The 57,671-nt window shown below is 41.3% G+C and carries 36 protein-coding genes, 3 tRNA genes and 1 pseudogene (2 of these 40 only partly in view); 13 read left to right on the forward strand and 27 right to left on the reverse strand.

The features are described from left to right. The 6 genes and pseudogenes from ATH1_RS0105740 to ATH1_RS0105760 all read right to left on the reverse strand — a co-directional run. Positions 1 to 557: the 5' portion of a uroporphyrinogen decarboxylase family protein gene (locus ATH1_RS0105740; protein ID WP_010418812.1), read on the reverse strand. It extends 505 nt beyond the left edge of the window; the window shows 557 of its 1,062 coding nt (coding positions 1-557); the start codon lies at positions 555 to 557; its stop codon lies beyond the left edge, outside the window. Positions 558 to 568: 11 nt separating this feature from the next. Beyond that, positions 569 to 3,739 carry a beta-galactosidase, LacZ type gene (lacZ, locus tag ATH1_RS0105745; RefSeq protein WP_010418814.1) on the reverse strand — a complete coding sequence of 1,057 codons (3,171 nt, stop codon included), beginning with the start codon at positions 3,737 to 3,739 and terminating at the stop codon, positions 569 to 571. A gap of 316 nt (positions 3,740 to 4,055) precedes the next feature. Then, positions 4,056 to 4,287: pseudogene (locus ATH1_RS22760) on the reverse strand (hypothetical protein). Between the two features lie 317 nt (positions 4,288 to 4,604). Further along, positions 4,605 to 6,611, reverse strand: coding sequence for an AAA family ATPase (locus ATH1_RS0105750; RefSeq protein ID WP_010418817.1), 2,007 nt, complete (start codon positions 6,609 to 6,611; stop codon positions 4,605 to 4,607). Continuing rightward, positions 6,608 to 8,731, reverse strand: coding sequence for a tetratricopeptide repeat protein (locus ATH1_RS0105755; protein ID WP_029163978.1), 2,124 nt, complete (start codon positions 8,729 to 8,731; stop codon positions 6,608 to 6,610). The genes ATH1_RS0105750 and ATH1_RS0105755 overlap by 4 nt, the downstream gene beginning before the upstream one ends. Before the next feature lie 8 nt (positions 8,732 to 8,739). Continuing rightward, positions 8,740 to 10,467, reverse strand: coding sequence for a M23 family metallopeptidase (locus ATH1_RS0105760; RefSeq protein WP_010418820.1), 1,728 nt, complete (start codon positions 10,465 to 10,467; stop codon positions 8,740 to 8,742). A 571-nt stretch (positions 10,468 to 11,038) separates the two neighbouring features. Between ATH1_RS0105760 and ATH1_RS0105765 the strand changes: the two genes are divergently transcribed. The 4 genes from ATH1_RS0105765 (at position 11,039) to ATH1_RS0105780 (ending at position 12,307) form a co-directional block, all read left to right on the forward strand. Next, a complete protein-coding gene (locus ATH1_RS0105765) occupies positions 11,039 to 11,338 on the forward strand; it encodes a sll1863 family stress response protein (RefSeq protein WP_010418822.1) in 300 nt (99 codons plus the stop codon). Between the two features lie 304 nt (positions 11,339 to 11,642). Then, a tRNA-Arg gene (locus ATH1_RS0105770) sits at positions 11,643 to 11,716 on the forward strand. A 47-nt stretch (positions 11,717 to 11,763) separates the two neighbouring features. Further along, positions 11,764 to 12,105 (forward strand): phosphomethylpyrimidine synthase ThiC, encoded by a 342-nt coding sequence (locus ATH1_RS20420; protein WP_245531720.1) that lies wholly within the window; start codon positions 11,764 to 11,766, stop codon positions 12,103 to 12,105. A gap of 7 nt (positions 12,106 to 12,112) precedes the next feature. Continuing rightward, the gene (locus tag ATH1_RS0105780; RefSeq protein ID WP_010418828.1) at positions 12,113 to 12,307 is read left to right on the forward strand and encodes a hypothetical protein; all 195 of its coding nucleotides are present in this window, start codon (positions 12,113 to 12,115) and stop codon (positions 12,305 to 12,307) included. Between the two features lie 34 nt (positions 12,308 to 12,341). Here ATH1_RS0105780 and ATH1_RS0105785 read toward each other — a convergent pair whose 3' ends face one another. From ATH1_RS0105785 to nrdD, 4 genes are all read right to left on the reverse strand, one after another. After that, positions 12,342 to 12,857: a biotin/lipoyl-containing protein gene (locus tag ATH1_RS0105785; RefSeq protein WP_010418831.1), complete on the reverse strand. Its 516-nt coding sequence runs from the start codon at positions 12,855 to 12,857 to the stop codon at positions 12,342 to 12,344. A 74-nt stretch (positions 12,858 to 12,931) separates the two neighbouring features. Further along, positions 12,932 to 14,422, reverse strand: coding sequence for an acetyl-CoA carboxylase biotin carboxylase subunit (locus ATH1_RS0105790; RefSeq protein WP_010418833.1), 1,491 nt, complete (start codon positions 14,420 to 14,422; stop codon positions 12,932 to 12,934). Positions 14,423 to 14,627: 205 nt separating this feature from the next. Further along, the gene (locus ATH1_RS0105795; RefSeq protein WP_245531721.1) at positions 14,628 to 16,166 is read right to left on the reverse strand and encodes an acyl-CoA carboxylase subunit beta; all 1,539 of its coding nucleotides are present in this window, start codon (positions 16,164 to 16,166) and stop codon (positions 14,628 to 14,630) included. A 153-nt stretch (positions 16,167 to 16,319) separates the two neighbouring features. Beyond that, on the reverse strand, positions 16,320 to 16,532 hold the full coding sequence (gene nrdD, locus ATH1_RS22765) for an anaerobic ribonucleoside-triphosphate reductase (protein WP_425358285.1): 213 nt from the start codon (positions 16,530 to 16,532) through the stop codon (positions 16,320 to 16,322). A gap of 435 nt (positions 16,533 to 16,967) precedes the next feature. Here nrdD and ATH1_RS0105805 point away from each other — a divergent pair, with 435 nt between their 5' ends. The 3 genes from ATH1_RS0105805 to ATH1_RS0105815 all read left to right on the forward strand — a co-directional run bounded on the left by ATH1_RS0105805 (position 16,968) and on the right by ATH1_RS0105815 (position 22,866). After that, positions 16,968 to 17,525 (forward strand): hypothetical protein, encoded by a 558-nt coding sequence (locus tag ATH1_RS0105805; protein WP_010418839.1) that lies wholly within the window; start codon positions 16,968 to 16,970, stop codon positions 17,523 to 17,525. Positions 17,526 to 18,103: 578 nt separating this feature from the next. Further along, positions 18,104 to 19,384 (forward strand): metallophosphoesterase family protein, encoded by a 1,281-nt coding sequence (locus tag ATH1_RS0105810; RefSeq protein WP_010418840.1) that lies wholly within the window; start codon positions 18,104 to 18,106, stop codon positions 19,382 to 19,384. A gap of 2 nt (positions 19,385 to 19,386) precedes the next feature. After that, positions 19,387 to 22,866, forward strand: coding sequence for an ATP-binding protein (locus ATH1_RS0105815; protein ID WP_010418842.1), 3,480 nt, complete (start codon positions 19,387 to 19,389; stop codon positions 22,864 to 22,866). Between the two features lie 331 nt (positions 22,867 to 23,197). Here the strand turns inward: ATH1_RS0105815 and ATH1_RS0105820 are convergent, their stop codons facing one another. The 9 genes from ATH1_RS0105820 to ATH1_RS0105870 form a co-directional block, all read right to left on the reverse strand. After that, positions 23,198 to 24,433: an isocitrate dehydrogenase (NADP(+)) gene (locus ATH1_RS0105820; protein WP_010418844.1), complete on the reverse strand. Its 1,236-nt coding sequence runs from the start codon at positions 24,431 to 24,433 to the stop codon at positions 23,198 to 23,200. Between the two features lie 231 nt (positions 24,434 to 24,664). Further along, positions 24,665 to 24,946: a hypothetical protein gene (locus ATH1_RS0105830; protein ID WP_010418847.1), complete on the reverse strand. Its 282-nt coding sequence runs from the start codon at positions 24,944 to 24,946 to the stop codon at positions 24,665 to 24,667. Between the two features lie 332 nt (positions 24,947 to 25,278). Next, complete coding sequence (locus ATH1_RS0105835) at positions 25,279 to 26,382, reverse strand: DNA polymerase III subunit gamma/tau (RefSeq protein ID WP_010418849.1); 1,104 nt, start codon at positions 26,380 to 26,382, stop codon at positions 25,279 to 25,281. A 529-nt stretch (positions 26,383 to 26,911) separates the two neighbouring features. Then, on the reverse strand, positions 26,912 to 27,658 hold the full coding sequence (gene rlmB / locus ATH1_RS0105840; protein ID WP_010418852.1) for a 23S rRNA (guanosine(2251)-2'-O)-methyltransferase RlmB: 747 nt from the start codon (positions 27,656 to 27,658) through the stop codon (positions 26,912 to 26,914). 125 nt (positions 27,659 to 27,783) lie between these two features. Then, positions 27,784 to 29,757 (reverse strand): ABC-F family ATP-binding cassette domain-containing protein, encoded by a 1,974-nt coding sequence (locus tag ATH1_RS0105845; protein WP_029163980.1) that lies wholly within the window; start codon positions 29,755 to 29,757, stop codon positions 27,784 to 27,786. A gap of 233 nt (positions 29,758 to 29,990) precedes the next feature. Beyond that, positions 29,991 to 32,444, reverse strand: a complete 2,454-nt coding sequence (locus tag ATH1_RS0105855; protein ID WP_010418857.1) for a LysM peptidoglycan-binding domain-containing protein — start codon at positions 32,442 to 32,444, stop codon at positions 29,991 to 29,993. Between the two features lie 586 nt (positions 32,445 to 33,030). Continuing rightward, positions 33,031 to 34,482, reverse strand: a complete 1,452-nt coding sequence (gene dnaA, locus ATH1_RS0105860; protein ID WP_010418861.1) for a chromosomal replication initiator protein DnaA — start codon at positions 34,480 to 34,482, stop codon at positions 33,031 to 33,033. A gap of 302 nt (positions 34,483 to 34,784) precedes the next feature. Then, entirely contained in the window at positions 34,785 to 36,050 is a 1,266-nt protein-coding gene (locus ATH1_RS0105865) for an MlaD family protein (protein WP_010418864.1), read from the reverse strand. 333 nt (positions 36,051 to 36,383) lie between these two features. After that, on the reverse strand, positions 36,384 to 37,496 hold the full coding sequence (locus ATH1_RS0105870; protein ID WP_010418866.1) for an N-acetylmuramoyl-L-alanine amidase family protein: 1,113 nt from the start codon (positions 37,494 to 37,496) through the stop codon (positions 36,384 to 36,386). A 280-nt stretch (positions 37,497 to 37,776) separates the two neighbouring features. On the opposite strand from ATH1_RS0105870, the gene ATH1_RS0105875 reads away from it, so the two are divergent. Continuing rightward, positions 37,777 to 40,485 carry a putative LPS assembly protein LptD gene (locus tag ATH1_RS0105875; protein ID WP_245531722.1) on the forward strand — a complete coding sequence of 903 codons (2,709 nt, stop codon included), beginning with the start codon at positions 37,777 to 37,779 and terminating at the stop codon, positions 40,483 to 40,485. Between the two features lie 375 nt (positions 40,486 to 40,860). Here the strand turns inward: ATH1_RS0105875 and ATH1_RS0105880 are convergent. After that, positions 40,861 to 40,948 (reverse strand) — tRNA-Ser (locus ATH1_RS0105880). Positions 40,949 to 40,962: 14 nt separating this feature from the next. Next, a tRNA-Trp gene (locus tag ATH1_RS0105885) sits at positions 40,963 to 41,039 on the reverse strand. A 223-nt stretch (positions 41,040 to 41,262) separates the two neighbouring features. Here ATH1_RS0105885 and ATH1_RS0105890 point away from each other — a divergent pair. Continuing rightward, positions 41,263 to 42,153, forward strand: a complete 891-nt coding sequence (locus ATH1_RS0105890) for a tetratricopeptide repeat protein (RefSeq protein ID WP_010418873.1) — start codon at positions 41,263 to 41,265, stop codon at positions 42,151 to 42,153. Positions 42,154 to 42,522: 369 nt separating this feature from the next. Here ATH1_RS0105890 and ATH1_RS0105895 read toward each other — a convergent pair whose 3' ends face one another. Beyond that, a complete protein-coding gene (locus ATH1_RS0105895; protein WP_010418876.1) occupies positions 42,523 to 43,989 on the reverse strand; it encodes a sensor histidine kinase in 1,467 nt (488 codons plus the stop codon). A gap of 1,471 nt (positions 43,990 to 45,460) precedes the next feature. On the opposite strand from ATH1_RS0105895, the gene ATH1_RS0105905 reads away from it, so the two are divergent. From ATH1_RS0105905 to ATH1_RS0105920, 4 genes are all read left to right on the forward strand, one after another. Further along, positions 45,461 to 46,510, forward strand: a complete 1,050-nt coding sequence (locus ATH1_RS0105905) for a hypothetical protein (protein WP_010418881.1) — start codon at positions 45,461 to 45,463, stop codon at positions 46,508 to 46,510. Positions 46,511 to 46,519: 9 nt separating this feature from the next. After that, on the forward strand, positions 46,520 to 48,307 hold the full coding sequence (locus tag ATH1_RS0105910; protein ID WP_010418884.1) for an aminopeptidase P family protein: 1,788 nt from the start codon (positions 46,520 to 46,522) through the stop codon (positions 48,305 to 48,307). A 27-nt stretch (positions 48,308 to 48,334) separates the two neighbouring features. Further along, positions 48,335 to 49,777, forward strand: a complete 1,443-nt coding sequence (locus ATH1_RS0105915; protein ID WP_010418887.1) for a redoxin domain-containing protein — start codon at positions 48,335 to 48,337, stop codon at positions 49,775 to 49,777. A 443-nt stretch (positions 49,778 to 50,220) separates the two neighbouring features. Next, positions 50,221 to 51,243, forward strand: a complete 1,023-nt coding sequence (locus ATH1_RS0105920; RefSeq protein ID WP_010418892.1) for a DUF4465 domain-containing protein — start codon at positions 50,221 to 50,223, stop codon at positions 51,241 to 51,243. Positions 51,244 to 51,262: 19 nt separating this feature from the next. Here ATH1_RS0105920 and ATH1_RS0105925 read toward each other — a convergent pair whose 3' ends face one another. The 5 genes from ATH1_RS0105925 to ATH1_RS0105945 all read right to left on the reverse strand — a co-directional run. After that, the gene (locus tag ATH1_RS0105925) at positions 51,263 to 53,443 is read right to left on the reverse strand and encodes a T9SS type A sorting domain-containing protein (protein WP_010418895.1); all 2,181 of its coding nucleotides are present in this window, start codon (positions 53,441 to 53,443) and stop codon (positions 51,263 to 51,265) included. Positions 53,444 to 53,552: 109 nt separating this feature from the next. After that, positions 53,553 to 54,629 (reverse strand): butyrate kinase, encoded by a 1,077-nt coding sequence (gene buk / locus ATH1_RS0105930; protein WP_010418900.1) that lies wholly within the window; start codon positions 54,627 to 54,629, stop codon positions 53,553 to 53,555. A gap of 105 nt (positions 54,630 to 54,734) precedes the next feature. After that, positions 54,735 to 55,631 carry a bifunctional enoyl-CoA hydratase/phosphate acetyltransferase gene (locus ATH1_RS0105935; RefSeq protein WP_010418903.1) on the reverse strand — a complete coding sequence of 299 codons (897 nt, stop codon included), beginning with the start codon at positions 55,629 to 55,631 and terminating at the stop codon, positions 54,735 to 54,737. 57 nt (positions 55,632 to 55,688) lie between these two features. Beyond that, the gene (locus ATH1_RS0105940) at positions 55,689 to 56,906 is read right to left on the reverse strand and encodes an acetate/propionate family kinase (RefSeq protein WP_010418905.1); all 1,218 of its coding nucleotides are present in this window, start codon (positions 56,904 to 56,906) and stop codon (positions 55,689 to 55,691) included. A gap of 11 nt (positions 56,907 to 56,917) precedes the next feature. After that, a protein-coding gene (locus ATH1_RS0105945; RefSeq protein WP_010418907.1) for a 3-hydroxyacyl-CoA dehydrogenase family protein crosses the window boundary here: on the reverse strand, positions 56,918 to 57,671 show its 3' portion. The gene runs 206 nt beyond the window's last position; only the last 754 of its 960 coding nucleotides appear in the window; its start codon lies off the right edge, out of view; the stop codon is at positions 56,918 to 56,920.

Consider the following 57,671-nt stretch of genomic DNA (forward strand, 5'->3'; position numbering starts at 1 on the left):
ATAAAATCAATATAAAATCCAGTGACCTTTTCAACCAGAACATTGAAAAAACGTGGGTTATACATCATCACATCCAGAAAAGTATCTCTTCCCACCAGACGCTGAATAATACGAAAAAGCCCCGGAGAAGAATATCCGGGAGCTGTCATAATGGCATAATCTTTATATTTTTCACATTGTGCCGGTAATGTAGAAAAATCGAATAAAGCGGTTGTTGGCCAGGGATAATCCTCCAGGAAAGCAGGATCGGTAATGCCCTGCAGTGGAAATTTAACAGCTTCCCAATAACGCAAATCGCCTCTTCCAACCAGATCATATTCAACGCCCCAGATGTCCTGTTTATGGCCATTTTCTTTATCGACCAAAGACTTCCCGACGTAATCGGGTTCTACCCACCGAAAGTCAATACCCAGCTGCTCCAGCATCTCGTCTTTATCAGAAAACCCCATCCGGGCAATCATTTTCTCCGTAAATTCGGGAACTGCCCAGTAAAATACCGGTACACGGTCGGGCTCTTCATGATTCAAAGCTGATAATACGCGTTCTTTATGGTTCATAGTGTGAAATTTTATAGTGAAGAATCACGGCCCTTCAGTGGTTTCATTACAAATTTATAGGTATACTCTGCTTCGGTTAGCCTGTATTGTTTGTGTGTCCATGCTCCCCAGCTGTTATCTCCCCCCACGCCCATCTGCATGAGGTCAATATCGACAGCCGTTAAGTCTCCTGGAACAATATCGGTGGTATGGCGCTGAACATCAGGATGGTAAAGCAACCGACCATCTTCATTAAAAGGAGATTCAAAATCCTGCAAAAGATTATGATGTGCCGACACCTCCAATAACTGCTCTCCTTCAAACAGAATTCCTTGTCCGGATGCATTGGTAATGCTAAGCCATCTGACATCCGTTTTGTTGCCATTCTCCTGAGGCCGGACATAAGGCCAGTACTGATCGGCTACCGAGCCGGAATAAATATCCACAAATGCCGAGGTTTTACGGTCCTGGTAGGATTCATGGGGCCCGCGACCAAACCACTTCATCTGATCAAACTCCCGGGGCATAATGAGGGTCATACCCATACGCGGAATTTCGGGCAACCCCTCATCATCCTTGACGAAATGGTGGGTAACACTTATTTCTCCGTTTCCGAAAATTTCATATAATACTTCGGATTGTCCGATATTATCACCTATACTATCCTGATATTGATAAACAAAAGAAATCGATTTGGGATTGGTTCTTTGGTTGATCTCGTATGAGTCAACGGTCATGTATTTGGCCACATCACGCCATATACCGGCGCGGACAGGAAGCCCATTGCCGTAATCATTGTCAACAGGTGCTCTCCAGAAAGCAGGCTCGGGTCCACTCGTTAACAATGCTTTCTGATTAAAAGAATATCCGGTCATCAAACCCTGAGTAACATCAAAACTTATACTGAAACCATTTCCGGAAAAAATGACTGCTGTATCGGGTTTCTCCCATTTCATATCCACCCGTCCGCCGGGAATATTGCGCGATGCTTCTGCTTTAAAATGAGGAAGTTTAAATTGCTCTTTTGCCAGTATAGTTGCGGCAGGCAAAATACCCATATCCTCTTTCAGACGGGCATAAAGATTCAGAAAATATTCAGTGCCTCTGCGAACCGGAAAATCAACATTTATCGAATATACCTTTTCATCATAAGGCGATAAGGCCACATTCTCAATTTCTCCGGATTTTATCATTTCTCCGTTTCCTTTTATTTCCCATTCAAAACGGAACAGGTCGGTTGAAAGAAAAGCATATTTATTTCTGATTTCTATTTTGCCGTTTTGCAGGTCAACCGGTTTGAATCCGATATATTGATAAACTTTCTTCACCTCTTCCAACTCGGGCTGAGGGACACGGTCAGGGTCTACAACACCGTTAATGCAAAAATTTCCGTCGGAAGGAACGGTGTCGGGCCCAAAATCGCCTCCGTAAGCCCAAAACTCTTCTCCTTTTTCATTGGTCTTGATGAGCCCCTGGTCAACCCAGTCCCAAATAAAGCCACCCTGCATCACATCATACGATTCAATAACATCCCAGTAATCCTGCAGGTTACCCACGCTATTCCCCATGGCATGCGCGTATTCGCATTGAATGAGTGGCTTTTGTCCGTTATTCTCCGCATAATATTTCATTTGCTCAATCAATGCATACATAGGCATAAAAAGATCGGTATTGCGACCCCCGTGCGCCTGTTCATACTGCACGGGGCGGCTACTGTCAACCGATTTCAGATAATCGTGAGTGGCATCAAAGTTGACACCATCACCGGCTTCATTTCCAAGTGACCATATTATTACTGAGGGTTGATTTTTGTCCCTTTCAAACATATTTTGTGTTCTGAACAAGTGTGCCTCTTTCCAGAGTGTATCCTTGGCCAGCGATTCTTTTCCATAGCCCATGCCGTGAGATTCAATATTGGCTTCATTGATCACATAAAGACCGTATCGGTTGCATAATTCATAAAATCTTTCGGGCTGCGGATAATGAGATGTTCTTACTGCATTAATATTATGACTCTTCATGAGTTCTATATCTTTCATCATGGTGGCTTCATCCACAACATGACCCGTTAGAGGATGATGCTCATGAAGATTGACGCCCTTGAGATAGACATACTGTCCGTTGATGAATAATTTACGGTCGAGTATCTCGATCCGCCGAAATCCGACATCCTGCTGTATAACCTCAAGAACACTGCTGTCCTCATCTTTCAGAATAATTTCCAGTCGATACAGATTTGGAATTTCAGCCGACCAGCGTTTAACAGATGATATTTCGGAACTCCATTCCACCTGCTTGTCCACCACAGCATCAATAAAACTCTCAACTCTTTCATCGCCATAATACAGATTGGCTTCAACAACCACAGGATCGTCAACAGATACATTATTAAACCATAACTTTAAGGCAAAAAGACCCGTTCTGAAATCATCTGACAAATCGGAAGTAACCCTGAAATCTTTTATGTGTTGTTGGCTTCTTGCCATCAGAAACACATCGCGGGTGATACCTCCCAATCGCCAGAAATCCTGGTCTTCGAGATAACTGCCATCACTCCACTTGAATACCTGTACCGATACCGTATTTTCTTCCGGTTTGAGATATTCAGTAATTTCAAACTCGGCAGGTGTTTTACTGTCCTGGCTGTAACCGATAAGGTTTTCGTTAACCCAGACATACATGGCAGAGCTTACCGCACCAAAATGAAGAAAGACATTTTTGTCTTTCCAGTTGTCAGGAACTGTAAATGTTCGCTTATAAGAGCCAACAGGATTGTAATGATCCTGAATTTTGGGTGGTGTTTTGGCATGAGGGTATCTGATATTGGTATATATGGGATAGTCGAATCCTTGCATCTCCCAGTTCGAAGGCACCGGGATTGTTTCCCAATCGCGGGTGTCAAAATCGTTTTTATAAAAATAATAGGGCCGCTCCGAAGGATTTTGCGCCAAATGAAACATCCAATCCCCGTTAAGAGATTTGATCAGCGACGAGGCCCAAATATTATCCGGATCAACCTCGCCGGTATTGGCAAATGGCACAAACCATGACCTCGGATTTTCTCTGTTTATCTGGTTAACTTTTGGATTTTCCCAGTCGCGCGGTTCTTTTTCATCAAAAGGAACGTCGGAATAATCTTTATAATTGGTACAGGAAGTAAAAAGTACCATTGCCATCAAAAAAAAGAAACAGGAATACTTCATCAGTATAAAATTAGTCTAAGTTATTGATCTGAAGCAACTCATCCCGACTTTTCGGAACTCATCTTATCATATTTTAATTGAGATTAGATTCTTCGGATTCTTCGCTCCGCTCAGAATGACAAGACTGTCTAATCTCATTCTGAGAAAACACGACGAAGAATCTCACAGAGTTGAAAACATCACATCTTTTTTGATTCTTCACTCCGTTCAGAATGGCAGGGACTGCATTGCATTCTGGGTCGAAAGGGAAAATCTCTCTCGTTAAAGCATCGCATTAATAGCAGATTCTTCGCTCCGCTCAGAATGACAAAGCACCTCATGTCATTCTGTGGAAGTACGATGAAGAATCTGTTCCCACTATGTAAATAACTTTCTTTTTGATATCATGAGTGCAGTATAAAAAAGCCTTCAAACTGCTGATTTTTACCATTTTTACCCCTGATCCCTAAAGGGGAACTGCTAAAAATCAGCAGTTTGAAAAAGTCCCCTTGAGGGGATTTAGGGGTCAAAAGGCTTTTTATACTACACTCAATCTTAAATTTTTCAATGGTTCAATCAGATAATCCGGACAACAAATTTATTATTTTTTTGAGAAATGCATGATTGTCGTAAAACAAAATAAGGTGCAAATTTGCAGTCGTACAAAGTAAAACAAATCCATAGTGGTTAGTATCTGTCTGAACTACATATCAATAAATGAGCCTGCTCTGAAAAAGCATTTTTGTTGCTAAACCGGAAACATAGCCGTTGAAGAGGTGGGTTTTAAATGCGGTGTGAAAAAGCATCTTTGTTGCTAAACTCATTTTTTAGATATTAAGAAATAAGACGAATTCTATGATGCCCCATTTTATAAAAATAAATAACTTCACTCCTCATCGTCAAGGCTGGCGGCAATATTCCAATATGTTTGGGCCTTATCCATTTCTCCCAGGCGGGCACAAACATCACCCAGGTTTTTGTATACATCGGGATCGGTTTGCTGAAGATTGGAAGCTTCGAGGAAATCCTGATACGCACCGGAAAAATGACGCAATTGAAAACGAACTTTTCCACGTCCGTAAAGAGCTGCGAAATGCCTTTGTTTTATTTTCAAAATAGCAGAAAAGTCTCTTTCAGCACTTTCCAGGTCACCTGTTTTAGTAAGAAGATTACCCCGTCGAACCAGAGCATCCACAAATTTGGGATTCAGACTTAACGCTTTATTCAGATTAGCCAGGGCGCTTCGCTGGTCGTTAAATTTCACCTCACATTCATTGGCCATCAGGAAATATTCACGGGCAAACTCCTCTACATTCTTTTGCTGCCTGGCCAGTTCATTCTCCAACTCAGTAATTTTGGCTTGCAGGCGGGTAGCAAAGGTCATTTGTGATGCCATAAATCGCTGTACTTCAGGCCTTAAAAGATCGTCCTTTCGATAACCTACTGCTTTTCCGAGATGCCGTGCGGCCTCCAGCCAATTTCCCTGACGGAAACTTTTCAAAGCCGAAACATACGACATATCCGCCTTTGCTTTAGCCAGTTCTTCGCGGATTAGTTGCTGGTCGTTAGCAGACCGGGCAAACTCCTGAACCTGTGGATTAATGATAATATCCCGTGAAGTGACAGGTGTTTTCAGTACAATACCGCTCAACGAGCGGCACCGGCTTAGCGCCACATAAAGCTGACCTCCTGCAAAAGCACCACCACTGAAATCGATAACCACTTTATCGAATGTTAAACCCTGACTTTTATGTACTGTAATTGCCCAGGCAAGCCGCAACGGATATTGGGTAAAAGAGCCTATCTCCTCTTCGATAATGCGATTATTCTTTTCATCGTAGCGATACCTCAAATTGAGCCATTTCTCTCTTGTAACCAGATGAATCTGGTCGTCCCCGGTTCGGACATAGATGCCATCTTCATCGATATCCTCTACAAGGCCAAGCGTTCCGTTGTACCATCTGTGTTGGGGATCGTTTTTTACAAACATCACCTGGGCATTCTCCTTTAAAACAAGTTCACGGAGTGTAGGCAAGGCCGAATCCTGAAATTCACCCTGAATTTCACCGGTAAGAGTAAACATATCTCCCGGTAATTCATCAAGTTTCTGGTCGTTTATATAATTTACGGTATCGCGCCGTGTAGCCAGTGTAATAAACAGCTCATGGGCAGGGGGATCAAAATGGCGGTCAAGACGCTCATTAATGCGCGAAATATCTTCGGGGGTAGCCGAATTTACTCTTATTTTATCCAGCATTCGAACAAAGCCTTCATCATTTTGGCGGTAAACCTTTTTTAATTCAATTTGAACCAACGGGATGCGAGAGAACACGCGTGCTGAAAAGAAAAAAGGCGACTTATAAAACCGGCTGAGTATTTTCCAATCGTCCGATTTAACAACCGGTTCAAGCTGAAATACATCTCCCACCATCAGTACCTGTTTGCCACCAAAAGGTAAGGTTTTATTTTTCGTGTAAACACGCAGTACCTGGTCAATAAAGTCGAGAATATCGACCCTTACCATTGATACTTCGTCGATAATAAGTAAATCGGTTTCCCTGATAAGCCTGATCTTTTCCTTGTTGTATTTGAGGAAATCAAAAATACGGCCGTCTTTGGTCGAAAGATCGGGATCATCGGGCAGAATAGGCCGAAAAGGTATTTTAAAAAAAGAATGCATTGTAACACCACCGGCATTAATAGCCGCAATGCCTGTTGGCGCCACCACAATATGCTTTTTATGCGTATTTTCACAGATATAGCGCAAAAACGTAGATTTTCCCGTGCCGGCACGTCCTGTCAGAAATACCGACGAATTGGTATATTGGATCAGTTGAAGTGCATTTTGAAATTCAACATTATCCAGATCCATATTTACTGGCAATTCGTTCATCGCTGCTCTTCTTTTTCTTCAGTGTTTTGTTCAACTTCATAAGAGCCGTAACGTTTAATCACACTGTAGGCCTCGTAAACTCCTAACTCGCCGGCCTTACTCAGGTCGAGCGTACCTTCGGATGTCTTACCGAGGAAAATTCTTACCAACCCTCTGTTAAAATAGGCTTCGGCAAAATCGCTGTTTTTTTCAATGGCTTTGGAATAGAACTCAACAGCCTCTTCAAAGTTACGAAGAACACTGCTCATATACCCAAGATTGAACCATGCAAATTCGAAATCAGGTTCAATTTCTACGACTTTTTCAAGATCATCAATAATCATGTTATAGTCAAGAATGGCCTGCTGACTGAGTTCATCTCCGGCCCCGGAAACAGCCAACGGATCTTCATCCGGAATTTTTCCGGTGTTCATCTCCTTCACTGATTGTACCATCTTGTAACGGGTGAAAGCTCTGGCAAAGCGGGCAATATAATAATCGGGGTTAATGCGAATGACCTGGTTGAAATTGTCGAGGGCATTGTTCAGGTTTAAAACATCCATATAAAGAAGTCCACGTTCCATCAGGAAGGGTATTTTGTCGGTATCGGATGATGCAGCTTCAATTTTTTGGTCCAGTTTTGATATGGTTTCAAATATAGCCGCTGATATTTCCCTGTCGGGCTCCTTTGTTACGTTGGTTATTTCTATAGAACGCTCAAAAAGGAAATATCCGGTCAACTGTTCAACGTCTCTCTCGAAATAGCGTACCCTGTGTACCAGTGTATCACCGGGGAAGAAAGAAATACCATAGGGCGGTTGCAAGTCGACCATTATGTTCCGGTTTTGAATTTTGCCGCGCAAAGAATGTGGTGTAAGTTGTTCCGGCTGGTCGGTACCAAAATCGTCTAACACCACAATTTTGTCATAGTTCCGGATGTTCCTGTCGTCTTCTTTGCGGGTTTCTTTACGTTTGCGCGGCGTGTCCTTATCTTCTTCGTTATCTCTGGCCGCCATTTGCTGAGAGGTCGATTCGCCAATCTTTTCTCTTCTGTCCATTTCGATCTTCATGGCGGTATTATAGTCGAGCTGTGCTGCCTTGGTTTGACCAAGGGCCTGTTTCACCTCTGCCCTGTTGTAATAGACCGGAGCAAAGTCAGGATAGGCATCTGCAACGATATTAAAATCAGACAGCGCTTTTCTGAATTCACCCTTTTCTTTATAAAGCATGCCCCTGTAATAGAGAGTTGGAAGGTCTTCTCCCCGTAAGGCCAAAACACGGGAAAAATCATCTATGGCTCCGTCAAGGTCACCTATCTCGGCACGCAAAATGCCACGGTTGTTATATCCCATAGCATTCCGTGGTTCCATCTCCACAAATTTATCGAAATCTTCCATTGTACCCCGCAAATCGTCCAACTGGTAGCGAATAATTCCCCTGTTCATGTAAAAAGAAGACTCATCGGGACGTAGCTTTATCGCTTCATTGATATCGGCCAGAGCATCATCAAAATTTCCCCGATAATACTCTATCATGGAACGATTGACATAACCATCAGGAATATAAGGATTAACTTCGATAGCTTTGGAAAAATCTTTCAAGGCCCCGGTAGTGTCACTGGCCGAAAACTTCGCAAGTCCGCGGTTTAAATAAGCTCTGACAAGCTTAGGCGAGGTATCCAGTATTTCGGTATAGGTCGCTATGGCCTTATCGAACTGGCCGGTCAGGATATATGCAATACCCAGATTGATCATCAGGTTGATATTCCGCGGATCAATATCAAGCCCGCGTTTAAAATCGGCGATAGAAGCTTCCGGATTTTTCATGTTCTGATATAGAATCCCGCGAAGATTGTAGGCATCAACCAGATAAGGATTCCTCTCCAAAGCCTCATTGCAATCGTTCAGGGCACCAATGTAATCTTCGAGATAATATTTGCCAAGTGCTCTGTAAAAATATGGCTCAGCAAGATAGGGTTTAGCCCTGATTATCTGATTAAAATATTGAATGGCAAGGACATAATCCTCAAAATAGAGCGCATTCCGGCCAATTATGGTCATCCGGTCAGTATCTATCTGGGATTGAACATTCCCGACGCCAAGTACAAAAAATAATGAAATAATATATAATGTTTTGCGCATATCTCTAATCAATACCTGAATCTGGTTTCAATTTTTCCGGGATTTCCTGCACCATCTGTAATTGCAATTACCAGCCGGTGCGTTCCTTTTTCAAGAAACGGAACTTTTTTCAAATTACAAATTATACGGTCGTTTTTCGCATCATATTCAAAAAGACTCCATCTGCCGTCAATGGTTGCGTCGTACGAAGCAATACCGGAAAATTCATCTTTTATTTTGACAACTATTTCATTTCGGCTACTGTAATCCATACTCTGCGGCGGATTTATAACGGATATTTCGGGGGGAACCGTATCCCTTGTTAAAAGATATTCCCCACATTCCCGGGCCGATATTACAAAATGTGCATCTTCAATTCGGCCACCTGCATACTCCAGCCGGTGATTGTTTCCGAATTTTGCACCACAAAGGCCGGTTTTGTTATTAATTGAATCCAAAGGAATTTTTATTTCAAACGTTTTGTGTACGGGAATGGTTTTATCTAATACTGTAATTACGGCTCCCGTAAGCGACACAAAAGACTTTCTGATGTTGATGTCTCCCCTGACATCCCGATAAAAACTCTCTTTGTCGAACCCGACAACATATCCGTTCTGCCTGAAGGTAAAAGGTTGCGAAGCATCTATGTAAATATTGCCATTTTTATCCAAAGAACCGGAAGTTGTCAAAGCTTTTTCCGCGTGAATTTTGAAATTCAGCAATGATTCATTCCCCGAAATATCTTTTACCACATAAGATAAATGCTTTGTGTCACCTGGTATCATTTGAATTTCACCGCGACTTTCATCGGTTACGTAAACATCATTGTGATTATAGGGGTCGACAAAACTCTTCTGAATGGTACGGCCTGAAGTCACCTTTTCTGCGTAATCGATATGGCTGTTCACAAAGCGGGTATTATGAAAAAAGAATCCATCAATTACAAATGAATAAACCTCTCTGTCGTCAACCTTCAAATCAATTCTGTGGACGCCGCATTCGCGCCAGGAACCGGTATAATAATCAACAACATCGATTCCGATTCCAATGGTACCCGATGCCGGGATGTCCGGATTGTGTTTCAAATGAAAAGCACCATCATAAAAAACCGCCGGAAAATATCTTGCTTCGTGTTTACCGTTAATGGCAGCATCAGCGGATAGTGGATAAATTTTAACTCCCGCGATATGGGGTCTGATATCGTCTTTCACAGGATTGGGAAACATCAGGGGATCCACAGGACGCTGACCAGCTGTTTCTCTCACCTCGAAATGCAAATGAGGGCCACCGGAACTGCCTGAATTTCCGGAAAAACCAATGATTTCACCTTTCGAAACGTCAATTTGTTCAGAAGTGAAATACTCATTGATTGAGAAGGATTCCCTCTCATATTGAAGAGCAGTTACTAACGAATCTATGGGCTCGGAAAAAGCATCAAGATGTCCATAAACGGTTGTAAGACCATTAGGATGAGAAATATAAAGTGCTTTGCCAAATCCACCGGGAGAAACCGCAATACGTGACAAATAACCGTTGTCGGCAGCATAAACAGGCCAGCCGGTTTTGCCTTTAGTTGTAAAATCAACACCCGAATGAAAGTGATTACTTCGTATTTCTCCAAAACTCCCGCTCACGTTGGTCACTTCATCCAGCGGAAAATGATAATGCCACTGAGATGGCGCCTTCTGAGCAGCCAGGTTGAAAAATTGTATGACCGATAATACCGATGACAATATTAAATAATGAATTCTATGCATCAACTGTTTTTTTACTTAAACCCGATTACCGATAAAATGTTACATCCAAAAATTAAACCAAAAGCAGATACTTTATTTCCCCTGAAGGTTTCATGTCGGGTCTTAACAAAATATTGGCTGGTCTCATATTTTATGGGCCTAAAATTAGAAAAAAAATATAGGCTGACACGGGAATGCCTAAACTTACTCCAATAAAAAAGGACTTAAACGCGGAGACACAAAGACGCAAAGTTTTTATTATGTTATGGATAGATTACTCGCAAAGCTCAGAATGACACTGAGTAGAATGTCATCCTATAGAGTATGACAAAGTATTTAACCCCAATTGGTTCATATCCAACTGCAATAGATTTTTCGAATGGCTCAGAATGAAACGAGCATGTCAAATTTCAAATTCCTGACTTACAAATTATTAAAATACTTTAACAGAAAAATTGTGAACTATTTTGTATATTTAACGATTACGATTTGAATGATTGATCGTTAAATTTTATCGAATATTCTGTATCTGTGCGTTTAAGCCATTTTTATGCACAATTGTTATAATCACAAAAAATAAAAACTAAAAGTTATGGAAAACAAAGATGCTTATCTTGAAAAGTTCAATGCAAAAATAAAGGAACTCCAGGCTGATCTGGATAAACTTGATGCAAAAGCACGTCAGGCCGAAGCCGATCTGAAAATCAAATACCAAAAGGAAATTGAAGATTTAAAAAAGAAGAAAACAAAATTTGAATCCAAACTCGATGAGATCAGAAACACTTCCGGTGAGGCCTGGAAAGAGCTAAGAACCGGGACAGATAAAGCTTTTGAAGATTTAAAAACCAGCTGGGAAACAGCATGGGATAAATTTAAACGCGCCAATAATTAACTCTCTTTATTCAGTCTGAAGCAGATATCCTTTTTCAAGGAAAATTCCCTTTTCGGGAGGCTAAGTCCCCTGGAAAGGGAATTTTGGTAAAAGCCATGGAACCGGAAAAGGCATCTGGCAGACTTTTAATGTTTATCGTGGTGACTTAAGCACACTCTCTTGTAAGAATTTGTGAATCTTAAAATTGCTTTTGTAACGTTGCCCCCCGGTGGAAGAAACCAACATTTTTTAAGGACTCGCTTTGCAGAACAAACAATATTTTACCTATATTTGCACCGCATTTGAGAAAACTGTCAAAAGCAACGATCCCGTAGCTTAATTGGATAGAGCACCTGGTTACGGCCCAGGAGGTTGGGGGTTCGAGTCCCTTCGGGATCACAACGCAAAACCGCAATTCTTTAGTTTTTAAAGGGTTGCGGTTTTTTTTGAACCACGATGCACCGTTTTATGTACTCGGTCCTCTCACCACAGATTCGGCCCCCGGATACGACCATATTGTAAGTGCTATTGGCGGGACAGTTGCCGCCATTCACGGAGCAAACTTCCTTTGCTACGTCACTCCCGCCGAGCACCTTTGCCTGCCCGATGCCGACGATGTAAAAAACGGCGTTATTGCCAGCCGTATCGCTGCCCATAGTGCCGATGTGGTTAACAATATTCATGGAGCCCGCGAAAGAGATTTCATCATGTCAAAAGCCCGACGCGGTCTCGACTGGAAAACCATGTACCGCCAGGCACTCGATCCGGAAATGGCACGAAAACGCTAAACAAACCATGAAAAAAACAGCATTTATTTTTTTTGTCATCATTTCGATTGGCAATATGACAAACGCACAACCCCACTCGGGATTCAAGCTTTCCGCCACATTCAATGACACCAAACTGAAATCGGACGGTGAGCAGAAATTGATCCATTTCAGCGAAGGCTCCGGCTGGGAATTTGGCTATTCTTTACATTCTAATAATTGAATTAGATGTAACACTATCACTGTAAAAACTTCGGTTATTCAGGACTAATATCCATTAAAGTCTGGTCCTTCATCACCGGTTCGCCCGTCCGGACGTTGACACCTTTAATGGTTCCGTTGACAGGACTCTGTATTTCGTTTTGCATTTTCATGGCTTCCAGAATCAGCACTGCTTCGCCTTTTTTAACCTTTTGTCCCTTTTCAGCAATTATCTCAACTATCTTTCCGGGAAGAGGGGCAGCCAGTTTGAGGGATGCATTTGCAGACTCTTCTTTTATCTTTTTTGTTCGGCGATGGGATGATTCTGTTGTGATCTCAAAGCTGTAGGTATTCCCGTTTACCGACACGATACATTTATTTTGCCTGATCCGGATCATCTCACCCGTGTGCTTTTTGCCATCGACTTCAATGATGTATTCATCGTTATCGAGCTTGCTGACAGACGTCTCATGTTTTTGATTTCCAATCTTCTGAATAACGCCCTTATTCACTTCAACCGGAATTTTTTTGTCATCGGCCAGGATTATGTATTTCGTACTTTTTGTTCTCATTGGAAATAATTTTTACCGGGTTTCTATATTTTACTCCCACCGCACGTTGCTTCTGTTACCGCTTTTGCTCCTTCCTATTTTTTCAAAAACCTGCTGAAGAGCCATGGACTCACATTCTTTTCCCTGATTTCTGCATGGTCGATACTTTCAATCTCTTTTAAATACTCTGTCATGCCCAGCAGAATTGCAGCCACCATCTCGTTGTCTTCCTGGTAAAAGTTTTGTTCAAGTTCCTTTTCAATAAAAGAGGTTGAATAGATGCCTTCTCTGAACGAGTCGTTGTTAAGTACCATTTTAAAAAAAGGCAAGGTCGTCTTCACGCCTTTAATCTGAATACCATTAATAGCGCTTATAGCTGTCTTCAAAGCCGATTTCCGGTCACTTCCTTTTACAATCAGCTTGGCAATCAGTGAATCGTAACACGAGGGGATGATATCACCGTCAACATAGCCGGCGTCGACACGAACGTGGCGTTTGGACGGGAACTTAATTTTTTCCAGTATCCCGTTCTCGGGTGAAAAATCGGATTGTACATTCTCCGCATTGATCCGAAACTCAATGGCGCATCCCTTTAGTTTTATATCTTTTTGCGCCAGGGAAAGTTTCTCACCATCGGCAACCCTGATTTGTTGTTCAATAAGGTCAATACCGGTAATTTCCTCAGTCACCGGGTGTTCCACCTGAATCCGGGTGTTCATCTCCATAAAATAGTGATTAAGATGTTCATCCACCAGAAATTCGACCGTACCCACGCTGTAGTATCCGGTTGCTCTACACAATTTTATGGCATCACGGCCCATTCTTTCCCTGTTGGCCTCATCAAGCGCAGGCGAAGGAGCCTCTTCTAAGAGTTTCTGATGTTTTCGTTGAATAGAACACTCTCTCTCGAAAAGATGCACCACATCGCCATGCTGATCGGCCAGTACCTGAAACTCGATATGACGTGGATTTTCCACATATTTTTCGATGAAAACGGCAGCGTTTCCAAAAATGGACATGGCCTCTTTGGAGGCGGCATTGAACATGCGCGGAAGTTCATCTTTGTTACGGGCAACGCGCATACCCTTACCTCCACCTCCGGCCACAGCTTTAATAATGACCGGATAACCAATAGAAGCTGCTGTTTTTTCTGCTTCTGCCTGTGAAGTAATAATTCCGGTACTACCGGGTAAGACCGGCACATTGTTTTTTATAGCAATGTCGCGGGCCACTCCTTTATTTCCCATTTGGTCAATATGCTTGTCGGAAGGCCCGATAAAAACAATGTTGTTATGTTTACATTCCCTGGCCAGAGCAGGATTTTCAGACAAAAACCCATAACCGGGGTGTATGGCATCGATGTTGAACTTAAGTGCAGATTCTATAATTTTATCAATGTTGGTGAAAATATTATAGAAGGTTTCTTCAGAAACATCTATAATTTCATCGGCATGCTTCAAATAATGGGCATTGGGTTCCTCATGGGTCAGAAACATGAATGTTTTAATGCCCATTTTGCGTGCTGTGCGTGCTATTCGTATGGCAATTTCACCCCGGTTGGCTATTAATATCGATTTTATTTTCATCCGTATAAAATTAGTCTAAGTTATTGGTCTGATGGAACTCGCATGAATGAGTTTTATACATGTTCTTTTGTGACAAACTTTGCCATGCTCGTTTCATCCGTATAAAATTAGTCTAAATTATTGGCCTGATGGAACTCGCAATTCATAAAATACCAATTGCTGAGTTATGCATGTCGCCAAACATACCGGTTAAAATATTTTCCCTTTACAATGGAATATTCCCATGCTTCCGTGGAACTTTCTCTTCGTATTTATTTTCGAGAAGGCCAAAAGCCGAGATCAGAACCCGGCGGGTATCAACAGGATCGATCACTTCATCAATAAATCCCTTCTCTTCAGCAATAAAAGGATTGGCGATTTGCTCTTTGTAATCCTGCACCAGTTTATTCTTCAGGGCTTCGGGGTCATCGGCATCAGCCAATTCTCTGCGGTTCAGAATTTTCACTGCACCCTCCGGTCCCATTACAGCCATTTCGGCCGTCGGCCAGGCAAAATTAAAATCACCTCCCATGCTTTTGCTGTTCATAACGATATACGCTCCGCCATAAGCTTTACGCAGAATCACGGTAATTTTAGGTACGGTTGCTTCCGAAAATGCATAAAGTAATTTGGCACCATGCATTATAATTGCATTGTGTTCCTGATCTGTCCCGGGCATAAAACCCGGAACATCTTCCAGTACCAGAATGGGAATATTGTAGGCATCACAAAACCTGACAAAACGGGCTGCCTTGCGCGAAGCATTAATATCAAGAGTTCCGGCCATTACTTTGGGTTGACTGGCAATGATACCTACTACCTGATTATCGAGGCGACCAAAACCCGTCACGATATTTTGGGCAAAATTTTCAGCCACTTCAAAAAAACTGTTTCTGTCGACGATGCGAATAATAATATCTGTTACATCGTAAGGTTTGCCTGAATCTTCGGGAAGCACCAGCGAAATATTATTCATTTTAAGCGGCTCTATCTCTTCCACACTGCTCACAGGCGGATGTTCCATGTTGTTGGAAGGCAGATAGGTAAGCAATTTCTTTACGCCCAACAGGCAATGCTCCTCATCGGAGTAAACAAAATCGGCCACTCCCGAGGTGGCAGAATGCACATCGGCACCACCAAGCTCTTCAAATGAGACCTCTTCATTAAGTACTTCTTTCACAATTTGAGGACCGGTAACAAACATGTGAGAAGTATTTTTAACCATAAAACGGAAATCTGTCAGAGCAGGTGAATAAACAGCTCCCCCGGCTGCCGGCCCCAAAATCACAGAAATTTGAGGGACTACACCTGAAGATGCTACATTGCGTTTAAATATGCCTGCATAGCCTGCCAGACTGGCGATACCTTCCTGTATGCGGGCACCTCCCGAATCGATCAACCCGATGATGGGATGTCCCATTTTCAGTGCCAAATCCTGTACCTTCTGAATCTTTGTTGCATGCACATACCCCAATGAACCACCCATAAAATTAAAATCCTGTACATAAATAAGCACTTTACGTCCGCTGATAGTACCATAGCCGCAGATCACACCATCTCCAAAAATATCCTGACTCTGATCCAACGGCTTAACAAAAGCATCGATTTCATGAAAGCTGTCTTCGTCCAAAAGTAACTCAATTCGTTCCCTGGCCGTCAGCTTGCCTTTGGAATGCTGTTTGGTCGAATAATCACCCCCATATTGTTGTTCCAGTTTTTCCTTTCTGGAATAAAACTTCCTGTAAGGCAATCTGTTATCCTGCATAATTTCCATAATTTTAATTTATGAGTCCACTCCTAAAAGCTTCTGTCAGTATCATAATTTATCATATCCATCATGTAAAGTTGCATAATGAGCATAACGAAAACAAATTCTTAATTCTTATGGTACCTGCTTTCTAATAACCAATTTAGCGGTTTAATGTTTATTTGCAAAATCCAAACAAAAATTCCACACCCATCTGAAACCATAGTTGAAAAATTCCTGCAAATACTGTTTAACCAGGCAATACTCAAGATAATCGTATCGGATAAACGGAGCCGGATAAGTGTCAAAATTCGAAAATGCCTGATCCCCTGCAGATTCGCCCTGCACAGTATAGTTTAAAATTGTGATGTATTTCTTGCCGATTCGATGAAGTAAATCATCTCATTTGGTCTCATACTTCACCTAAATGAGTGATTTCCTAAATCGCTTCCGCAAAGGATATCATCAATGCTTGAGCGCTAAAAAGGAAATATATTTTTTGGCCGGACAATAGTATATATTATTATAGCGAATTATGCTTGCATGTGCAGTTTTTTAGTTATTTTCAACGTCATAAAACAATTATTTTTAAATCCAATTCAAAAACCAATGAAACGAGCATGGCAAAGATTGTCACAAAAGAACATGTATAATTAACCTTTAATCATCTAAGAAACCAAAAACAGGGAACAGATTTTTCGTCGTTACTCCTAAGAATGACATTAGACAGCCTGTCATTCTGAGCGGAGCGAAGAATCTAAAATCAATTAAAGCATAATAAGTTCCATAAGACCAATAACTTAGACTAATTTTATACTGATGAAAACAAAACACATTCTTTACACACTGCTACTTACCCTGGTTATTTTTTCCTGTGGAACAAATAACCAGGAGAACAGCAAAAAATCAGGAGAAACCGGTACAAACGAATTGAAATCCGTCAAACTCAACGATGCCAAAACTGTGGTAGAATTATTAGAAATAGCCGATGAAAAGGTTGATAAAGAAGTTGTTGTAACCGGACTGGTTACACACGTTTGTCGACACAGCGGGAAACGATGTTTTCTGATGGATGATAACGGAAAAACATCAATCAGACTTGAAGCCGGAGGTAACATCAACGGCTTTAATCAGGAATTGTCGGGTAGTAAACTGGTGGCCAAAGGAATTTTGAGAGAAAACCGGCTCTCATCGTCATACATCGACGAATGGGAAGAAAAAACACTCGAAAAAAAAGAAAAGGCTGAAATCGATGAAAATGCCTGCAGTTCAGAACTCAACAATATAAAAGAGATGCGAAAATGGATGAAAGAAAATAACAAAGACTATTACGCTGTCTATTATATTGAAGGAATTGATTATGAAGAGATAGAATAACCGATGAGGTTAACTTTAAAAAATGCAATCTTTCGTACAAATAGCCCGTCAAAAAGGCCTAAACGCAAAGCTTTTAATATGAGAGGGTTGCTGTTTATTTCCCGGGTTTTACAAACAATTAATTACCAGTTATTTGTAAAAGTTTAACGGAGTATTGTCAGTTAGTAGATTGAGGGTGAGGGTGAACAAGCAGAACCCAACTCAGAACTCCAAAGTCTACCTTGACGAATTTAGGAAACCAAAAATACGAGACTCAGAACCCGGAACACAGAACACAGAACACAGAACACAAAACTCAGAACACGAAACCCAGAACCCAGAACACGAAACAATCACCCCTGCCGACAAACTACCTCCATCAATAATTGGGATTTTCAACGAATAAATTTAATATTGTGTAAGCGAATAATGAGTGTGGTAGAAAAAGCATATTTTTGTCAAAATCGAGGCATTTTAAATTTTTGTACCGGAGTTAACTCATTGTTAATGAGGATGCAAAAATTTAAAACAACACTGAGTTTGGCAATAAAGATGCTTTTTAAACCGGGCTCAATAATGCTAACGATATTTATCAGATTATGCCCGTAAAAATACTTGCAACCGGTGACATTCATATTGGAAAAAAATCTGCCGGTCTGCCGGCCGAAACTGAAGAAATTGCCACCAAACACACGTGGATGCGCCTGGTCGATTTGGCCATCGAAAACCAATTTGATGTCCTGTTGCTGACCGGTGACATCGTAGACCGGGACAACCGTTATTTTGAAGCCATAGGTCCGCTGCAAACAGGTTTCAGCAAACTAAAAACGGCAGGAATTGCTGTCTTCATCATTGCAGGTAACCACGACTTCGATGTTCTGAAACAGGTTGTAAACACATCGGAATATGACAACATCCATATTTTAGGAGCTAACGGAAACTGGGAAATCAAATCATTCAGCGCAAACGAAGAGGAAGTAAGGTTTGTCGGCTGGTCGTTTCCCGAGCGTTACATGCATACCGATCCGCTTGAACAACTGAATATCAAAGACTCCGAACTTCCTACCTTCGGACTTCTTCATGCCGAATTAGATACACCGGACAGCCGTTATGCCCCGGTAAAAACAGAAAATTTGCTAAGTCATCCGGTAGATGCCTGGATACTGGGACACATCCATAAACCTTCGACCATTCCGGAACATCAGCCTTTCGTGCTTTATCCCGGCTCGCCACATGCCCTGAGCGCCAAGGAACAGGGAAAACACGGACCACTGCAAATAACCGTGGAATCGAAGAACAACATCCGCATTGAGCAAATTCCCCTGTCGCCCGTTCGTTACGAGACACTCAACATCGATATTTCTGATGCCCGCGATGAAGAAATACTCAGAAAAGTGGTAACGGACAACATCAATCGGTGCAGAGAGCAAAACAAAACCGAATTGGGCGAAGTCCGCCACCTGGTTTTTGACATCATGCTTTATGGCGAACATCCGGCCAGCAAAGATATTGAAAAGTGGATGGCAACAATCCGCGATGACTTTTCCAGGTCTGATGATGAATTAAACCTGTCGGTTCGAAAAGTGGCGTTTGACATCAGGCCCGGCGTGGAAAATATGGAAGAGCTGGCCAAAGAATCTTCACCTGCAGGTTTGCTGGCAGAAACCATCCTGGCCATACAGAACGGGCAATCCACTCCCCTGCTGAACGAGCTATTGAAAAAATGGAAGGCTGGTGCTGAACGCATCAACAATTCACCCGTCTATCAAAATTTAAAATGGAACGACAGAACCATTAATGTTAATGACCAGACCGGCAAAAAAGAGATACTGAATCAGTGTAAACGACTGCTTGGAGAACTATTAAACCAAAAGTCCTGAAAATGAACAAACTCCCATATATTATCAAGCGACTCGATATCCGTAAAATGCCGGGATTTCCCGGTGGATTACGACCATTTGATGATCTGTCATCTGACATAAATATTGTATCAGGCCCCAATGCATCGGGCAAGAGTTCCACAGCCCGGCTCATACAACAACTCATCTGGCATAAGCATACCATAGGACTGGAGGCCAATGCTTCCATACTTCTGGACAATCAGGAATGGGACATAAAAATTGATCACGGAAAAATACAGGTTCTGCACGAGGGCCGCGAAGAATCAATAACAGGACTCCCCGCAGCAGAAGGAAGTCACCGCTATTTTCTGGCTCTGCAGGACATGGTGGCCGAAGAAGACCAAAATGCCGCCGAAACCATCGCCCGCGAGTCCATCGGGGGCTACAATCTCGACCTGGCAAAAGAAGAGCTTGGTTATTCCGATGCTATTTTCACCAAAAACATCGGCGAATTTAAGGCACTTGACAAAGCCATTCAGAAATATCATGCAACACTCAGCAACCAGGAAAGGATAAAACGCGAAGAGAACAGCCTGGATAAACTATACAAGGAAAAAGAAGAAGCTGAACTTGACAGGCAAAGAAGCAGTTTTTTTAAAACATTAGCCGAATTTCTGAATGCCCGAAATGCTTACAACCAAATTAACACCAAACTGGAACAGTTTTATCCTTCAATGGACAAGCTGACAGGTAACGAGCCGGAACAAATTGAAAAGTTGGAGCAACAGATTCGCCACTCGAAAAACATTATCGAACAGTCCAACGCAGATATAGAAGAAAAAACCAGAAAACTCGGACAACTCACCATCCCAAAAAGCGGAGTAGCTTCTGCCGTTATTGAAGAACTGGAAAATCGCACAGAAAATATCAAAGAACTGACGCGAACAATAAACGATAACGAAGAAAAAATTGAAACACTGAAAATTCAGTCGCAGGAAGCTTTAAAAAATATTGACGTAAACATTAATCCCTCAGAATGGGAAGGACTTGACCTGAACGATGTTGGACAACTCGACCGTTTTCTGCAAAGAGCCCACAACTTACTGGGTCGGAAGGCATTTCTGAACAACCAGATGGAGCTTCTGACGCAGGAACTCACTAATCTGGGGGAATTGGAATCCGATGGTGAAAAAATCAGCTCAGGTATTAACATTCTTAACAACTGGCTCACCGGGCAACAAGCGGGTAAAGAAACACCCAACTGGCTTGTACCGCTGCTTATTGTGCTGGGCGCAGTTACCGCCATTGCTACGTTCTTTTTTGGATGGCCGGGACTTTCAGGCATTATTCTGATGGCAGGAGCATGGATTTTTTCCAACCTTAAAACAACGAAACAGGACACTTTGCAGATCAGGGAACAGGATTACCGTAAAACCGGACTGAAACAGCCCGGTCAATGGCACCCCGACGATGTTGTTGAACTTCTGAATGATCTGGTTAAAGACCTTCAAAAAGCTCACCACAGGGATGACATCATCAGAAAACAAAAAGATATTGAAAAACAACTCCGCGATACCAATAGCGAATTAAAACAGTTGGAAGAAACAAGAAACCAACTGATAGAAAAAATAAAAACTGCTCCGCACATCCCGGAAATTTCCGAAAACGATTACACCAGCCTGGTCTGGTTCATCGAAAACCTTAAAAAATGGCAAAAATCCCATCTGGAATTATTATCACTACAAACAAAAACACGACATCTAAAGTCGGAACTTCAAACAGAACTGGCAAAATGCAATCAAATTTTTTCGGAGACCGGTTCTTCTTCAGCCAATGATATTTCACAAATCAAAGCCACATTATCGGAATTAAAAAGGCAGGAAAACGATCGGCGCGAACTTGTGCGGCAAATACAACAGTCCGAAAAAGAGATTGATAATCAGGATAAACTATTGAAAGAGGCCCGACAGGAACTGTCAGAGATATATTCTCGTCTCGATATTGACGAAGGCAAAAAGGGCATCATCCGCCAAATGACAGAACAGCTGAAAAATTACAAAAGCCTGAAAGACAATTTGATAGGTGCAAAAGCCGGCTATCAGGAAAAAGAGCGTCTTTTAAAAAACCATCCATTATATTCTGATTATAAACAAGAAACAGAACATTTAACCGCTGAAGAAGCTCTTGACAAATCTGAAGAGTATGCGCGCCATGCAGGAAACTGGGAAACCATCATTGAGCAGATTAAAGAGATAGAAAATGCCGTCAGACAAATAAAAAACGGACACGAACTGGAAGATGTTCTGACCCGAAAAGAAAATGCTCTAACCGACCTTGAAGATGTTTACCACAACAACATTTCCGGCTTTACAGGACATCTCATCGTTGAAGAGCTGAAAGCACAAACCCGCGACCAGAACCGCCCGCAGGTTTTCAAAGCTGCCGGTGAACTATTTAACCGGATTACCACGGGCCGTTATGAACTGCGTCTCGACAATAAAGAACAGGCCGTATTTACCGCTTACGATACGGTTTTGAAGCTGGAACAACCCTTATCACAGCTGTCGACAGGAACCAGAGTACAGCTCTTGCTGGCAGTGCGCCTGGCATTTATCGAAAAACAGGAAGAAACAATAAAACTTCCCTTGCTGGCTGATGAGCTTCTGGCAAATAGCGACGATGAAAGGGCAAGTGCCATCATTCAGGCCCTGATTGAAATCAGTCGCGAAGGCCGGCAAATCTTCTATTTCACTGCTCAGGACGACGAAGTAAAAAAGTGGTTTTCGTTCCTGAAATCAGAAAACGATATACATTTCACCCACGTAGCCCTGACGGGAGATTCAGGCATATCTTACTCAGACAACATCAGCCAGATATCGCCGGAGGACATTAAATTTTCATATTCTGCTCCCCGCCCCGAAGAGAAAAATCACGCAAAATATGGCGAAGCGTTGGCAGTATCCCCCTTCTCCCTGCTCACCGACGACATTACTTCACTTCATCTGTGGTATCTGATCGACGATGTCAACCTGCTTTACCGGTGCCTGCAAAAAGGCATCCGCCAATGGGGACAGTTGCAGAGTTTCGTTCAAAACAACGGTCGTATCTCCGGTTTGGATGATGATACCTGGCAAATCATCTGCAACAAAGCAGAACTGCTGGAGCGATTTAAAGAACTCTATACCATTGGTCGTCCAAAACCAGTTGGCCGTGATGTTTTGATGCAATCCGGACTTATCTCCGATACATTTATCGATGCCGTGACAGAAAAAGCAGTCGAACTCAACGGCAATCCCGAACAATTGCTACTGGCACTAAAAAATGGTGAAGTCCCAAGATTCTATAAAACCAAAACCGAAGAACTGGCGGACTATTTTACGGCAAACAATTACATCGACGAAAATGAACCGATGCCCATGGATGATATCCTGCTAAAACTACAGGCTTTTATCTCAGAGTCGGGTATAGATGCTAAAGATGCAGAGGAATTTTTGCGGATGATTATTGACAATAGATCGTAAGATGGTTAGATTTTTAGGTGAAACGAGCATGGCATTGTTTTTCCACAATCAAAACATGTATAAGTTCTTGCATGCGAGTTCCATCCGACCCTAAAAATAAATTTTATATGGATGAAACTATTATTTTTGATTACTTTTAAAGTGCATCCGACTTTTCGGAGTTAACTCAACAATGAGTTTGGCAACAAATATGCTTTTTTAGACCGCACTCATCTATTGTTTAGAAAGTTTATATAAAAATCACAACTATCTCTATATAAAAACTTTACGTCTTTGTGTCTCCGCGTTTTAGCTATTTTCAACGAACTATTATTATATAATCTGAACAATACTACTGGCACCCATCCATTTTCACCTTCAGGTTTTCAGCCAGCGCTTCCATAAAGGCTTCGGTATTGAGGTAGTGTTCTTCTTTCATGTCTTTGCCGTGAATGGTAAGTGCAAGGTCTTTGGTCATTTTACCGCTTTCTACTGTATCGACACAAACCTGTTCGAGTGTAAGGGCAAATTTAATGAGTTCTTCGTTACTGTCGAGTTTTCCACGAAATTCAAGTCCGCGTGTCCAGGCAAAAATGGATGCAATGGGATTGGTTGATGTGGGTTTGCCTTGCTGATGCAAACGAAAGTGGCGGGTAACGGTTCCATGGGCAGCTTCAGCTTCCATCGTTTGGCCATCGGGTGTCACCAGAGTTGATGTCATCAGTCCAAGAGAACCAAATCCCTGTGCAAGGGTATCCGACTGGACATCGCCATCGTAGTTTTTACAGGCCCACACAAAACGACCATTCCATTTCAGGGCAGCTGCCACCATATCGTCAATCAGGCGGTGCTCGTAAGTAATGCCAAGTTCTTCAAATTTTTCTTTGTAATCGCTCTCATAAATCTCCTGGAAGATGTCTTTGAAGCGACCGTCGTATTTTTTGAGAATTGTATTCTTGGTAGAAAGATAGAGCGGCCATTTTTTCATAATAGCCTGGTTAAAGCAACTGTGAGCAAAACCGCGGATACTCTCATCGGTATTGTACATGGCCATAGCAACGCCATCGCCTTCAAAGTCATAAACGTTATATTCCTGAGGCTCTGAACCATCTTCAGGGGTAAAAGAAATGGTCAGTTTACCTTTTCCTTTGGTTACAAAGTCGGTGGCACGATATTGGTCGCCAAATGCATGACGGCCTATACAAATCGGATGTTCCCAGCCCGGAACAAGGCGTGGTATATTTTTTATCAGAATAGGTTCACGAAAAACGGTTCCGCCAATAATATTACGGATGGTACCATTGGGTGACTTCCACATCTTTTTGAGGCCAAACTCCTCTACCCTTTTTTCGTCAGGCGTAATTGTAGCACATTTAATTCCCACATGATACTTTTGAATAGCTTTTGCAGCTTCCACGGTGATTTGGTCATCGGTAGCATCCCTGTTCTGAATGCTCAGATCATAATACTTAATATCCAGATCGAGATAAGGTAGAATAAGCTGTTCTTTAATCATTTTCCAGATGACTCTGGTCATCTCATCACCATCCAGTTCAACAACCGGATTCTGTACTTTAATTTTCGTCATAGGTCAATTTTATTTGTATATCAACTAGGTCAAATAAACAACACATCAAAAAGCGACAAAGTTCAGCTTAACCACAATATTTGAATACTTTATCAGTAAAACCAACTTACATTTTTTACATCACAGCAGCAGATATCTTTGTAAACAAAACGGCGGAGCCGGCGGGAGAAATTAAAGCTCCATGCTTGATTCTTTCTACGGCTTCTGCCTTCTGCATGTACTTACATCCACCTATTCCAGATCAAGATTCAGAGCATCTTTAAGTTTGTTAAGCACAGGATTTTTCTCTGCCAGTAGTTTATATTTATCCGCAACGGTAAAAGCCTTCTGTGGCCCTGTTCCCTCCCGAACATATTCTATCTCCAACCGGAGTCCTGCATTTTTCAGTTCCCTCCTCAAATAGTTAAACAAAGGAGTTTTCTCCTTCAATAATTCCACTTCCTGAGTTTCATTCTGAAGGGGGAAAACCACCACCTGCGTTCCCTTAAGACGAGGTGAATGAGCCGTCAGCATGCTGAAGAGTCTTGGATTCTTTGATTCTATAGAGCGCGCATAGGCATTCCACACTTTCTGCAACTCTTCGGCAGTAAATTCATTGTTCCATGAAGGGTCTATTTCCTCCCCGTCAGAAGGTTCTCTGACAACATTCTGTTGTTGGCTTTGTACCCGGGAAGTTCCTTTTGCATTGGTGAACTCCTTTATAGAAAAACTCTTTAAAGTTTTGCCACCCGACTTAGCGGTACCACCTTTACTTCCTTGTGCATGGGAAATAGTTCCGGGTTTGGAAAGGGGTGTCTTTTCCTCAACTCTGGTTGAGAGAGAAGAACTTTCTTCAACTTTGGTTTCTACTTTTTTTTTTCGGTAAGAAGGCGCGACAATTTTATAAGCGCAAATTCGGTATGCAATCTTTTATTCCTGGCTGACCGAAACTGAAGGTCGCATTGAGTTGCAATTTCTAAAGCTTTAACCAGAAAATCTACCTGACACTTACGCGCTTGTTCAAGATATTTTTCGCGAATAGAAGCACCTACCTCCAGCAGTCCAAGTGTTGCCTCGTCTTTACACATCAGCAGATCGCGAAGATGACTGCAGAGACCGGCCACAAAATGTCCCTCCTCAAATCCGTTGTCCAATATTTCATCAAGTATGAGTAATGAAGATTTCGTATCTTCATTCAGGAATGCATCCATCAGTTTAAAATAATAATCATAATCCAGAACATTAAGATTATCAATCACCTGCTGATAAGAGACATTTTTCCCCGAAAAAGCCACAATCTGATCGAAAATGGATAATGCATCACGCATAGCCCCGTCGGCTTTCTGAGCTATAACATTGAGGCCTTCTTCCTCGACCACCACACCTTCCAGTCGGGCCACTTTTTTAAGGTGTTCTACAGCATCCTCGACCTTGATACGTTTAAAATCAAAAGTCTGACAACGCGAAAGAATAGTGGGCAATATTTTGTGTTTTTCGGTGGTGGCAAGAATAAAAATCGCATGCCTGGGAGGTTCTTCAAGGGTTTTCAGGAAAGCATTAAACGCCTGTTGCGAGAGCATGTGCACCTCATCGATGATATACACGCTGTAATTCCCCATTTGGGGTGGTATCCGCACCTTATCTATCAGCGACCGGATATCTTCTACAGAATTATTACTGGCAGCATCAAGTTCGTGGATATTGTAAGACCCGTTCTCATTAAAGGCACGGCAGGAATCACATTCGTTGCACGCTTCAAAATCAGAAGTTATATTTTTGCAGTTGATTGTTTTTGCGAAAATTCTGGCACAGGTTGTTTTACCTACCCCGCGAGGGCCACAAAACAGGTAAGCATGCGCCAGTTGCTGATTTTTTATGGCATTTTTCAGCGTAGTAGTAATGTTCTTCTGTCCTACTACCGAATCAAACGTATCAGGTCTGTATTTTCGTGCGGAAACGATGTATTCCATAATTTTTATCTAAAACAAGATATCGAAAGATTTTTAGATATCAGATTCAAGGATTCATAAAACATTGACATAAAACTTTAACACCTAATCCGGACAACCCAGAGCCAAAATCACTAAAAAGCTTAATTCATAATTTGTTGGATTAGCTAATTGCTACGCAATTATTTTTTGCCGTCAACGAAACGACTGGAATGAGTTCGATAACTCCTTAAAAAATCAATTATGATATTGTCAATGACACGAATGACTGTCGCATCAAGGATGCGACTAAATTCGTGTTAATTCGCGAAAATTCGGTGATCCAAACAATAAATGGCGCAGCCATTTTATAAATATTTTACCAAAAAATGAGTGCGGTATAAAAAGCATTTTTTTGTCAAAATCGAGGCGTTTTAAATTTTTGTACCAGAATTAACTTGTTGTTAATAAGGATGCAAAAATTTAAAACAACAACGAGTTTGGCAACAAAGATGCTATTGGTACCAGGCTCATTGATAAAAACGGAACAAATATAATCAAAAGCACCGGGTCATCCAACATTCGTTTTATCCCTATGGCGGAGAACTTCATAAATGAGGATTCCTGCGGCCACAGAAACATTAAGGGACCCTATTTCTCCCCTGACGGGAATTGACACATGAGCATCCGCCATTTTTAGCAGCTGCGATGATATTCCTTTGTCTTCGGCCCCCAGGATAAGCGCTACCGGTCCCTTGTATTCAGCTTTCCGGTAGTCTGTATCGCCTTTCTCAGAAGCTGCTGCAATGGTAAAACCACGATTTTTCAAATGTTTTAAAACAAAATAAAGATTCTTTTCGCGGCATACCGGAATACGAAATAACGCGCCTGCCGATGTTTTTATGGCATCAGGCGTTACCGACACGCTTCCTTTTTCGGGTAATACGATGGCATCTACTCCGGCACATTCAGCTGTACGGGCAATAGCTCCGAAATTCCTCACATCGGTAATCCCGTCAAGGAGAAGAACAAAAGGAGACCTGCCTTCTTCAAGAGATTTTCCGACAATCTGTTCTATATTCTGATATTCAACGGGTGGAAGATAAGCTATAACCCCCTGATGATTTTTCCGGGTAACCCAGTCGATTCGTTCGGGTTTCACCTGTTTAAAATTGATTCCTTTTTCCTGAATAAGCTCTGTCAGTTCTTTGGCCAATGGCCCTTTAAGATTCTGACTGATCAGTATCCTGTCAATGTCACGCCCACCCTGGATGGCCTCCATGACAGGTCGAATACCGAATATGATGTTCTTTTCCATGCAGATAAATTTAATTCGTGTCTGTCCTTTAAGTGCGATTTACTTGTGTTATGCTCGTCCGAAAATTACTCATTCACGAAACAGGCATGGCAAAGTTTGCCGCAATAAGAAAGTCAGTACGGGTTTCAGGCATCCATTGCGGATCTTTTCTTCTCCAGTTGTTTCAGTTCAGCATGCGCGGATTCCCACTGGTTCATCTTTTTCTCCATTTTGTCATTCAATTCCACAAATTCTTCAAAAAGAGAAGTATCTATAGCATTCTCCGAATCTCTATTCATTTTTGACATTACCCTGTCAATTTCCGCTTCAATCTGCGTAATGGCCTTTTCCAAGGCATTCACTTCATTTTCTGCCTTTTTTATGCTTTTATTGAGTTCTTTACGCTCAGCAAAGGCAGCTTTTCCACTTTTATTTTTCCGCGTCATAGCACTTCCGGAAAAGTTCTTATTCTCCTTTATCCCGGCCGGCTGTTTTTCCAGTTCCTGAAGGTTAGCCATTCGTTTTTTCTCAAGGAACTCATAAATGCCACCGAGATGTTCTTTAATTGTTTTGTCTGAAAACTCAAAGATTCTGGTCACCAATCCATCCAAAAATTCACGGTCGTGCGATACAACAAGTACCGTGCCTTCGAAGTCGTTCAGTGCCTGTTTCAAAATATCCTTCGATCGCATATCCAGGTGGTTGGTGGGCTCGTCCAGTATCAGGAAATTTACCGGTTCAAGTAACAATAATACCATGGCCAGGCGGGTACGCTCACCTCCTGATAATACAGAAACTTTCTTGTCAACTTCTTCGCCGCTAAACATGAAAGCGCCAAGTAAATCGCGAATCCTGGTGCGCACCTCCCCGGTTGCCACATTATCGACTGTTTCCAGGACGGTTAGGTTTTCTTTTAATTGTTCAGCCTGATTCTGAGCAAAATATCCTATTTTTACCTGATGCCCGATACGAATAGTGCCCTGATGATCAAGCTCCTGCATAATAATGCGTGCAAGGGTTGTTTTCCCTTCACCGTTTCGTCCCACAAAAGCCACCTTTTCACCTCTTTCGATGGTGAAATTTATATCTTCAAGTACTTTCAGGTTACCGTACGACTTACCAATGTGTTTTCCTTCAACGACAATTTTACCAGAGTGGGGAGCCGGCGGAAATTTAATATTCAGCTTACTGTTATCCACCTCATCCACCTCAATACGGTCGAGTTTTTCCAGTTGTTTTATGCGCGACTGTACCTGTACCGCCTTTGTTGCTTTGTACCGAAACCGTTCAATAAATTGTTCGGCATCTTCTATCATTTTTTGCTGATTACGATAAGCTGCCAGTTGCTGCTCACGACGTTCTTTCCTCAACTCGACAAAGCGTGAATAAGGTGCCTTATAATCGTAAATCTTTCCAAGAGAAATTTCTATGGTACGGGTGGTCACATTGTCAAGAAAAGCTTTATCGTGGGAAATAAGCACCAATGCGCCACTGTAATTTCCGAGAAACTCTTCAAGCCATGTAATAGATTCAATATCAAGATGATTGGTAGGCTCATCGAGTAGAAGAAGATCGGGTTTGCGCAGTAATATCTTAGCCAGTTCGATTCGCATGCGCCAGCCACCACTGAACTCTGATGTGGGTCGTGAAAAATCGCCGGGGCGAAATCCCAACCCTTTCAGGGTTACTTCTATGCGCGACTTATAATCCTGACCTCCAAACATATTGAATCGTTCTGTTGCTTCGCTAAGCTTTTCTATCAATCCCATGTAGTCATCGGAATGATAATCATCGCGTTGATGAATCGCCTGGTTCAGGCGGTCAATTTCCCTCTCAAGTTCCTTCAATTCCCAAAAAGCCTGTTCGGTTTCTTCTACAACAGAATAGCGGTCATCGTGTTTCATCACCTGTGGAAGGTATCCAATGGTAAAATCTTTGGGTTTGGTTATTTCACCGGATGTAGGTTTTTGTAAACCGTAAATCACTTTCAGAAGAGTGGATTTACCGGCACCGTTTTTCCCGACCAACCCAACACGATCGCGGGGATTAATTAAGAATGAGATATCCTCGAAAAGAACAAACGTACCAAAATCAAGTGTCAAGTGATTGACCGAAAGCATATTGTTTCAGATATTTTATTAGTGACTGTCCGGAAAGTGCCTGCTGCAATGCCTGCCCCGATATCATCGGGGGCGCTTGCGAATACCCAAAAACGGAGTCCCGAAGGTGCTTTTTGTTGGTTTTTTAATAAACCTTACAAATGCTACTTCGGGATGAATATTTTGTCAGCAATCGTAAAGCAGCAAATTTCACTTTATGAACAGACACGAATTAATGAATCGTATTTTATTGTTTAAAACGGTTGAAATGACTCTTCTGCTGTTACCGGTAAAACAGAGGGGAATGTTAATAACGGGACCCTTTTAACCTCATAGCCCGGCAAAAATTTCAGCAGAAAAATACCTTCATTATAAAAACCGCCCCAATTGGATATTCGTTTGAATGAAAAATTAAATTGAACGGGCTGAACATTGAGTGGATCCGGGCAATACTCAAAATGTAACCCTCGTTGTGCCAGCGCCGAAATAAAATAATAAGTGACGTCATATCCCCACGCTCCATAACGGGAATATCCTGAAGAGGATGAAGAATTCTGAAAGTACGGGGATACGGCATGAGGTTCGGTATAATACCAATCGCGATACTTCTCAATGAATCGTTTTGTTTGAGTGTTATCGTAATCGAACGCGAAAAAAGTAAAAATACTGGCATTCAGACGAAACATATCTTCAGGCTCAATAGATTGGGCACGCAGCCATTCGGTCATTCCAAACAGATGAACAGGCACGCCGTGCGTTTCTGCAATTCCGGCCAGGGTAGGAACAATTTTAGAAATTGTGGCTTCCTGATTGGTTGGTACCACCACATAATTTCTTTTCAGGGGATCGAGTAAAGCTTCCAGATTGGTCATATCCTCATTACCTCCCATACGGTACTCCAGATAATTGATATTTTTATTAAGGGCAAATTCGTTAAAAAATACCTTCTGCCTCAACTGTTCAAGGAAACGTGTAGCATACTCATCTTCCTCCTCGGGAAGTATGGCCAGGAGATTGTAGTTTTCGGACTGACGAACAATTTCCGTGGCCATTTTATCAAAAACCAGAGTATCGGGTGTATTTATTTGAAAGAGATAGGGATTTCGCTCCAATTCGTGGTTGACGTTGGAAAGGGGATAAACCAACTTAATCTGATGATTCAAGGCAAAGTCGGACACCGGTTTAAGATTTTCCGATCGTGCCGGCCCAATAATCATATCCACCTTGCTGAGTTCACTTCCATTGACATCCAAAAAGTCTTTAATTGATAAGTTATCAGATGCTATATCAAAGACAGACAATTCCACGTTTATATTTTCTTGCTTCAATTTATCCAGAGCCAGAAGTACTCCTTCATAAAACTCGGCAAAAACAACAGAACGACGTGGCAGTACAGGATTTTGCCGCACCGTTCTTATGGTATCGCCATTCTGTTTCTTTTCAACAATATTGGCTTTTTCTGTTGCATCCAGATCAAAGGGCAAAAGCAGTGCAATCCTGACCGGTCGCAAAATACTACCTACATTATTTTTGTTAATGCAAAGACTGTCAGAAGGAACCAGTCCTGAATATTTCACGGAGTCGATACCGGACTCGACCATTTCCCGGCCACCTTCAGGCGTTCCCGGATAATTCAAAACAAACCACTGATTGGTGGGAATCTTCAATTCGGTACCTCTTCGAAGATTAGAAAAGTCTACCCCCGGATTTACCTTACGGATGATATCCATATCTACGTCGTATTGTCTTGAAATGGAAAAAAGCGTTTCATGACGTCTCACTTTATGCGTTTCAAACATATCTTTGTCCTTCACCTCCTGTTTTTCAGCATATTGATTTTCAACCGGACGTGGTATCCGAAGCATATACCCCGGTTTTAAATCGTCGGGGTCTATATCCGGATTGACTCTTCTAAGCTCATCAACTTCTATCTGGTAAAGACGGCTTATTGAATAAAGTGTTTGTCCGAGTTTGATTTCATGATAATTATACCTCTCACCTTCCATGTAACCCGGTTCATCTCCGGCTGCTAAATCCTGTCTCTTACCGGGTTCTTGCCGGGCAGGGATTCTGATAACCGATCCCACAACCAGAACACCACTACGGAGACCGGGATTAAGCTGAAGAATATCGTTCACAGTAGTACCCAGCCTTCTGGAAAGCGAGTAAAGTGTATCCCCGGCTTTTATTTCATATAACTTAAAATTATCATCCGCATATTGCCGGGTCTGTTCATGTTCCACATCAACAGGAACTTTTATAATACTTCCTACCGTTAATCTTTGCCTGGAACCAGGATTATATTTATAAATATCTTCAATATCAACATCGTATTTCCTCGAAATAAACCATACAGTTTGACCTTTTTCAACAGTATGCAGTATAAAGTTACCGGAGCTTTCAACCTCTTCGGAACTCGCATTACGACCTTCAATGACAGGAATCCGGAGAATTTGCCCCTTAAGAAGTCCTCCACCCTCCAATTGAGGGTTGGCATCAAGTATCTCCTGTTGCGAAACATTGTACTGACGAGCAATGGAATAAAAACCTTCACCGGCCTGAACGACATGAAGAAAAAATTCTTCCCCGTCGATAATAATGCGTTTACGGGTAGTTTCTTCTTGTGCATGAACGAAAAACACTGAGGAAAAAAATAGTCCTACGGTCAATAAAAAAACTAAAGCCGGTTTTGAAAAGTTTTTTAGCATGGTAAAAAATTCAAAATCTACATTTTACAGACAACTCGTTGTGGATTATATCTGTTTGTTTTTCAATTTTATCTGTATACAATTAATTTTATAAGGCCGGCAGAACCCGCATGAAAAAACTTATGCATACCCTGATCGTAACTCACCTCGCCATGTGTTTAATCCTGTCCCTGTAGACGGGCACTATTTATTCAAAGAAAGTACCAAAGATATGTTTTTTAAAAAAAATATCCCTGCGATAAGGTAAAAAACTAAAATCCCCGGAAATTCAAAAAAATTACCGGGGATTTTTGTATTAACAAACTGAAACGAGCATGGCAAAGATTGTTATAAAATTGTTAGGATTGTTAGCTAATCCAATAAAACTTATAACATTCTAACAACTAACATATTAAGAATATTAAGAATATTAACAACTTTAACAATTCTAACAATTCTAACAGTTGTAACAGTTGTAACAATTTATTAAATGTAAGATAAAACAGATAACCATACCCAGTTCATCAGGCAGTTTCTGCAAGCAATTCTCTGAAGAATCCGGACCTGGCAGGGAAAGATAAATAAACTTCCCGATGAGCAGTTTTTGTTATTGTCTGATAAGTCCCTCAATCTCTTTCAGTTGATGCTTAAATTCGGTATTGGTTTCTTTCAGGTTTTTCACGGTTTTACAGGCATGCAAAACAGTCGCATGGTCACGGTGTCCAATAACTGCACCGATGGCAGAAAGAGAAGAATTGGTCAAATTTTTGGAAAAATACATTGCCACCTGCCGCGCCTGAACAATTTCACGTTTTCGGGTTTTAGACTGAAGTGCATCAGGTTTCAGACCATAGAAATCGCAAACTTTTTTCTGTATCTGGTCTACCGTAATTTCTTTATGCGGTTTCCTTACCAGCCTGTCAACTACACTGCGTGCAATATCAAATGTAATCTCGGCCTTATTAAGCGTGGACATCGCCAATAACGAAATAAGAGCGCCTTCCAGTTCGCGCACATTGTCTGTAATATGCGAAGCTATGTAATGAATGATTTCATCGGAAACGTTAATGCCATCCTTATAGATTTTGCTTTTTAGTATCTCAACCCTTGTTTCGTAGTCGGGAGACTGCAAATCGGCCGGTAACCCCCACTTAAAACGCGTCAACAAGCGCTCTTTCATGCCTTTTAAGTCAACCGGTGCTTTATCTGATGTAAGCACTAACTGTTTCCCCGACTGGTGCAGGTGGTTGAAAATATGAAAAAAGGTATTTTGAGTGCCTTCTTTACCGGCAAGTTCATGTATATCATCAATGATCAATACATCTATCATCTGATAGAAATGCATAAAATCATTGGCAGAATTTCGGGCAACAGAGTCGGTATATTGTGTAGTAAACTTATTGGCGCTGACATAGAGAACCGTTTTTTCGGGATATAGTCTTTTAACCTCAATCCCGATAGCCTGACCCAGATGTGTTTTACCCAGGCCACTGTTACCATAAAGGAAAAGCGGATTAAAAGCTGTTTTGCCGGGATTTTTAGCAACAGCTTCACTGGCGGAACGTGCCAAACGATTGCAATCCCCTTCCACAAAATTTTCAAAGTTATACTCAGGGTTAAGCTGCGGATCGATATTTAATTTCTTAACCCCCGGTATTATAAAAGGATTTCGTATGTGTGGCTGTTCCTGATGACCATATTTTTTGTCAACTGCCCTGTTGCGCAAATCATGCTTGCCCGATGCAGGATAATTTACTGTATAGGCGGGTGAAGCAGAAGGTGACGGTGACCGCTCCATTACCACGCTATATTCCAGCTTGGCACCTGAACCAATCACTTCGCGAAGTGCCGTACTCACCAGTTTAATATATTGCTCTTCAATAAATTCATAAAAGTAGTAGGTTGGCACCTGAATAGTAAGCACTTTGTTCTCCAGTTTCAATGGTACAATGGGCTCGAACCATGTACGGAAATCATTCCCCGGGATAGAAGCCTGAATGTAATTCAGACACTCAGACCAGACTTGCTTATGATCCAGTTTTGTTTCTATGCCTTCCATTTTACGATATGTTAAATATAAATGTTTTCATTCAGGACAAAATTTGCTAAAAAAAACTGGAAAAAAAAATGCCTGAAGGGTTGATTTTTTAGGATTTACTTTATACTGTTAGTATTCAAAGCACTAAAACTAACGCTGCTTAAATAGTTGATAATCAGGTGGCAAATCAAAAAAATTAACTTTCAGTTAACAGTTACAAAACATTGAAGGAAAGTAAATTGAATAAAAATTCAAAAAAAAAATCTTCATTCGTCAAATAATTTTCCGGGCTGTTTTTTCATCAATTCTACTAAACAAAATATTTAATCATTCGTGTCGGAAAGTTTAAGTGCTTTAATGATTTTCACAGGTTTACCTTCTTTGAAGGCAATAATTTTTGCTTCGGGATACTCATGAATAATTTCATCACGAATGCTTTTAATATCGGCATACGAAGAAGAGGCACCCACTGTGTAAGTGTATTTCTCACCATCTGTATCTTCAAAAATACGGTATTTATCCCTTATCATAGTATTCCTGATATCCAATGGTTTATCCGATACTGCCACTCTGACTTTATACACAATGCCCTGCTCTTCGGCTTTTTTGTCGTCAACGTTAATTTCAACCGTTCTTCCAAAATCAATGGCTGAAATGCTCAAATAACGCTTCGGATTGAGGCGTATATCGGCCAATAATCTGTCAAGATTGGCCGAGGCATCCATCAAATTGTAATAAAGTGCTTCATCAGAAAGTAATAGTCCAAGGCTTCCCTCCCCTTCCTGAGCCTGTTTCAGCAGAGAATTCAGAATAAAAAGGCTCGAATCAAGTTTCCCGGCCAATGACTCAAGTTCAAGTCTTGCAAGTTGTTCACTAAAGTCTTCCACATTTTTTATGGTTGCTGAAACAGAAAGACGTTGCCGGCTAAGTTCCCCGGAGATAGTATCTATATTGGCCAAAGAATTACGCAACGCGCCGCCTTTAGACATAACAGTATTAAATTCGGCAGTCGTTTTCTCCAGGTTTTGCATCATTTGCCGGAAACTTTTCAGTCCTTCTTCAAAGCTTTGATTGTTGGTATCGGATAAGATACCGGACAAGCCGGATAAAGTGGAATCAATTCTTACAATGAGTGCTTCTACCTTATCTTTAATGGGCATAACCTGGGTGGCTAGCTGGTCCATTATTGCCGGCTTTATGCTTGTTTGCAATGTATCGCCAGGTTCAAGAAGCTCATCCGGTTGACCGTCCAGAAATTGCACTGCCATGCTTCCCATGAGGTCGAAGCTATAAATTTGAGCTACCGTACTTCTGTATACCGGTAACTCTCTATTCAGTGAGAATGTTACAATAAATTTTTTCTCTCTTTCCGGATAGAATTTTATTTCTCTGACACTGCCCACCTTGTATCCATTGTAATAAACGGGATTGGCTTCGGTAAGTCCCTCCAGCCTGGGATAAATGCCGTAATAAACAGTTCCTGTATCAAAAATATCCTTACCTTTCAAGAAATTAACGCCCCACAGCAAAACAACCAGGGCTGTAATAACGGTCAAAGCAATTTTATACTCCTTTTTTAGATTTATCATGAATACATCATTTAGTTTAGTGTCTGTACATATCAATGTCATTTACTACTTTCGCTTGTAAATGACACCTTCAGAACAGTCAGATGATTAGTAATATGCTTTCCCGACCTTATAGCCACGTACAATTTATGGTCATGGACGATGCATTTTTATTGATTGTTGAATAAATGCGCTATTTTTCGTTAAGTTTTTCATAAACATTGTAAATCAGCTGTTTGTAATAACCACAGGAATTTGTAAAGGCACTGAATATTAACTTTATACATTCCTCATTACCCGATAGAAGACCGGGCAGAAAGGTTTCTAAAAAACCAACCGGTTTATTTTATCCTGTCAGGGGATAACCCTTTCTCCGTTGCGAAAACCTACGATGAAGCAATCAGGAACTTTTTCCCTTATTTCAGGAAGAATTTTTTCTATTTCCTCATGACTGTAAGCAAGTCCTGTCGTATATTTATAATAGTCTCCTTCTTTGTACTCCCACACATTGTCGAAATATTTATAGGGTCCTTCATCTTCTTTTATTGGCTTTTGCGAACTGGCCACCTGAATTCGGTACTGAATACCTGTAGTATCGTCAGATGAGGGTTCTTTGCCGAATTCGGTAACCATATTTTCGATAGTCTTTGGTTTTTGCTTAACCAAATTGGAGTTCATGGCATCATACCTTTCTTTAAAATCTCTTATCGCCCTGAAGATAGCTGAAGCAAGATAAACCTTTCCATTTTCAGATGCCATAAACCGTTCTTCATAGCGATTGCTGAGAAAACCAACTTCTACCAGTACCCCGGGCATCGAAGTTTCTCTTAAAACCAGAAATCCTGCCTGCTTAACGCCTCTATCGTGGCGTCCCACCCTGCTTTTAAACTGATTCTGAACAGCAGAAGCAAACCCGATACTTTGGTCAAGATACACATTTTGCATCAACTCAAAAATAATATAAGACTCGGTTGAATTGGGATCAAAACCTTCATATTTCGTTTCATAATTGTCCTCCAACACAATTACTGAATTTTCTTTTTTAGCTACTTCAAGGTTCTCTTCAGAGCGGTGAAGTCCCAAAACGAAAGTCTCTGCACCGTAAATACGGGGATTTGTGATTGAATTGGCATGAATCGATACAAAAAGGTCCGCATCATTTTCATTGGCGATACGAGTACGCTCATCAAGAGGTACAAACTTATCCTCCTCGCGCGTCATAACAACATTTAGTTCCGGTAAAAACTTCTTCAAATAATCCCGCACTTTCAAGGCTATATCCAGAACAATATCCTTTTCTTTGCTTTCTCTGCCAATGGCACCTGTATCTTTTCCGCCATGACCGGGGTCGATGACTACCGTTTTCAAAACAATGCTCTCCTCACTTATTGATTGACCGGCCAGTATTGCCGTGAAAAAGCAAAAGAAAAAAAACATCAGCCCTCTAAATACAATATGTAGCTTCATATCTGTTCTCAAAAGTATGCTTATCAAATCCGACGAAACAAAACCAATCCGATACGATTTGATAAATTTATTTCTTTACTGATCTACAAAATTTTGTACAAATTTGAGAGTTTTTGCAACAAATTCCATCCCAAAATTAAAAAATCTTAGTCTTTGTTTTTGTTAAAATGGCCTCAATTTTGCGGTAAAATGCTCTTTAAAGACCTTTTTTTAGCTTATTTTTGTGCTTGATTTTGGAGAGAAAAAATGAAAAATCACCAAGCTTAGAAGCATATACATCTTGATACCAACACTTTGTAAACATACTTCGCTACGATTGACGGTCGGTTTCATATTGACAGTTCTTACCGTTTCTCCTGTATCCACATTGGCACAAGATTCGCCTCTCACAATTAATCAGACCGACACCCTTCAAATCGTCGGAGACACAACATTACAAGAGACCGACACCCTCCAGACAAAAACCAGACCTCCCGTTATAGAAGCCGAAGTAAAATACTCAGCCTCCGATTCGGTTAAATTTACCGGAGGGAAAGTATTTCTTTACGGGGATGCCAGTGTCAGTTATCAGGATGTTTTACTTACCGCCTATAAAATAGAATTGGACCTCGACAGCAGTCTGGCTTATGCAACAGGACGGATCGATTCCACGGGAAATGAAATTGGATTGCCCGTTTTTAAAGATCCCAGCGGAGAATATACCATGCGGTCTATCAAATATAATTTTGAAACGGAAAAAGCCATTATTGAGCATGTTGTAACAGAACAGGGTGAGGGTTACGTTGTCAGCAACAAGGCAAAGAAATTACAGGATAATATATATTACCTGCGAAATGGGAAATACACTACCTGCACCAATCATGATCACCCTCACTTTTATCTTAACCTGACAAAAGCCAAAATCGATCCGGGTAAAAAGATTATCACCGGACCAGCCTATCTGGTTATTGAAGATGTGATAATGCCTGTAGCTGTTCCTTTCGCGTTTGTTCCCAGTTCATCCACATACAGTTCGGGATTCCTACTTCCTTCTTACGGCGAAGAAAGCAACCGTGGGTTTTTCCTTAGAAACGGGGGTTATTACTGGGCAGCCAACGACTATTTCGATCTGTCTGTGACCGGTGATATTTATTCCAATATGTCGTGGGGTACAAGAGTAGCTTCGCGATACAAAGTACGATACAAATTTTCGGGTAATTTCAATTTTCAATACATCACCAATGTTACAAGCGAAAAAGAATTGCCAGACTATAGTAAAAGTAAGGATTTATCCTTAAGCTGGTCGCACAGTCAGGATGCCAAAGCCAATCCTTACAGTCGTTTTTCAGCCAGTGTAAACTTTTCTACAAGCTCATTCGACCGTAATAATGTAGGCAGCATTATTAACCCGAGACAACTTGCAACCAACACCAAGCGTTCCAGCATTTCCTATTCCAAACAATGGCCCGATAGTCCTTTTAGTCTGTCAGCCAACCTTCAGCATTCACAAAACAGCAGGGATACTACTATTGATCTGACTTTACCAAACCTGACACTGACGATGAACCGTATTTATCCTTTTAAAGACAAAGACAGAATAGGTTCGCAAGAGAAATGGTACGAAAAAATCAGTATGAGTTATACCGGAAATGCCAGTAACAGAATTTCAACCAAAGAAAGTGAACTGTTTGATTCCAGTCTTGCCCAGGATTGGAAAAACGGTATTCAGCATACTATCCCCGTAAGCATGAATTTCAAACTTTTCAGGCATTTTACTCTTTCTCCAAGCTTCAATTACAAAGAGCGCTGGTACTTTAAATCCATCGAGAAATCATACGACCAGGAAAAACACCAGGTGGTGGTATCAGACACCATACAGGGATTTAACAGGGTTTATGATTACAGTTTCTCAGTAGGCACACAAACCAAGATATATACTTTCTTTCGTCCCAGCCGCTGGTTGTTTGGCGATGGCATTCAGGCCATCAGGCACATGATGACGCCTTCTGTGAGTATGTCTTATCGTCCCGATTTTGGTGATCCAAAATACGGTTATTACGACTGGTTTGAATATTACGACCCAAATCGTGATGAAATAGTAAGGCATGATTATTCGATATATGAAGGTGCCATGTACGGAGTACCCGGACGCGGTAAATCCGGCTCTATGAGCATTGGGCTGAATAATAATATTGAAATGAAAGTAAAAAGCCGGAAAGACAGTACCGGGTTCAAAAAAATACCACTTCTGGAATCACTGAACTTTAGTACTTCATACAATTTTCTGGCCGACTCGCTGAAATGGTCCAGGATCAACATGAGCGGACGAACAAAAGTCTTAGGTACTTCCATCAATTTCAATGCTGTTTTTGACCCCTACACCATTCAATTGAACGAATATGGAAATCCGGTAAGAGTTGACCGGCTGCTGTGGAAAGATAAAAGAAAAATTGCCCGGCTGGAAAATGCCAGCCTGAGTTTCGGGCTTAACTTCGGAGCTGAAACTTTTAAGAAAAAAGACAAGCAGAAAAAGGGCCAGAACACCGATAGCCAGTTCCCTGACCAGGATAATAACCTTGAAAACCGAACCGAAGGGCCTCCTAAGCCTCAAACTTCCGCGGTAACACCCCGGTACGCCGATTTTTCTATGCCCTGGAATATGTCACTCAACTATAATATGCGCATCGTTCAGGATAAATTTAACAAGGAAAAAATGGCGTACGATAAAAAATTTACTGCCGATATTAGCCTGAACGGGAATCTTGAATTGACAAAAAAATGGTCCATTAATTTTTCTACCGGTTACAATGTAGACAGAAATGAAATATCTCATACCAACATCCGCATCAATCGCGACCTGCACTGCTGGAACATGAGTTTTAATCTCGTTCCCGTCGGAGCCTATAAATCGTATTTCTTCACCATTGCCGTCAACAGCAGTATGCTTCGCGACCTAAAATACGAAAAACGCAGCCATCCAAGAGATAACCCGGGTTTTGGAAGTTTTTAATTAGGGCCTGCTGAATTAGTTTTCTTGCATTTTCGTTGTGCTTCCTAAAAACACATAGAATCGTGCGCCTTTGCTCTTTCTTTACTTGGAATTTCCCCGGTAAAAGCCGGGCGGTGACTTCTTCCTCTTCGTAGGATAGGTAATCCATAACGTAGGCTATGCGTTTTTTGAAATGGTCCAAAGCTGCGTTGATGACTTCCGCTTCAAGAGCATTCTTTTTGGTCTTTTGCGGAGAGTGAGAGATTATTCGCTCCCACAGGCTACAATCACAATCCCGCTCATGATTACAAAGTAATTCGAACCCCCGCCATCCTTTCGTTCGAATCCACTCACTCTCTAACGCAAAAAGCCATCCTTAAAAGGGATGGCTTTTTGCGGAGAGTGAGGGATTCGAACCCTCGATACGCTTTTGGCGTATACACACTTTCCAGGCGTGCGCCTTCGACCACTCGGCCAACTCTCCTTAAATTGAGCACACACACGAGAGAAGAAACTATAACTACCGACACCTGGTTTTGGAGACCAGTGCTCTGGCAACCGAGCTACACCCGTGTGTCGTTCTGTTTACGCGTTGCAAAAATATAATTTTTAAGGCATTTTCTACAATCTTTACAGCGATTTTATTTTTCAAAAACCAGTTTTAGGCACTTGTTTTGCTGTTATGACTATATTATTTTTGTAATTTCTATTCGAAGGGTGTCAATTGTCTCTAAGCAATTGACACCTTTCGGCCGGATACAAACTTAATATGCAGATGCTGCATAAAAAACCGCAAACATGAAAATAAAAAAATTAACGACCTCGTTTCTGCTTCTCGCTCTTTTAGCGGGATGTAATCCCCTAAAACAATTGCAAACCCATCAGGCATCCATTAAGAATGCTTTTGAAGCGGGAAACTACTCAGAAGTCCTTGTTAATTATGAAAAATTAAAAGATTATCATTCTTCAAAGGGCAGCGAAGTTAAAACGGAATATCTCAAAATGGCTGCCGAATCAGCTGTAAAGCTGGAAAGATATCCGATGGCTGAAGAACTTCTTCAGGAATGGCTTGACAGGGACGAAGATTTCGAAGCTGTTAAAATGCTCGCAAGTGTTTACGATCAAACCGGAAAAACCGATAAAGAATATCAATTATGGAATCGGTACTGGGATAAGATAGAATCACCCGAGCTGAAAAAAGAGGTAGGTCAGAAACTTTTTGCCATCGAAATGGATCAAAAAGAGTATGAAAAAGCGCTTGAAAGAGCCAGGCAAATGCCGCCAATGAATGATCCGAGAATTGTATTTCTTCGTGTCAAAGCACTTGAAGCGACAGGCAAAAAGGAAGAAGCCCGCAGCGTATGTAATGCCCTGCTGGAAAAAAACTCTGATTTTAAGCCCGCCCTCGAATGGAAAGCCAAAGATTTATATGAACGAGCCGAAAACTGGTATAAAGCAGAAATGAGTGAATACAATAAAGACCCCAATTATACAGCTTATGTGTACCTAAAGCGGGAATTAAAGAAAATATCCGCTATGTACCGACAAAGCCGGGATATCTTTGAAAAACTTCATCAGGAAGATCCAGACAATCAATTATACATCAAGTATCTGAAAAACATTTACCTGCGACTTGAAATGAATGAAGAAGCAGCAAAGATGGATATGCTTTTGGAAAATCAGAGATAAAGTTGAGGTTAAGGTTAAGGTTGAGGATGAGGTTAAGGTTGAGGATGTTTCCTTAACCTTTTTTTGTGACTTTTTATTTCCGATAGTCCGTTAAAGAAACCTGAACGCAGAGATGTTATATATAATCCTTTGCTAAAAAGATGTGTTTAGAAAAAAACCAGATCATTTATGAGGAAATTATAGCTCACAACTCCCATTCCATAAATCATCCGGCAAAAGTCAATACTCCGTTAAACTTTTACAGTTGCTTGGTAATTAATTGTTTACACAATTAATGGCGCTAATCACAACACCTCATAATAAAAACTTTGCGTCATGGCGTCTCTGCGTTTAGACTTTTTTAACTGACCATTGAAAAAACGAACTGTATTAAAAAGTTGCTTCCGGCAGTACTACCGTAAAACAAGAGCCTTTTCCGGGTTCGCTCTCAACCGCTATCCTGCCATTATTCATTTCCACCATTTCGCGCGAAAGCATAAGTCCCAGTCCTGTACCGGCTTCTTCACTGGTTCCTTTTGTTGACAAATTGCCTGACAAAGAAAATATGCCCTTTTGTTTGGCCGGTTGAATCCCTATTCCGGTATCTTTTACCCGTATCCTGATGTAGCCGTCTTCCCGTTCTGTAAAACACCGTACCTCTCCTCCCGGAGTAGTGAATTTAACGCCGTTATGAACCAGGTTACGAACGATAAACTCGACCATATCTTTGTCGGCTTTAGCTACATCCGCTTCAGAAATATCATTTATTAAACTGATATTCTTTTTATCGGCCTGTTGGCGTAGATGGCAAAAAACTTTTTCCACAATTTCTTTCAGGTTCACTTTAACCGGAACCGGCGACAATTGTCCCAACTGGGACTTCGACCAGGTTAACAGGTCTTCAAGCAACTTGTAGGTTTGTTCGGAAACATCCGATATCTGAGCGGCCATTTTTTTCAACTCCGTTGATGAACAACTGTCCATTCCGTCGCTTAGCAGGGAAGCAAAGCCAATAATTGTTTGGAAAGGACTTCTCAAGTCATGGGCAATAATACTGAATATCTTGTCTTTTGTCTCATTCAATTCACGAAGACGGGCTTCACTCTCTTTTAGTCGCGATTCCATCTTTACTTTTGGACTAATGTCTGTCACCAGTAGGCATTTCTTATTCCTACCCAGCCCGAAAAGTTTGAATTCCAAGACCTTCCCTTTACACATATCTTCCCACTCGTAAACCTCTTCACCATGTTGTACTGTTTTATGTTCCTTCATCAATCCGGCAATATTCTTATTACACATCACCGATGATAACCTTTGATCGATAAAAGAGAGCCGGTTAAAAATAACGGAAGCTTTAAGGTTTGCACGTTCAACAGTAAAATCAATAATTTCACCTTCAGACTTTATGTCATCAAGAATAAGAATGCCTACCGGAGAATTTTCGAAAAGCTTTTCGAACAACTGCTCTCTTATCTCGAGTTGTTCTTTCAGCTTTTTCCTTTCGGAAATGTTAAATTTAACTGCTATATATCCGGTGATAGTAGAATCATCGTCTGAAAAAACAGGTGATATGAAGGTTTTTTCAGAAACTATTTCGCCGCTTTTTGTCCGGTTTACCATGTCACCACTCCAGCTTTTCCCGGCTGAAATGGTTTGCCACAATTCATCATAAAACTGCCTGGAATGAAATCCACTCTTAAGAATAGAAGGCTTCTTTCCTCTTACTTCATCCCTGTTATATCCATAAACCTTTTCAAAGGTTTTATTTACAAAAACGATGGTCCCGTCTGCTTCAGTTATAAAAACAACCCCTTCGGAATTATCAAGCGCATTGACCAGTTGTTGTCCTTTGATCATAAATCATTTTTTTGGTGTTCACCAGACTATACGGCAAGATGCAAAATAAGATTGCTCAATGTAAGCCTATTTTGACGTCAGGTGCAATGTATTCCATAACCGTCAGGAAAAGGATGATGTACGTTCAAACATTGTTTTGTCTGAAATTACCGCAGATTTATCCATCCTTGTTATTTCGCGTTTTTGTTTGTGATTCACACGTTTTCCAAAGCTTATCTGAGTGTGGTATAAAAATACACTACTGTCCGACAAAAAAAAGCATTTAACTTTTTGCGCTCAGGCCGCGCAGGCTTTTACTTTTTTTCCACGAGATAAAAAATTATAAGGCGTTCACGATTTACGCTTCGCTCCAATTCTACAGCAAAAAAAAGTAAACAAATTTTGCGTTAAGTGAGAGCAGTGACCAAACTTGTTTGTGTCAATGCCGAACGCAGCAAAATTCAGCTATGCTAAAAAACGTCGTCGCGCAAAGAAATTCCTATAAATCGGATTGTTTTTCTAAAATCCGAAAACTCGCTTCGCTCAGACAATTCGGATTTACCTCATTATCGTGGTTGCTTTCAAAGGCATTCGGTGAACTCGCAAGCTCGTTTCTTTACGAAAAACAATCCGATTTTCTTAACGAAATTTCTTTGATGCGAACCTGCCTCTGAACTGTGTAAAAGTATTCAGAACGCACATAAATACACGACTTCATTATATCCATTTTATTTTACTCGGTCAGTAGTGATAAAAATAATAATTCCTTTATTTACATAAACTTTAAACAAACAAAAACTTGATATGGTCAGGTAATTACCGTAGGAGGCGTTAATTCTTAACAAGCTAAATTTCAACTTTTTATGGAAAAACATCGGACATGGCATAAGCCATGGCTTGTGCCATGAAAATAGCGCGAAAAATATTTTTTAGCAAATTTTATTTTAGCTTGCAGCAATTCAGCAATTAGATTTTTTTCACTTTCTGGTAAAATTAGTTCAAGTTTGGGACAAAACATTGGCTTTCCCGGTATAATTAAGTTACCCGTGGAAGAAGACTCCCGCAATATGTGCTTTTTTATAGGCAAAAAGTTTTAGCAAAAGTTTTTCCCTGATTCACGGAGCAGGGCATCCCCATTTGTTTTTCATTCCAATCTGATTTGGAATTTTCCTGATTAAGGTTCATCAGCTCTGGTTCAATAATGGCTACCTCTGTCATGAAACTTTACACATATCCATGATGCTTTTGTTAAAATACAAGCGTTCTTATCAAATTTAATTTTAGAATAGTTCACTATTTCCTGCCTTAATTCTGTCTGCGGTTGCTTGTATTATTTGCTATTTGAGCATCTTATGACGAAAACTTATTAATAACGCAGTTTAAGTTTCATTTCGGGCCATGTAAAATTTCCCTTCTCCTTGCTTTTTCCTAACTTTAGCCCTGAAATATATTTTGCTGTATTGCGCCCGGGAAAATAATTTAATATCCGATAATGAGAAACATTTTTATATCTGTTATTCTGACCATTAGTGTACTAATCAACCAAGACACAACAGGTCAGGAAAATAAATTAAACCAGTATTCGGATGAAAAAGAGTGGATATTTTCGTCCGATGAATATGATGGTGTTGAAATATACAACCGCCACGGGGATATTATTATCTCTCCAAGCCAGGGAGACACACTTGCCGTAAAGGTCATCATAAATGTTGAATCCGACAGTCGGAATTCAGCCGATGAAGTTCTTAAGAAAATTGATATTGAAGATTCTCAAAATGAAGGAAGGGCTTATTTCAGGACTTCTTTTAGCGAGGATTTCTATTCAAATTATGCTTTTAAAATCACATACGAGGTATTGGTTCCGGTCAAAAACACATTGAAACTGAACAATCAGTTTGGAGATATAAGACTTGCCTCGCCCACAACTTCTCTGGATATAACGTTGAAATACGGAAATCTGAGTCATGAAAGTGCCGTACCCATTGATACCGTACGGGGAAGCCTCTCCTTTGTTAAGGCCGGTTTTAACAAGACAAAAGTATGTGAACTTGATCTCAATAATACAGATATTGCGATACAGGAAGTTGATAAAGGCACCTTTACCGGGCAGTATTACCAGCTTGATATCGCCGATGCCGGTTTAGCCGAAATTAAAGGCAAAACCACAAGGCTGAATATCTCAAATATCAACAAAATTAACATTAATGGTGATTTTTGTTTCGCCTCGGTCGAAAAAATTGAAGAAGCCGGCCAAATAGAAATAACAAACGGATTGCTGATTATTGGTAGTGTCGGAAATCATCTGAAAGAACTGTCGATTGCCAATTCCAATGCCCCTGTAAATCTTACCCTGCCGGAATCCCTTACTTATAATCTTCATGGTGAAGTTTCCAACGGACAGTTTATACATTACAACCGGAAAATGTTCCGTATCGTCAGCGACCATGAAAAAACATCATTTTCGGGCAGTAATTCGGATGACAATGAAGGCGCATCAATAGTGCTTTTCAATGAAAATGCCGGCATAAACATAAAAAAATAATAATTCAATATGTCAGACTATTCAGAGAGAATTCAGGAACTGCGATCAAAGATGGCAGCCAAAGGCGTAGATGTATGTATTATTCCGGGTAGTGATGCCCACATCAGCGAATATTTATCAGACCACTGGAAGATAAGGGATTATTTATGCGGTTTTACCGGTTCGGCGGGTACCCTCGTGGTTGGGAACGATTTTGCCTTCCTGTGGACCGATTCCCGGTATTATCTTCAGGCCGAAGAACAACTGGCCGGAACAGGTGTAAAGCTTGTAAAAGAAGGACTTCCCGACGTACCCGGTTACATCGACTGGATAGCCGACAACTTGTCGGCAGGCAGCAAGGTAGCCGTCAATGGCACTTGCTTTTCGGTTGAAAAAATAAGGGAAATGAGCCAAGTTTTTCATAAAAAGCAGATACAACTTGAAACCCGCTACACACTTGCGGAAGATGTTTGGACCACCCGACCCGCCATTCCCGATAATCCCGTAACCGAACATCCCGAAAAACTGGCCGGCCTTTCACGAACCCAAAAAATTGAAATGGTTCGCAGTGAGTTGAAAGAAAAAGGTGCTACTCACTATGTTACCGGATCACTTGATGAAATTGCATGGGTCATGAATCTCAGAGGCTCCGATGTCTCCTTCAATCCCGTTTTCCATGCTTTCCTGATTATTTGTCAGGACTATGTTTCACTTTATATCAACCCGAACAAACTAACCTCGGCCATTGGTAAGAAACTCTCCAACGATAAAATACGCATTAGTTTATATGGAGATATCTATACCCATCTCAAAGAATTACCCGATCATGCCGTTGTTTTTATTGATCCTCAACGAAATAATTTTACAATGTTTTCCTCAATACCGGCTTCCATACCAAAAATTGAAGGAACAGGTATAATAACGGCTCTGAAATCTGTAAAAAACGACGTGGAGATAGAAAACATCAGGAAAACCATGATTGAGGATGGCGTTGCCATGGTCAGATTTCTGAAATGGCTCGAAGAAACCGTGCCATCGGGTTCTGTCAGTGAACTCTCCGCTGCCAGACAGTTACTTGAATTCAGAAAACAATCCCCGGATTTCCAGGGAGAATCGTTTAATACCATTTCAGGATACGGCCCTCATGGTGCCATTGTGCACTACGATGTTTCTCCAGAGTCGGATGCAAAACTCGAAAACAAAGGAGTATACCTGCTCGATTCGGGAGGGCAATATCCTTCAGGAACCACCGATCTTACCCGTACTATTGGTCTCGGCCCGGTTGATGATCAAGTTAAAAGAGACTATACACTTGTACTGAAAGGACACATTGCTTTGGCGCGTGCAGTCTTCCCCACCGGAACCAGGGGAGTGCATCTTGATATTCTGGCCAGGCAGCCCCTATGGAAAAACAAATTGAATTACGGACACGGAACCGGACATGGAGTAGGCTATTTTCTCAACGTTCATGAAGGCCCTCAAAGCATAAGACTGCAGGATAATGGTATTGAACTAAAGCCTGGAATGATAACATCCAATGAACCAGGAATATACCGTACGATGGAATATGGCATTCGCATTGAAAACATAGTGCTTTCGCGCAAAGCAGGCGACTCTGACTTCGGCACATTTTTTGAATTTGAAACGCTGACTTTATGCCCGATAGATAAATCTTTAATTATTAAAGACATGTTGACCGATGAGGAAAAAAACTGGCTTGACAGCTATCACAAAAAGGTTTTTGAACAACTTTCTCCAAAACTGAATGAAAAGGAAAAAGAGTGGCTGAAAGAAAAGACAAAAGCCATTGACTGTTGAACGATAATATAAAACCAACAATCTCCTATGAAACTGTTAAAAGACTGTTTATTTTTCTTTTTGATAGCCTTTATTCCTGCTATCGGTAATGCTCGGAATCCGGAAGAACCTGGCCATGAAATAGAGGTCACCCTCAACGGATTTCGTGATACCACGCTAATTCTGGGACATTATTTCAACCAGCGCATGTATGTCGATGATACCACGCGCATCGATTCGAATGGTAAAGCTGTTTTCGCCGGACAAAAGCCGCTGCCTGGAGGAATTTATGTCGTTTACCTTCCAAATCAAAGATATTTTGATCTCCTGATTGATGAAGACCAGCATTTTGAAGTGAAAGTAGATACTGCAGATATGGTCTCTTCCATGCAGGTAACAGGCTCGGAACAAACAGCCGAATTCAACAAATACCAACGCTTTATAATAGAAAGACAGAATAAAGCCAAGGCATTACAGCAGAAGTTGCAGGATACAGACCCCGACAGTGATGATGGTGAAAAAATCAAAGAACAACTGGAAAATCTTAACCAGGAAGTTAAAAACAAATGGAAGGAACTAACAGAAGAAAATCCGGGAACACTGTTGGCTCTTTTCATCAAAGGAATTCAGGAAATTGAAATTCCCGGGTTCGATATTCCTGAGGGAACAACTAATCCGGATTCTATCCTTCGAATAAAGCGATATCAATATTACAAAAATCATTATTTTGACAACATAGACCTTACTGATGAAAGAATATTGCGAACCCCCTTCTTTGGCCGGAAAGTTGAAAATTATTTCTCCTCTGTTTTACCACAAATACCTGATACTCTTTTAAAAGAGGCCATCAGAATCATTGAGATTTCAAGACCTGCTCCCGAGGTTTTCCGTTTTCTGGTCAGCGATCTGTTTAATTATGCCAACGACAGTCAAATTATGGGAATGGACAAAATGCTCGTTGGCCTGGCGGAAAAGTATTACCTTTCAGGCGACGCTACATGGGCGGATGAAGAGTTTCTTAACAAACTGGAAATAAGGGTGAAAGAAATAAAACCAACCCTGATAGGCAACAAAGCCCACGACCTCAAAATGCAGTCGTACAATGGTCAGTATTTCAGGTTACATGAGCTCACTTCGCCGGTTACCATACTGGTTTTCTGGGATACCGATTGTGGTCACTGTAAAAAGGCTATTCCAAAGCTCAACGAAATTTACCAGGAAGAACTAATGGACAAAGGCGTCGAGGTTTTTGCCGTCTATACCCAGGGCGACCAGCCCGAATGGACCAAATTTATTGAGGAACACGGGCTGTATGATTTCATCAATGTCTGGGATCCATACCGTCATACCGGATTCAGGGATTATTATGATATTAAAAGTACACCTACCATTTATGTTTTAGGTGAAGATAAAAAGATCATTGGCAAAAGAATTGCAGTAGAAGATTTGCCCGGATTTATCGATCATTACCTTAGTACAGAAGGTCGTTAAATTTTTAGATTTTTGGTTTTATGAAACGAGCATGGCAAGGTTTGTCACAAAAGAACATGTATAATTAACCTCTAATCATCTAAGAAACCAAAAACAGGGAACAGATTCTTCGTCGTTACCTCCTCAGAATGACATTAGACAGTCTGTCATTCTGAGCGGAGCGAAGAATCTACCATCAATTAAAGTATGATAAATTGCATCAGACCAATAACTTAGACTAATTTTATACGGATGAAACGAGCATGGCAAGGTTTGTCACAACAAGAATATGTATAAGTTCTTGCATGCGAGTTCCATCCGACCTTAATAAATAAATTTTATACTGATGAAACTATCAACTTCATCATTCATACCTGTTTTCCGAAAAAGACAAAAAGTGTGTCCAAGGAATACCGGAGAAATCGTGGAAGGCAAAAGAAGACCAGGGAAGAGACGGGTAAGTTGTGGCCGGTTTTCAAAACCAAAACTTCAGGCTTGTTTCATTTTCCTCTCATTATTGTCGTTTTCATGGCTGTTTTTTTGCCTGCACAGAGGAAGAGAAGACCATCCCTCCCCCCGAGATATTTTTGGCCAACAGCGGGCGGGAAATAGAAGTAAATCTTGGAGATACCATATCCTTACAACCCAAAATTACTTACAACTTTGACGCCAGCTACGAATGGAGGAAAAACAATGTCGCATTGGATCACACCGGACAGTTCTTACTTGATACCGCTAACAACCTTGGTAGCATTGAATATTTTTTCAAAGTAACAACCCCCTATGGCAGTGATTCAATGGTCATTCCGGTGGATGTAATTATTCTTGCAGATTTTAATAGCCTGGCCCTCTCAACCAAAGTGGATACTTTCTGGATCGGATCGGACGCCAAAGAAGGTTTCACTCATAAAGAACTGTTTTTTCCAAACCAGTACACCAATGATACTATCTGGGAAGGATTTGGCTACAGTAACATGGGTAGTAAATCTACAGTGATAGAAAATATTGAACCCTTCAGTGTTTACAATATCCAGAATAAAGAAGATTATTTTGTACTGGTACGTGTACCAAAAAAAACGGATCGGCCTGCTCCAACCATTCATTTTAATGATGACCGGGAACATAATCTGAAATCAATAGATGTTAATAATACCACACTCGGTCACTATTTGATGGATTTCGGTACAGATGAGTTTGAGAGAATGGGAGGGCAGGGAAGTGAAAAACCTGACTGGTGTAAATTAACCATTACCGGCATCAATGCAAAAGGAGAAATTACTTCGTCGATAGACTTCTTTCTCGCCGACTATCGCTTCGATAACAACAAAAGAGATTATATTATCGAGGAATGGACAACAATAAAACTCAGTGAACTTGGTACTGTCAACAAAATTCAATTCTCTCTTTCGAGCAGCAAAACCAACGATGACGGTGATATGATAACGCCTGAAATGTTTTGCATCGACAACCTGAAAATACTGAACTGATTGTTAACGGGATTCCGTATTAGCGAACAATCAGTTTAGAAACAGAAGTTTTTCCGTTGACTCTGAGCTGAAGAAAATAAACTCCTGACTTCAAACGCTTTGAAAAGATAAACTGATAACGATTTTGGTATATGACTATGTTTTGGGTCAATACCAATTTCCCGTTCAGGTCAAAAACAGAAATTTCTCCTGTCCCGTCTTCGGTGTAATAAATATAGGTATAACTTGCAGCAGGATTAGGAGCAATGGTGAAGTGTTCGGGCACCAACACATCGCTGGAGTCGGTAAAAACAGCATTACCGACAAGTGCATCGATCCAAACCATCGAAGGAAGATCACCACTCAAATCAGGATAGGGTTGCCATCCTAAGTCCGGAGATTTCAGATATAAAGAATTGCTGGTTTTACTAAGATATGCCTGATAGACAGCAAACGAATCAACCGGCGCAATGTAATCATTGGAATAACCGACAAAAAAAGGCCCCGAAAAAGAAACCGGCTGATCAAACAACACCAGTATCTCTTTGTCGGCTTCCCCATTTATTTTCACATTATTTTTACCCCCTAAAAGCAACTCCGGTTTGTTCAATCCCGACCAGATTTTTATATCAACTTCTCCGTCATCTGCCACGTAATTTTTCCCGGGTACTAAAAAAACTCCATATATCTGACCCGAAATAAATTCATCAAATTTTTCGGCCACATCGGTAATATTAAGACTGTTGGGGCCTGTCCATAACCCGCCTTCACCTGTAATTTCCTGAACCTGAGGAGTCCCGTTATCAGGAAAATGAGATACCCTCAGCATACCAGTTCCTACCGGATCATAGCCGGGAAGGCTGGTCAAAGCTTCACCGGAAGGGTTAAGCCAGACATCAACACGTGCCGTATCTTCGGGTAAATGATCCCATATCTTGTTTAACCGGATAAAATAATCATTCACCGGATTACTACACGTAGCAGCTCCTCCCGAAAGAGACCCGATAAATGCACCGTTGTCAAGAAATAAACCTGCTCCCGAGGAACCGGGTTCGGTAGTTCCATCGGCCCATTCGGCCACTTTCCAGTGAGAATCATTCAAAAAAGTATTTCCAAAACGGGACGTCGCTGAATATGATGCCACAACCGGAACTCCTGAAGAAACAGCCACTTTTTTAACGTCCCCGTACGGATGATGAACCGAATGCACCACGCCCGAGGGTAATGTGGTCAAATCCCAACCGGAATAGTAAGTTCGAAAATAATCAGGGGGATATTCCGACATTTCGAGCAGGGCAAAATCCAGCTGGTCGGCAAAAGCACGCAAATCGGAACCGGAAATACTTTGAATTTTACTTCCATCAATAAATGTCTGACATTGAGGAACTTCATAATTAAAGATGACAACTACCGACTCCGGAGAAATCTCTGAACCAAGACAATGCCCGGCTGTCAAAACATAAGGGGTACCGTCGTTATTGGTATTATTGAGTAAAGTACCACTGCAATATTCCGTACCATTGACAATTACCTCACAAGCAGACCTTCCGTTTTGTAAAAAAGTATCATTATCGAAACAGGTAAGATCGGTATGACAAGAACCGCTGTCACCAAAATTTCCTGTTTTCGATGAAAAAACATCAAAAACATTAAGAAAATCATGATTGACCGCACCAATTTTCAATTTTGTTGCATCCTCCCCTATTTTATTTCCCCTCCATTCGATGATTATTTCATCGCCCGGAACGGGTGCGGTGGCCAATCCACCCCAGTTTTTGTTATTTTCTGTGGTTAATGCACCTAAAACATAACTACCGGAAGGATTGTAAATGAAAAGAGAATCGCCCGGCTGAAGTTGAAACCGGTCAAAAACAACATTAAGAGAATAAGCACCGGACGATTTTATCCTTAATTGCCAATAGAGACGACCATCATCAAGAACGGTCGTTATTCCCGAATTGTCAGGCGTCAGTTCCACAAAATTCGGATAAGCAAATCGCAAGGGACGACCTTTCCTATTGTTCATCAGTTCGTTTTGAACATATTCCCTGGAAGGCGGTTGAAAGCTGACAACAGATTCCCGGTCGCGAAATACGGATGTACCAACTCCTTTCAATGTCTTGCCGGCATCCATCATCAAAGGTCTTCCGCCATGACTGATTTGTCCGGAAATTAACGATGTAAGAATAAATAATACCGTAAAAACAAAAATGCGTAACATCCCTTGATTTTTTGTTTGAAACGTGTCAAAACCAAAAAAGTTTCTGAAACAGGCAAAAACAAAGTTTCAGAAACTCTTGCAGAATTTATCTATCTACCGGAAGTTCTGGTTAATACTCTTTGCATTCCATTTCTCCTTTCAGAACTTCAAGCGCATTCATAGCCAGTGCAGACATCTCATCTTCACCGGGATAAATTTTTATATTTCCTATCCAGTCGATATATTTACGGATGTAGCCTACCACAGTATTGTTCTGTGCCATACCGCCGGTAATTAAAACTGCATCTACTTCACCTTGTAATACAGAAACACATGCTCCGATATTTTTCGCAACCTGATACGACATGGCATGAAGCAGCAATTCGGCCTTTTTATCTCCGTTAAGGGCTCTCTCTTCTGCTTCATGAGCCTGATTGGTTCCCAGATGTGCCATCAACCCGCCTTTGCCGGTCACTTTTTTTCGCATTTCATCGTGACTGTATTTTCCGCTGAAACACATATCAACAAGCCCTCCGGATGGCAATGTGCCGGCTCTTTCGGGCGAAAACGGCCCGTATCCGTCAAGTGCATTATTGACATCAATAACCCGTCCTTTATAGTGGGCGCCAATTGATATCCCACCACCCAGGTGAGCCACGATCAGATTCAGTTCTTCATAATTCTTTTCCACCGAACGTGCATAGTTTCGTGCCACCGCCTTCTGATTAAGTGCATGAAATATGGATTGTCGCGGTAACTCCGGAAGACCGGTGATCCGGGCAACGTCATGCAACTCGTCAACAACTATAGGGTCTGCAATAAAAGCTCTTGCATTTGGAAGACTTCCGGCAATGTCGTCGGCGATCAATCCGCCCAGATTACTGGCATGTTGCTGTTTCCCGCTACGACTTTTCAGATCGTTTTTCATCTTTTCATTCACCTCATAAACACCCGACGGAATAGGGCGAAGCAATCCGCCACGCCCCACCACGGCATTAATACTTTCCACCTCAATACCGGCATGTTTCAATTCGTTAAGCACCGCTTCTTTACGAAACTCATACTGGCTGGGGATATCGTCGTACTTTGCCAGCTCTTCGGGCGAATGCCGTAATGTTTTCAACAATACTGATTTGATGTTTTCGTAAACAGCAATCTTTGTAGATGTAGATCCCGGGTTAATAACAAGAATTTTAAATTTTTCCATAATGGTGATTACAAATTATTTTAATAGCTTATGTAGCCTGATTAAGAACACATGTACAAGATTTGCGGGTGGTCCGAAAATCAAAAAAGCTTTCAGTAAAAGATATCAAGCCAAAACAGCAAGCAGGATGCTGTAAAATTTACTCTCCTCAGTATCACTTCTTGATGTCAGCACTATAGGCGCAGAAGCACCTAAAATAACGGAAGCAACTTTAGCATTGGCAAAAAAGACCAGGCTTTTATATAAAACATTACCAACTTCAATATCGGGCATTAAAAGAAGGTCCGTATCACCAGCCACTTCACTTTTTATGTTCTTATGATGCGCACTTTCAAAACTAACGGCATTATCGAAAGCAAGGGGGCCGTCAATGATACAATTTTTTATCTGGTCGCGCTGATTCATTTTACTCAATAAAGCAGCGTCGGTAGTAGCCTGCATACTTTCATTCACCATTTCTATAGCACCCAGAACAGCTACTTTCGGTCTTTTAATACCAAGCGTATTCAGGTATTGTACCGAATTCTCCACTATGCAGATTTTATCGCGCAATGTGGGAGCTATATTCATGGCAACATCAGTAACCGCAATAAGCTTATGATAGGTGGCCACCTCAAAAAAGGCCAAATGGGATAATAATCTTCCGGTTCGAAGCCCCCAATCTTTGTTAAGAACACCCCGCAAAAGCACCGGCGTGGAGACTTTACCTTTCATCAGCACATCGGCTTTTCCGTCATGTACCATTCGAACAGCAATTTCTACACACTTTTCAGGATCAGATTCCCCGATGAAAGTAGAATTACCAAAATCATATCCCCTCTCTTCAATAATGTGGTACGTCTCTTCCCTGTCGCCAATCAAAACAGGAGAAATAAAGCCAGCTTTATAAGCTTTGTAAAGGGCATTCAATGAAAAATTATCCTGCGAAACAGCCAGAGCAAGCTTCTTTGCCGGCTTTGAAGGATCAATCTGATTTTGTAAATCCGACAGATGTTTAAACATACTCAATCCTTAATGTGAATAGAACATATATACTTCTCAACCTATTAACATCTCAACCTACCTGTTCGCAAGTCCCTCAACAATATTTTTGGTATCCTGGGCAATTACCAACTCTTCATTGGTTGGTACAACCATAACTCTGACCTGACTTCCTGAACTACTGATGTCCATCTCCTTGCCACGTAGCCCTTTGTTTTTTGACTCATTAATCTTAACACCCAAAAACGACAATCCTTCGCAGGCTTTACTTCTGACTAAGTCTCCATTTTCGCCGATTCCCCCCGTAAACACAAGAATATCAACACCTCCCATAGCAGCAGCATAGGCACCTATATACTTTTTAATGCGATATCCGTACATTTCTATACCTAACCTGGAATTTTCGTCACCTTTCCCGGCAGAATCTTCAATTTCTCTCATATCGGACGATATACCAGTAACACCAAGCATTCCACTATGCTTGTTAAACAAAGTAGAAGCAGACCGGGTACCTATATTTTCTTTATCCATGATGAATGTTACAGCACCAACGTCAAGATCGCCACAACGGGTCCCCATCATCAGTCCCTCAATTGGTGTAAATCCCATGGAAGTGTCCACAGATTCTCCGTTTTTTATTGCTGCAACGGAAGCTCCGTTTCCAAGATGACAGGAAATTATTTTCTGAGTGTTGAAATCTCTGTCGAGCAGTTCACAGGCACGCCGACTGACATAACGATGGCTGGTTCCGTGAAATCCGTACCGTCGGATACCATACTTCTTATAAAGGGCCTGAGGAATTGCATACATATATGCATATTTGGGCATAGTTTGGTGAAAAGCCGTATCAAAAACCCCTACCTGGGGAACATCGGGAAGCAAAGATGATATGGCATTAATCCCTTTAAGATTGGGGGGATTATGTAAAGGAGCAAGCTCAATACACTCTTCCATCTTTTTTATTACCTCGTCTGTAATAAAAACACTGGAGTTAAACATCTCTCCACCATGAACAACCCTGTGGCCTACTGCATCAATTTCATTCAGATCATCAATACAGCCGTGCCTTTCACTTATCAAGACACCAAGAATATAATCGATGCCTGTCTGATGGTCGAGAATTTCACCCTCAAGCAGTACTTTCTCTCCCGAAGATTTTTCATGTTTAAGGAAAGACCCCTTGAGTCCCACTTTTTCAACTCCTCCTTTTGCCATCACTTCCCGGGTGGAATCGACCATGTTAAACAACTGATATTTAATTGATGAGCTTCCGCAATTAAGAACTAATACCTTCATTTCTAATATCTTTACTCTTCTATTTTATTTCCGTTGGCATCATATTTAAAAAACCCGTGTCCTGTTCGAACGCCAAGACGCTTGGCCCGGACAAGCCGCTTGATCAAAGGTGAAGCCTTGTATTTTGGTCCTCCAAACTCTTCGTAGAGATTTTCCATCCATTTTTCCACCTTATTAAGTCCAATGATATCAGCCATCTGGAACGCACCATATCGCATCCCCATTCCAATTATCATCGTTTTATCGATATTCTCAGCGGTAGCAACACCTTCCATCAATGCTTCACAAGCCTCGTTCAGAAGGGTTACAAACAGACGGATACTAATCAGTCCGGCCGACTCTTCCACAGGAATTACTTCCCTGTTGATAAGCTTAACAAAGGTGCAAACCTTTTTATATACCTCATCGGTGGTATAAAGTCCCTTCACCACCTCGATAATACGAGCCTCGGGAGAAGTAACAAAGAAATGAAGACTAACACAGCGATCGGGGTATTCCAGTTCACTGGCCAGCTCGGTAATTATGATTGTGGTTGAATTGGTTGCAATAATGGCATCGCGGTCAACCACCTGCTCTATTTTGTGAAAAACATCTTTTCGAACATCGATACTGCGTAGGCCGGTTTTCTCATCAGCCCGGATGGCTTCAATCACAAAATCGGAACCGGCAAGATCCTGAAAATCAAGAGACCCTTTAATCCGGCCCATAATGGCTCGTTTTTCACCAGAGGTCAACCCCCAGCTCTCTATTCGGTTGTCAAGTTCC

The sequence above is a fragment of the Anaerophaga thermohalophila DSM 12881 genome, assembly GCF_000191885.1.
Classification (GTDB): Bacteria; Bacteroidota; Bacteroidia; order Bacteroidales; family Marinilabiliaceae; genus Anaerophaga; species Anaerophaga thermohalophila.

Excerpts from the sequence above, each read along its gene's own strand:
- ATH1_RS0105890 (WP_010418873.1), top strand. The coding sequence starts at position 41,263 with ATGAAAATAAAAAAATTAACGACCTCGTTTCTGCTTCTCGCTCTTTTA.
- lacZ (WP_010418814.1), bottom strand. The coding sequence starts at position 3,739 with ATGAAGTATTCCTGTTTCTTTTTTTTGATGGCAATGGTACTTTTTACT.
- ATH1_RS0105915 (WP_010418887.1), top strand. The coding sequence starts at position 48,335 with ATGAAACTGTTAAAAGACTGTTTATTTTTCTTTTTGATAGCCTTTATT.
- ATH1_RS0105855 (WP_010418857.1), bottom strand. The coding sequence starts at position 32,444 with ATGCTAAAAAACTTTTCAAAACCGGCTTTAGTTTTTTTATTGACCGTA.
- ATH1_RS0105820 (WP_010418844.1), bottom strand. The coding sequence starts at position 24,433 with ATGACGAAAATTAAAGTACAGAATCCGGTTGTTGAACTGGATGGTGAT.
- ATH1_RS0105905 (WP_010418881.1), top strand. The coding sequence starts at position 45,461 with ATGAGAAACATTTTTATATCTGTTATTCTGACCATTAGTGTACTAATC.
- ATH1_RS0105765 (WP_010418822.1), top strand. The coding sequence starts at position 11,039 with ATGGAAAACAAAGATGCTTATCTTGAAAAGTTCAATGCAAAAATAAAG.
- ATH1_RS0105830 (WP_010418847.1), bottom strand. The coding sequence starts at position 24,946 with ATGCTGACGGCTCATTCACCTCGTCTTAAGGGAACGCAGGTGGTGGTT.
- ATH1_RS0105870 (WP_010418866.1), bottom strand. The coding sequence starts at position 37,496 with ATGAAGCTACATATTGTATTTAGAGGGCTGATGTTTTTTTTCTTTTGC.
- ATH1_RS0105805 (WP_010418839.1), top strand. The coding sequence starts at position 16,968 with ATGAAAACAAAACACATTCTTTACACACTGCTACTTACCCTGGTTATT.
- ATH1_RS0105815 (WP_010418842.1), top strand. The coding sequence starts at position 19,387 with ATGAACAAACTCCCATATATTATCAAGCGACTCGATATCCGTAAAATG.
- ATH1_RS0105790 (WP_010418833.1), bottom strand. The coding sequence starts at position 14,422 with ATGAAAATAAAATCGATATTAATAGCCAACCGGGGTGAAATTGCCATA.
- rlmB (WP_010418852.1), bottom strand. The coding sequence starts at position 27,658 with ATGGAAAAGAACATCATATTCGGTATTCGACCTGTCATGGAGGCCATC.
- ATH1_RS0105865 (WP_010418864.1), bottom strand. The coding sequence starts at position 36,050 with ATGATAAATCTAAAAAAGGAGTATAAAATTGCTTTGACCGTTATTACA.
- ATH1_RS0105810 (WP_010418840.1), top strand. The coding sequence starts at position 18,104 with ATGCCCGTAAAAATACTTGCAACCGGTGACATTCATATTGGAAAAAAA.
- ATH1_RS0105940 (WP_010418905.1), bottom strand. The coding sequence starts at position 56,906 with ATGAAGGTATTAGTTCTTAATTGCGGAAGCTCATCAATTAAATATCAG.
- dnaA (WP_010418861.1), bottom strand. The coding sequence starts at position 34,482 with ATGGAAGGCATAGAAACAAAACTGGATCATAAGCAAGTCTGGTCTGAG.
- buk (WP_010418900.1), bottom strand. The coding sequence starts at position 54,629 with ATGGAAAAATTTAAAATTCTTGTTATTAACCCGGGATCTACATCTACA.
- ATH1_RS0105760 (WP_010418820.1), bottom strand. The coding sequence starts at position 10,467 with ATGCATAGAATTCATTATTTAATATTGTCATCGGTATTATCGGTCATA.
- ATH1_RS0105845 (WP_029163980.1), bottom strand. The coding sequence starts at position 29,757 with ATGCTTTCGGTCAATCACTTGACACTTGATTTTGGTACGTTTGTTCTT.
- ATH1_RS0105795 (WP_245531721.1), bottom strand. The coding sequence starts at position 16,166 with ATGCAGGATAACAGATTGCCTTACAGGAAGTTTTATTCCAGAAAGGAA.
- ATH1_RS0105895 (WP_010418876.1), bottom strand. The coding sequence starts at position 43,989 with ATGATCAAAGGACAACAACTGGTCAATGCGCTTGATAATTCCGAAGGG.
- ATH1_RS0105835 (WP_010418849.1), bottom strand. The coding sequence starts at position 26,382 with ATGGAATACATCGTTTCCGCACGAAAATACAGACCTGATACGTTTGAT.
- ATH1_RS0105755 (WP_029163978.1), bottom strand. The coding sequence starts at position 8,731 with ATGCGCAAAACATTATATATTATTTCATTATTTTTTGTACTTGGCGTC.
- ATH1_RS0105925 (WP_010418895.1), bottom strand. The coding sequence starts at position 53,443 with ATGTTACGCATTTTTGTTTTTACGGTATTATTTATTCTTACATCGTTA.
- ATH1_RS0105935 (WP_010418903.1), bottom strand. The coding sequence starts at position 55,631 with ATGTTTAAACATCTGTCGGATTTACAAAATCAGATTGATCCTTCAAAG.
- ATH1_RS0105910 (WP_010418884.1), top strand. The coding sequence starts at position 46,520 with ATGTCAGACTATTCAGAGAGAATTCAGGAACTGCGATCAAAGATGGCA.
- ATH1_RS0105780 (WP_010418828.1), top strand. The coding sequence starts at position 12,113 with ATGAAAAAAACAGCATTTATTTTTTTTGTCATCATTTCGATTGGCAAT.
- ATH1_RS0105785 (WP_010418831.1), bottom strand. The coding sequence starts at position 12,857 with ATGAGAACAAAAAGTACGAAATACATAATCCTGGCCGATGACAAAAAA.
- ATH1_RS0105750 (WP_010418817.1), bottom strand. The coding sequence starts at position 6,611 with ATGAACGAATTGCCAGTAAATATGGATCTGGATAATGTTGAATTTCAA.